At 43.8% G+C, this 57,671-nt stretch carries 52 protein-coding genes and 4 tRNA genes (1 of these 56 only partly in view); 43 read left to right on the top strand and 13 right to left on the bottom strand.

What is annotated here, in order from left to right; translation table 11 throughout:
- Positions 1-176: 176 nt before the first annotated feature.
- From gyrA to dnaA, 7 genes are all read right to left on the bottom strand, one after another.
- Positions 177-2,735, bottom strand: a complete 2,559-nt coding sequence (gene gyrA, locus V6B33_RS18455; RefSeq protein ID WP_334219149.1) for a DNA gyrase subunit A — start codon at positions 2,733-2,735, stop codon at positions 177-179.
- Between the two features lie 340 nt (positions 2,736-3,075).
- Positions 3,076-4,998: a DNA topoisomerase (ATP-hydrolyzing) subunit B gene (gyrB, locus tag V6B33_RS18450; protein ID WP_334219156.1), complete on the bottom strand. Its 1,923-nt coding sequence runs from the start codon at positions 4,996-4,998 to the stop codon at positions 3,076-3,078.
- A gap of 47 nt (positions 4,999-5,045) precedes the next feature.
- Complete coding sequence (gene remB, locus V6B33_RS18445; protein WP_032087143.1) at positions 5,046-5,300, bottom strand: extracellular matrix regulator RemB; 255 nt, start codon at positions 5,298-5,300, stop codon at positions 5,046-5,048.
- Positions 5,301-5,309: 9 nt separating this feature from the next.
- On the bottom strand, positions 5,310-6,428 hold the full coding sequence (recF, locus tag V6B33_RS18440) for a DNA replication/repair protein RecF (protein WP_334219148.1): 1,119 nt from the start codon (positions 6,426-6,428) through the stop codon (positions 5,310-5,312).
- A 17-nt stretch (positions 6,429-6,445) separates the two neighbouring features.
- Positions 6,446-6,664 carry a S4 domain-containing protein YaaA gene (gene yaaA / locus V6B33_RS18435; RefSeq protein ID WP_334219147.1) on the bottom strand — a complete coding sequence of 73 codons (219 nt, stop codon included), beginning with the start codon at positions 6,662-6,664 and terminating at the stop codon, positions 6,446-6,448.
- A gap of 149 nt (positions 6,665-6,813) precedes the next feature.
- Positions 6,814-7,950, bottom strand: coding sequence for a DNA polymerase III subunit beta (gene dnaN, locus V6B33_RS18430; protein WP_334219146.1), 1,137 nt, complete (start codon positions 7,948-7,950; stop codon positions 6,814-6,816).
- A gap of 498 nt (positions 7,951-8,448) precedes the next feature.
- Complete coding sequence (gene dnaA, locus V6B33_RS18425) at positions 8,449-9,792, bottom strand: chromosomal replication initiator protein DnaA (RefSeq protein ID WP_334219145.1); 1,344 nt, start codon at positions 9,790-9,792, stop codon at positions 8,449-8,451.
- Positions 9,793-10,884: 1,092 nt separating this feature from the next.
- Between dnaA and rpmH the strand changes: the two genes are divergently transcribed.
- The 11 genes from rpmH to V6B33_RS18370 all read left to right on the top strand — a co-directional run bounded on the left by rpmH (position 10,885) and on the right by V6B33_RS18370 (position 21,975).
- Positions 10,885-11,019, top strand: coding sequence for a 50S ribosomal protein L34 (gene rpmH / locus V6B33_RS18420; RefSeq protein WP_071617052.1), 135 nt, complete (start codon positions 10,885-10,887; stop codon positions 11,017-11,019).
- Positions 11,020-11,165: 146 nt separating this feature from the next.
- Positions 11,166-11,537, top strand: coding sequence for a ribonuclease P protein component (rnpA, locus tag V6B33_RS18415; RefSeq protein ID WP_334219144.1), 372 nt, complete (start codon positions 11,166-11,168; stop codon positions 11,535-11,537).
- A gap of 224 nt (positions 11,538-11,761) precedes the next feature.
- Complete coding sequence (gene spoIIIJ / locus V6B33_RS18410) at positions 11,762-12,541, top strand: YidC family membrane integrase SpoIIIJ (RefSeq protein ID WP_334219143.1); 780 nt, start codon at positions 11,762-11,764, stop codon at positions 12,539-12,541.
- Positions 12,538-13,155, top strand: a complete 618-nt coding sequence (jag, locus tag V6B33_RS18405) for an RNA-binding cell elongation regulator Jag/EloR (protein ID WP_334219142.1) — start codon at positions 12,538-12,540, stop codon at positions 13,153-13,155. Before spoIIIJ ends, jag begins: the two co-directional genes overlap by 4 nt.
- Before the next feature lie 1,016 nt (positions 13,156-14,171).
- On the top strand, positions 14,172-15,557 hold the full coding sequence (gene mnmE, locus V6B33_RS18400; protein ID WP_334219141.1) for a tRNA uridine-5-carboxymethylaminomethyl(34) synthesis GTPase MnmE: 1,386 nt from the start codon (positions 14,172-14,174) through the stop codon (positions 15,555-15,557).
- A 57-nt stretch (positions 15,558-15,614) separates the two neighbouring features.
- The gene (mnmG, locus tag V6B33_RS18395; RefSeq protein ID WP_334219140.1) at positions 15,615-17,507 is read left to right on the top strand and encodes a tRNA uridine-5-carboxymethylaminomethyl(34) synthesis enzyme MnmG; all 1,893 of its coding nucleotides are present in this window, start codon (positions 15,615-15,617) and stop codon (positions 17,505-17,507) included.
- Between the two features lie 21 nt (positions 17,508-17,528).
- Complete coding sequence (gene rsmG, locus V6B33_RS18390; RefSeq protein ID WP_334219139.1) at positions 17,529-18,245, top strand: 16S rRNA (guanine(527)-N(7))-methyltransferase RsmG; 717 nt, start codon at positions 17,529-17,531, stop codon at positions 18,243-18,245.
- Positions 18,246-18,384: 139 nt separating this feature from the next.
- Positions 18,385-19,245: a nucleoid occlusion protein gene (gene noc, locus V6B33_RS18385; RefSeq protein WP_334219138.1), complete on the top strand. Its 861-nt coding sequence runs from the start codon at positions 18,385-18,387 to the stop codon at positions 19,243-19,245.
- A gap of 304 nt (positions 19,246-19,549) precedes the next feature.
- Positions 19,550-20,311: a ParA family protein gene (locus tag V6B33_RS18380; RefSeq protein WP_334219155.1), complete on the top strand. Its 762-nt coding sequence runs from the start codon at positions 19,550-19,552 to the stop codon at positions 20,309-20,311.
- Positions 20,304-21,152 carry a ParB/RepB/Spo0J family partition protein gene (locus V6B33_RS18375; protein WP_334219137.1) on the top strand — a complete coding sequence of 283 codons (849 nt, stop codon included), beginning with the start codon at positions 20,304-20,306 and terminating at the stop codon, positions 21,150-21,152. The genes V6B33_RS18380 and V6B33_RS18375 overlap by 8 nt, the downstream gene beginning before the upstream one ends.
- Positions 21,153-21,261: 109 nt before the next feature.
- Positions 21,262-21,975: a DUF554 domain-containing protein gene (locus tag V6B33_RS18370; protein ID WP_334219136.1), complete on the top strand. Its 714-nt coding sequence runs from the start codon at positions 21,262-21,264 to the stop codon at positions 21,973-21,975.
- A gap of 279 nt (positions 21,976-22,254) precedes the next feature.
- Here the strand turns inward: V6B33_RS18370 and yyaC are convergent, their stop codons facing one another.
- Positions 22,255-22,872, bottom strand: a complete 618-nt coding sequence (gene yyaC, locus V6B33_RS18365) for a spore protease YyaC (protein ID WP_334219135.1) — start codon at positions 22,870-22,872, stop codon at positions 22,255-22,257.
- Between the two features lie 207 nt (positions 22,873-23,079).
- Here yyaC and V6B33_RS18360 point away from each other — a divergent pair, with 207 nt between their 5' ends.
- From V6B33_RS18360 to dnaB, 12 genes are all read left to right on the top strand, one after another.
- Complete coding sequence (locus tag V6B33_RS18360) at positions 23,080-24,015, top strand: mechanosensitive ion channel family protein (protein WP_334219134.1); 936 nt, start codon at positions 23,080-23,082, stop codon at positions 24,013-24,015.
- Complete coding sequence (locus V6B33_RS18355) at positions 24,015-24,212, top strand: DUF951 domain-containing protein (RefSeq protein WP_334219133.1); 198 nt, start codon at positions 24,015-24,017, stop codon at positions 24,210-24,212. The genes V6B33_RS18360 and V6B33_RS18355 overlap by 1 nt, the downstream gene beginning before the upstream one ends.
- 250 nt (positions 24,213-24,462) lie before the next feature.
- A complete protein-coding gene (gene ychF / locus V6B33_RS18350; RefSeq protein WP_334219132.1) occupies positions 24,463-25,563 on the top strand; it encodes a redox-regulated ATPase YchF in 1,101 nt (366 codons plus the stop codon).
- A gap of 202 nt (positions 25,564-25,765) precedes the next feature.
- The gene (locus tag V6B33_RS18345; RefSeq protein WP_334219131.1) at positions 25,766-25,855 is read left to right on the top strand and encodes a putative holin-like toxin; all 90 of its coding nucleotides are present in this window, start codon (positions 25,766-25,768) and stop codon (positions 25,853-25,855) included.
- A 417-nt stretch (positions 25,856-26,272) separates the two neighbouring features.
- Positions 26,273-26,560, top strand: coding sequence for a 30S ribosomal protein S6 (rpsF, locus tag V6B33_RS18340; RefSeq protein WP_034764776.1), 288 nt, complete (start codon positions 26,273-26,275; stop codon positions 26,558-26,560).
- Positions 26,561-26,636: 76 nt separating this feature from the next.
- Complete coding sequence (ssb, locus tag V6B33_RS18335; protein ID WP_172252027.1) at positions 26,637-27,152, top strand: single-stranded DNA-binding protein; 516 nt, start codon at positions 26,637-26,639, stop codon at positions 27,150-27,152.
- 41 nt (positions 27,153-27,193) lie between these two features.
- The gene (rpsR, locus tag V6B33_RS18330) at positions 27,194-27,430 is read left to right on the top strand and encodes a 30S ribosomal protein S18 (protein WP_034764780.1); all 237 of its coding nucleotides are present in this window, start codon (positions 27,194-27,196) and stop codon (positions 27,428-27,430) included.
- Between the two features lie 427 nt (positions 27,431-27,857).
- On the top strand, positions 27,858-29,921 hold the full coding sequence (locus V6B33_RS18325; protein WP_334219130.1) for a methyl-accepting chemotaxis protein: 2,064 nt from the start codon (positions 27,858-27,860) through the stop codon (positions 29,919-29,921).
- Positions 29,922-30,164: 243 nt separating this feature from the next.
- Positions 30,165-31,091, top strand: coding sequence for a YybS family protein (locus V6B33_RS18320; RefSeq protein ID WP_334219129.1), 927 nt, complete (start codon positions 30,165-30,167; stop codon positions 31,089-31,091).
- A 34-nt stretch (positions 31,092-31,125) separates the two neighbouring features.
- Positions 31,126-33,099 (top strand): DHH family phosphoesterase, encoded by a 1,974-nt coding sequence (locus tag V6B33_RS18315; protein ID WP_334219128.1) that lies wholly within the window; start codon positions 31,126-31,128, stop codon positions 33,097-33,099.
- Positions 33,096-33,542, top strand: a complete 447-nt coding sequence (rplI, locus tag V6B33_RS18310) for a 50S ribosomal protein L9 (protein ID WP_334219127.1) — start codon at positions 33,096-33,098, stop codon at positions 33,540-33,542. The genes V6B33_RS18315 and rplI overlap by 4 nt, the downstream gene beginning before the upstream one ends.
- Before the next feature lie 310 nt (positions 33,543-33,852).
- The gene (gene dnaB, locus V6B33_RS18305) at positions 33,853-35,217 is read left to right on the top strand and encodes a replicative DNA helicase (protein ID WP_334219126.1); all 1,365 of its coding nucleotides are present in this window, start codon (positions 33,853-33,855) and stop codon (positions 35,215-35,217) included.
- Between the two features lie 528 nt (positions 35,218-35,745).
- Here dnaB and V6B33_RS18300 read toward each other — a convergent pair.
- Positions 35,746-37,470, bottom strand: coding sequence for an ABC transporter ATP-binding protein (locus V6B33_RS18300; protein ID WP_334219125.1), 1,725 nt, complete (start codon positions 37,468-37,470; stop codon positions 35,746-35,748).
- A 288-nt stretch (positions 37,471-37,758) separates the two neighbouring features.
- On the opposite strand from V6B33_RS18300, the gene V6B33_RS18295 reads away from it, so the two are divergent.
- Complete coding sequence (locus tag V6B33_RS18295; protein ID WP_334219124.1) at positions 37,759-39,051, top strand: adenylosuccinate synthase; 1,293 nt, start codon at positions 37,759-37,761, stop codon at positions 39,049-39,051.
- A gap of 61 nt (positions 39,052-39,112) precedes the next feature.
- Here the strand turns inward: V6B33_RS18295 and V6B33_RS18290 are convergent, their stop codons facing one another.
- Entirely contained in the window at positions 39,113-40,246 is a 1,134-nt protein-coding gene (locus V6B33_RS18290) for an ion channel (protein WP_334219123.1), read from the bottom strand.
- Positions 40,247-40,262: 16 nt separating this feature from the next.
- Between V6B33_RS18290 and V6B33_RS18285 the strand changes: the two genes are divergently transcribed.
- The 18 genes from V6B33_RS18285 to rlmH all read left to right on the top strand — a co-directional run bounded on the left by V6B33_RS18285 (position 40,263) and on the right by rlmH (position 54,835).
- The gene (locus V6B33_RS18285; RefSeq protein WP_334219154.1) at positions 40,263-40,727 is read left to right on the top strand and encodes a hypothetical protein; all 465 of its coding nucleotides are present in this window, start codon (positions 40,263-40,265) and stop codon (positions 40,725-40,727) included.
- Complete coding sequence (locus tag V6B33_RS18280; protein WP_334219122.1) at positions 40,724-41,032, top strand: hypothetical protein; 309 nt, start codon at positions 40,724-40,726, stop codon at positions 41,030-41,032. Before V6B33_RS18285 ends, V6B33_RS18280 begins: the two co-directional genes overlap by 4 nt.
- A gap of 1 nt (position 41,033) precedes the next feature.
- Positions 41,034-42,284, top strand: a complete 1,251-nt coding sequence (locus V6B33_RS18275; protein WP_334219153.1) for a glutathionylspermidine synthase family protein — start codon at positions 41,034-41,036, stop codon at positions 42,282-42,284.
- 15 nt (positions 42,285-42,299) lie between these two features.
- Positions 42,300-42,713, top strand: coding sequence for a DUF350 domain-containing protein (locus V6B33_RS18270; RefSeq protein ID WP_334219121.1), 414 nt, complete (start codon positions 42,300-42,302; stop codon positions 42,711-42,713).
- A 343-nt stretch (positions 42,714-43,056) separates the two neighbouring features.
- Positions 43,057-44,013, top strand: coding sequence for a nuclease-related domain-containing protein (locus V6B33_RS18265; protein ID WP_334219120.1), 957 nt, complete (start codon positions 43,057-43,059; stop codon positions 44,011-44,013).
- 188 nt (positions 44,014-44,201) lie between these two features.
- Positions 44,202-44,277: transfer RNA gene (locus tag V6B33_RS18260), tRNA-Lys, on the top strand.
- Positions 44,278-44,315: 38 nt separating this feature from the next.
- A tRNA-Glu gene (locus V6B33_RS18255) sits at positions 44,316-44,387 on the top strand.
- Between the two features lie 135 nt (positions 44,388-44,522).
- Positions 44,523-44,599: transfer RNA gene (locus V6B33_RS18250), tRNA-Asp, on the top strand.
- A gap of 191 nt (positions 44,600-44,790) precedes the next feature.
- Positions 44,791-44,863, top strand: a tRNA-Phe gene (locus V6B33_RS18245).
- 354 nt (positions 44,864-45,217) lie between these two features.
- Positions 45,218-46,684 carry a peptidoglycan DD-metalloendopeptidase family protein gene (locus tag V6B33_RS18240; RefSeq protein ID WP_334219119.1) on the top strand — a complete coding sequence of 489 codons (1,467 nt, stop codon included), beginning with the start codon at positions 45,218-45,220 and terminating at the stop codon, positions 46,682-46,684.
- Between the two features lie 348 nt (positions 46,685-47,032).
- Complete coding sequence (gene yycF / locus V6B33_RS18235) at positions 47,033-47,743, top strand: response regulator YycF (protein ID WP_334219118.1); 711 nt, start codon at positions 47,033-47,035, stop codon at positions 47,741-47,743.
- A 6-nt stretch (positions 47,744-47,749) separates the two neighbouring features.
- The gene (walK, locus tag V6B33_RS18230; protein ID WP_334219117.1) at positions 47,750-49,579 is read left to right on the top strand and encodes a cell wall metabolism sensor histidine kinase WalK; all 1,830 of its coding nucleotides are present in this window, start codon (positions 47,750-47,752) and stop codon (positions 49,577-49,579) included.
- Positions 49,576-50,928 carry a YycH family regulatory protein gene (locus V6B33_RS18225; RefSeq protein ID WP_334219116.1) on the top strand — a complete coding sequence of 451 codons (1,353 nt, stop codon included), beginning with the start codon at positions 49,576-49,578 and terminating at the stop codon, positions 50,926-50,928. The genes walK and V6B33_RS18225 overlap by 4 nt, the downstream gene beginning before the upstream one ends.
- Complete coding sequence (locus tag V6B33_RS18220) at positions 50,915-51,739, top strand: two-component system regulatory protein YycI (RefSeq protein WP_334219115.1); 825 nt, start codon at positions 50,915-50,917, stop codon at positions 51,737-51,739. Before V6B33_RS18225 ends, V6B33_RS18220 begins: the two co-directional genes overlap by 14 nt.
- Before the next feature lie 5 nt (positions 51,740-51,744).
- A complete protein-coding gene (locus V6B33_RS18215) occupies positions 51,745-52,539 on the top strand; it encodes an MBL fold metallo-hydrolase (RefSeq protein WP_334219114.1) in 795 nt (264 codons plus the stop codon).
- Between the two features lie 204 nt (positions 52,540-52,743).
- The gene (locus V6B33_RS18210) at positions 52,744-53,982 is read left to right on the top strand and encodes a S1C family serine protease (protein WP_334219113.1); all 1,239 of its coding nucleotides are present in this window, start codon (positions 52,744-52,746) and stop codon (positions 53,980-53,982) included.
- 120 nt (positions 53,983-54,102) lie between these two features.
- A complete protein-coding gene (locus V6B33_RS18205; RefSeq protein ID WP_334219112.1) occupies positions 54,103-54,261 on the top strand; it encodes a CxxH/CxxC protein in 159 nt (52 codons plus the stop codon).
- A 94-nt stretch (positions 54,262-54,355) separates the two neighbouring features.
- Positions 54,356-54,835 carry a 23S rRNA (pseudouridine(1915)-N(3))-methyltransferase RlmH gene (gene rlmH / locus V6B33_RS18200; RefSeq protein WP_334219111.1) on the top strand — a complete coding sequence of 160 codons (480 nt, stop codon included), beginning with the start codon at positions 54,356-54,358 and terminating at the stop codon, positions 54,833-54,835.
- Here rlmH and V6B33_RS18195 read toward each other — a convergent pair.
- Genes V6B33_RS18195 through V6B33_RS18185 form a run of 3 tightly spaced genes read right to left on the bottom strand, consistent with a single transcriptional unit; the run spans position 54,728 to position 57,367 of the window.
- Complete coding sequence (locus V6B33_RS18195) at positions 54,728-56,494, bottom strand: recombinase family protein (protein WP_334219110.1); 1,767 nt, start codon at positions 56,492-56,494, stop codon at positions 54,728-54,730. The genes rlmH and V6B33_RS18195 overlap by 108 nt on opposite strands.
- A 29-nt stretch (positions 56,495-56,523) precedes the next feature.
- Entirely contained in the window at positions 56,524-56,658 is a 135-nt protein-coding gene (locus tag V6B33_RS18190; protein WP_334219109.1) for a hypothetical protein, read from the bottom strand.
- 31 nt (positions 56,659-56,689) lie between these two features.
- Positions 56,690-57,367, bottom strand: a complete 678-nt coding sequence (locus V6B33_RS18185; RefSeq protein WP_048718276.1) for a helix-turn-helix domain-containing protein — start codon at positions 57,365-57,367, stop codon at positions 56,690-56,692.
- Positions 57,368-57,476: 109 nt separating this feature from the next.
- Between V6B33_RS18185 and V6B33_RS18180 the strand changes: the two genes are divergently transcribed.
- Positions 57,477-57,671: the 5' portion of a hypothetical protein gene (locus V6B33_RS18180; RefSeq protein WP_334219108.1), read on the top strand. The gene runs 621 nt beyond the window's last position; only the first 195 of its 816 coding nucleotides appear in the window; it begins with the start codon at positions 57,477-57,479; the stop codon falls past the right edge of the window.

Below are 57,671 nucleotides of genomic sequence, written 5' to 3'. Positions count from 1 at the left end.
TATTTAGTTTATTTTACCAAATTTATTTCAAAATGGTTTGTATTTTTAGAAAAAAATGATTTATTAACACCGCTTTTGATTTTCATGCAGCAGCTGGAAATCAATAATGATCTTTAACACACAAAAAAAGCTGCCCCCTTGAGGGTTATATTCCTCAGGAGGCAGCTTATGGTTATTTATTCTTCTGGATTATCATCAGAGTCGTTATTCGGTTGTTCTGTTTCTGTTTCTGTTTCTGTTTCTGTTTCTGTTTCTGTTTGTTCTGTATCGTCTGCCGTTTCTACAGGTGATTCTGTTTCTTCCTCTTCTTCTTTTTCTACTTTTGCTACGGTAGAAACGAATTCACTTTCCTGAAGACGGATCAATTTCACACCTTGAGTGTTACGGCCGGTTGTCGAGATATCATTTACATCCATGCGGATCAGGACACCATGAGCCGTGATGAGCATGAGGTCTTCTTCTCCTGTAACGGCTTTGACTGAAACAAGCTCTCCGTTACGTTCCGTGACATTACACGTTTTAAGACCTTTACCGCCGCGGGTTTGAATTCTGTATTCACTGGCAGGGGTACGCTTACCATACCCGTTCACGGTAACGACGAGGACGTCATTCTTCTCTTCAAGTATTTCCATCCCAACGACAATGTCACCTTCGGACAGGTTGATCCCTTTTACACCGGTTGCTGTTCGTCCCATAGAACGGACATCCGTTTCAGGGAATCTGATCAGCATACCCTTTTTCGTACCGATGATCATATCTTTTTCACCGTCGGTGAGTTTGACGGAAATCAATTCATCATTCTCTCTCAGATTGATGGCAATAAGACCGTTTGTGCGGATATTGGCAAAATCAGAGACAGGCGTACGTTTGGAAATACCGTGTTTTGTTGTGAAGAATAGATACCAGTCATCCACGAACTCTTCCACCCGGATCATGGCATTAATCCATTCATCCTTTTCCACACCAAGCATGTTGATGATCGGAAGCCCTTTTGCCGTACGGCTGAATTCAGGGATTTCATATCCTTTGGCGCGATATGCTTTTCCTTTATTCGTAAAGAACAGGATCGTGTCATGAGTCGATGTTGTCAGAAGATGTTCTACAAAGTCTTCGCCTGTTGTACCCATACCCTGAATTCCGCGTCCTCCGCGCTTCTGGCTGCGGTAAGTGGAGACAGGAAGGCGTTTGATATAGCCGTTATGAGTAAGGGAGACAACGATGTTTTCGCGCGGGATCAAGTCTTCGTCTTCTATATTTTCAATTCCGCCTGCAACAATTTCAGATCTTCTCTCATCATTGAAGCGCTCTTTGATTTCCAGAAGTTCTTCACGGATGATTTCAAGAACTTTTTCATCGTCTGCCAAAATGGCTTTCAGTTCTGTAATCAGCTTCATTAATTCCTGGTATTCTTCTTCAATCTTCTCGCGCTCCAAGCCTGTTAAGCGCTGAAGACGCATATCAAGGATTGCTTGTGCTTGTTTTTCAGATAGAGAGAATTGCTCCATCAGTCCTTGCTTCGCAAGTTCTGTCGTTTGAGAACCGCGGATCAGGGCAATGATTTGATCAATATGATCGAGCGCAATCCGCAGACCTTCCAGGATATGTGCTCTCGCTTCTGCTTTACGCAATTCGAACTCAGTTCTGCGGCGGATAACAACGCGTTGATGCTGAAGGTATTCATACAGGCACTCCTTCAGGTTCAACACTTTCGGCTGACCGTTCACAAGAGCCAGCAGGTTGATACCGAAGCTTGTTTGCAGGGCTGTCTGTTTATAAAGGTTGTTCAGGAGCACATTGGCATTGGCGTCTTTTCTGACTTCAATGACAACACGCATACCATTACGGTCTGACTCATCACGAAGATCCGTGATGCCGTCGATTTTCTTATCGCGAACGAGATCCGCTATCTTTTCAATCAGCTTCGCTTTGTTCACTTGATAAGGGATTTGGTGGACGATGATCGTTTCTTTCCCGTTGCTCTTCTGTTCAATCTCTACACGGGCTCGCATCGTAATGGAGCCTTTACCTGTTTCATAGGCACGGCGGATTCCGCTTCTGCCCACAATCAACCCGGCAGTAGGAAAATCCGGTCCGTGAATGTACTCGGTCAATTCCTGGATTGTGATGTCAGGGTCTTTACTTAATGCAAGGATCCCGTCAACTACCTCACCAAGGTTATGAGGCGGGATATTCGTTGCCATCCCAACAGCGATACCTGATGATCCGTTCACCAGAAGGTTGGGGAAACGGGCCGGAAGTACTTCCGGTTCACGTTCACTGCCATCATAGTTATCTTTGTAGTCGATCGTGTCTTTATTGATATCACGGATCAATTCCATCGATATTTTGGACATGCGGGCTTCTGTGTAACGCATCGCTGCCGCAGCATCCCCGTCGACAGAACCGAAGTTTCCGTGACCGTCCACAAGCATGTAGCGATAGTTGAAATCCTGCGCCATACGCACCATTGTGTCGTATACCGCTGAGTCACCATGCGGGTGATACTTACCGATGACTTCACCGACGATACGGGCAGATTTCTTGTATGCTTTGTCAGCCGTCATGCCAAGGTCATTCATTGCATAAAGAATACGGCGATGGACCGGCTTCAACCCGTCACGGGCATCGGGCAGGGCACGCGAAACGATGACGCTCATCGCATAATCAAGGAATGATGTACGCATCTCATTACTTATATTAATCTCTTTAACATTTGATTTTGGTGTTTCTGACATAGTGTGAGGGACCTCCTTTTAAAGAAAGATTTGGACCTTTCTCTTTGTTCACCTTGTCCGCTATGTAAAAGACAGGATAGATTCGTGCAGTCTATCCTGTTTTTTATAGTGCTGTTTTCAAAAGATTTCGCGAAAACAAACGTAGACCGTTCCATTCCGCTGCAGGCACTTGCTTTCCGTGGGGAGGAAGTCGAGCCTCTTCGGCGTCACCGCCTGCGGGGTCTCGACCTATCCTCTAAATCCCGCCGGAGTCAAGTGCCTTCCGCTCCAATCCACTCTGAATTTTCAATATGGTTATAGAGCATAATCTCACAAAAACTTTTATAATATTAAGCGTTATTTAAATATCCAGGTTCTTAACGTAAGCCGCGTTTTCTTCGATGAAGTTACGTCGCGGTTCGACTTTGTCACCCATGAGGATTTCAAAGGTTTCGTCGGCTTCGATGGCGTCCTGCAGACTTACTTGAAGCAGTGTTCTGGAGGCGGGATCCATTGTTGTTTCCCATAGCTGCTCAGGGTTCATTTCCCCAAGACCTTTGTAACGCTGAATGCCAGGTTTAGGTGTTGGTGAAATTTCTGCAAGGATGCGGTCAAGTTCTTTATCGTTGTAGGCGTATTCGATTTTCTTGCCCTGCTGGATCTTGTACAATGGCGGCTGGGCGATATAGATGAATCCGGCTTCGATGATTTTTCTCATATAACGATAGAAGAACGTCAACAAGAGTGTACGGATATGGGCACCATCGACATCGGCATCGGTCATGATGACAATTTTATGATATCTCGCCTTGGTTAGATCGAAATCTTCCCCGATTCCCGTACCAAGAGCCGTAATGATGGCACGGACCTCATTATTGGAAAGGATCTTATCGAGACGTGCCTTTTCAACATTGATGATTTTACCGCGCAGTGGAAGAATCGCCTGGAAGTGACGGTCACGGCCTTGTTTAGCAGAACCGCCGGCTGAGTCACCCTCAACCACATAGATTTCACTGATGCTTGGATCTTTGGATGAACAATCCGCCAATTTACCCGGCAGGCTTGAGATCTCAAGCGCACTCTTTCGCCGCGTAAGCTCCCTTGCTTTCTTCGCAGCCATGCGGGCACGTGCGGCCATGAGCCCTTTTTCAACAACTTTTCTGGCAACAACCGGGTTTTCCAGCAGGAACGTTTCAAGACGTTCTGAAAACAGGGAATCCGTGATCGTTCTTGCTTCCGAGTTGCCAAGCTTTGTTTTCGTCTGCCCTTCAAACTGCGGATCCGGATGTTTGATCGAAATGATGGCAGTCAGCCCTTCACGGACATCTTCGCCTGAAAGGTTCGCATCGCTTTCTTTGAATACATGGTTCTTGCGGGCATAATCGTTGATGACCCTTGTCAAAGCCGTCTTAAATCCGGACTCATGAGTTCCGCCTTCATGAGTGTGAATATTGTTGGCGAAAGAATAAAGATTGCTTGCGAATCCATCATTATACTGAATGGCGATTTCAACAGTGATCTCGTCTTTTTCACCTTCAATGAAGATCGGTTCTTCATGAATGACTTCTTTTGAGCGGTTTAAATGTTCTACGTATGACTTAATACCGCCTTCATAATGATAATCTCTTCTTTTTCCTTCTCCACGCTTATCTTCAATGCTGATCTGGATTCCTTTATTCAAGAAAGCCAGCTCACGGACACGATTTGCTAATGTATCATAATCATATTCTGTCGTTTCAGTGAAAATTTCAGGATCAGGCGTGAAATGGGTGATAGTCCCGGTCTTGTCTGTATCACCGATGACTTTAAGATCGAAGCTTGGGACACCTTTTTCAAATTTTTGATAATGGATTTTCCCGTCACGGTGTACATATATTTCCAATTCTGTAGAAAGGGCATTAACAACCGAGGCACCTACACCGTGCAGACCTCCGGATACTTTATATCCGCCGCCGCCGAATTTTCCGCCTGCGTGAAGGACTGTCATGATGACCTCTACCGCTGGACGGCCCATCTTCTCATGAATCCCGACCGGAATCCCCCGTCCATTGTCCGTTACGGTGATGCTGTTGTCTTCTTCGATAATGATTTCGATTTCGTCGCAATAACCTGCAAGTGCTTCATCGATACTGTTATCGACGATTTCCCACACCAAGTGATGCAGACCTCTTCCGCTTGTCGACCCAATGTACATTCCCGGTCGTTTACGTACGGCTTCCAATCCTTCCAAAACCTGAATCTGATTTTCATCATAGGATTGACCTTGTGCTTGTTTTTGTTCCATAGCCATGCCGATTCACCTACACTTTCTAACCTTTCGGGCTTGTATTTCTATAATAAATTCTCATAGTTTGAGTATTTCTTTGATCGTTTCTTAAGCGTGCTCGATGCGAGCGGGGAAAGATACAATTGATTCTTCGTAATGACGAGAGATTTATATGAACCCTTTGCAAGATTACAAAGGTGATTATCTTTATTTTTTAAAAAAAGCTGTAATTCTTCTGAAAACTGCACGGTGTCTCGATCGATTATTGCGATGATATCATCTGTCCGTACCATGACATCTTCTCCGACATGAATGTACAAGGTACCACCTCATTTCAGTCTTTTCATTGTTCCCGCTTCCACTTCGAATTGCGCTGCCTCGTTCAACGTCCGATGATCGATGCCATCCACATTGGTGGTTGTGACAAATGTCTGCACCTTGCCTTGTATGGTGTTGAGCAAGTGGGATTGACGGTAATCATCGAGTTCCGACAACACATCATCAAGAAGCAGAATCGGATATTCCTTTATTTCAGAATGGATAAGTTCGATTTCTGCCAGTTTCACAGAGAGCGCCGTTGTCCGCTGCTGTCCCTGCGATCCGAACGTCTGGACATCGCGTCCATTCACAATGAACTGCAAGTCATCCCGATGCGGACCGGCCAGAGTGACTCCACGGTCAATTTCACGTTCGCGGATCCCTTCAAATTTCCGTTCATATACTTCTACCATTTTTGACCATTCTTGATCATCTGATACATCCAAAGAGGGTTTATAAAGGATTTCCAGCGTTTCAAGGTTCCTTGAGATCCCTGAATGAATCGGTTTTGCCCAACTCTCGAGCAGCTGGACGAACTCAAACCGTTTTTTGATGATCTTGACGGCCACTTCGATGAATTGGTCCGTCAGTACGTCCAGCATCGTCTGATCTGTCTGCTTTCTCGTCTGCAGGAGTTTCAAGTAATGATTCCGCTGCTGTAATATTTTTTGATAAAGACTGATATCATGTAAATAAACAGGAGAAACCTGCCCGATTTCCATATCAATAAAACGACGCCTAACTTGAGGGCTCCCTTTTACCAAATGGAGATCTTCAGGCGCAAACATGACAACATTCATATTACCGACGTATTGACTCAACTTCTTCTGTTCAAGGTGGTTGCACTTTGCTTTCTTGCCCTTCTTTGACAGGACGAGCTCCAAAGGCAGAGCCCCGTTATGTTTTTGAATCCTACCTTTTATTTTAGCATATTCCTCATCCCAACGGATTAAATCTTTATCATTCGATGTCCGGTGGGATTTCGCCATCGCAAGAACATAGATGGACTCCATGATATTTGTTTTCCCCTGGGCATTTTCGCCGAGGATGACGTTCACCTTATTTTCGAAATTCACTTCGATCGATTCGTAATTCCGATAATTTTTCAATTCCAATTGTTCAATAAACATGGACATAACATCCTTTATTATTCTCCAGCAACCACAAAGACTCCTACTTCCGGAATTTCAACTTTATCACCGACCGCAAGCTTTCTTCCCCTTCTCTGGTCCTGTTCACCGTTTATGTATACCTCGTACTCACCTAAAAACCACTTGGCCATGCCCCCGGATTGAATCACATCGGCAAGTTTCAGGAACTGTCCCAATGTAATGATCTCCGTTTTAATCGTGATCTTTTTCTCCACTAAAATCACTACTTTCCGTATAAAGTCTCTAATATCTTATTTTACTCTAAATTTGACTAAGTCACAACTAACGAAAGATGGAGTGCTGCATGCAGGTTTGAAAAGAAAAAAGCCGACACCTTTCTTAAAAGGCATCAGCTCTGAAATCGTTAATACGTTCGTACTGGAAGGATCAATTGAAGGATTGAATCGTCATGAAGCGGTTTTAGAACGAATGGTCTCATCGCTCCTGTGAAATTCACATAGATTTCTGTTCCCTCGATGGCCTTCAGCGCATCCATCATGTATTTCGCACTGAAGGAGATCTTAAGGTCTTCACCCTCGACAGATTGACTTTGAACCTGCTCGATGACTTTCCCGATCTCTGGTGTATTGGAGGAAATTTCGATGATCCCGCCGTCAAGCGTCGAGAGTTTCACAACGTTGTTTCTACCCTCTCTTGCCAGCAGTGAAGCACGATCGATTGCCTGAAGGAATTCCTTCGTTGTCAACGTAAGCTCTGTCTTTGTATCAGACGGGATCAACCGGCTTGTGTCTGGATAGTTCCCCTCAAGCAGTCTCGAGAAGAATAATAGATGTTTCGCTTTGAACAGCACCTGGTTTTCAGTGATGACGATTTCGACCGGTTCATCCGTGTCATCAAGGATTTTATTCAGCTCATTTAAGCTTTTCCCCGGAATGACAATACTGTATGACGCATCGTGATTCGTCTCGATGGGTGCTTTCCTCATGGCCAGCCTGTGACTATCTGTTGCAATACAGCTCAGCTCGCCGTTTTCGATCTGGCAGTTTACACCTGTCAAGATCGGGCGTGTTTCTGAGGTGGACACTGCGAATACCGTCTGTCTGATCATCGTTTTCAAAAGGTCCGTAGAAACTTTGATTCCATTGCCTTCTTCAATTTGAGGAAGATGAGGATATTCTTCGGGATCCAATCCATTCAAATTGAATTCAGCATTACCAGAACGGATCACTGTCTGAAAATGACTCTGAACTTCGATTTCAACCGTGTCTTTAGGAAGTTTCTTAACAATTTCACTGAAGAATTTGGCCTGGAGGACGATTCCTCCTGTTTCCATGACATCGACAATCTCAGAACCTTCTTCCTCTTTAGGTATGAAAGATTCGATTGAAATATCAGAGTCACTTCCAGTTAATGTGACTCCTTCTTCGGTTGCGATGATTTTGATCCCAGTCAGGATCGGTATTGTTGTTCTGGACGTAACAGCTTTCATGACGTCTTGAACGCTTTGAACAAGATCATCCCTCTGAATAACAAATTTCATGATTATTTCCTCCAATTTGCACATAATTTTTTGGACTGAATCATATATTAATATTTATTTAAAAAATAGTAATAGTACTAGTAGGGCCTGTTGATATGTGGATAAGTGTGTGAATTGAACGGAAACACAGCCTATCCACATGTGGACAGACTGTGCGCTAGTTGGTTTGGGTTATCAACAGTATTCAAGTTTTAGTTAATCTATAAATTAGATTTGTAGAGTTAGAATCGCTTTGAATACCGCTTTTGATTTCCGTGCAAGACTTCGCTTTACGCGGGCGGTTGATGAGCCTCCTCGTCGCTCAGCTCCTACAGGGTCTCACCTAACTAGCTTTTCCCGCAGGAGTCTACGTCTTGCACTCCAATCAACCGCAGGAACTTGTTGAATTTTTTAACAGACTTCTTATAAAGCGTTTAAAAATTCTTGTATCCTATGGATTCCGTTCTATCTGGAGCTGAAATCATCTATCAACTTTCAACTGCCCATCTCATATACATATCACTTCAGGGTATCCCTGATATCTTTCAGCTGCTGCTGCAGGAGTGCGTCTGCTCCGAGCAGGGTGCTGATTTTTTCATGGGCGTGGATGACGGTGGTGTGATCACGTCCGCCGAATTCTTCACCGATTTTCGGCAGGGAAGAATCCGTCATTTCCCTTGAAAGATACATGGCGATCTGACGGGGGAACGCTATGGATTTTGTCCGTTTCTTGGCTTTAAAATCCTCTAATCTCACATTGAAATGCTCACCGACAACACGCTGGATTTCCTGGATCGTAATGACCTTGGGCTTGGAGCTTGGAATGATATCTTTCAAAGCTTCAGCAGCGAGATCGGCATTTATGTCTTTATTGATAAGTGAAGAGTACGCAACGACCCTGATCAGGGCGCCTTCCAGTTCACGAATATTCGTATCGATTTGATTGGCGATATAAAGCATGGCCTCATTTGGGATATCCAGACCTTCAGCTTTCGCCTTCTTCCTTAAAATCGCGATTCTCGTCTCCAGATCAGGAGGAGTTATATCGGTGATAAGGCCCCATTCGAAGCGGGAACGCAGGCGGTCTTCCAATGTCGGGATCTCTTTTGGAGGACGGTCACTGGAAATGACAATCTGCTTGCTTTCTTCATGCAATGTATTAAATGTATGGAAAAATTCCTCTTGCGTTTGTTCTTTACCGGCCAAAAATTGAATGTCGTCAATCAGCAACACATCGACGCTCCGGTACTTATTGCGGAAATCGACCGCTTTATTATCACGGATCGAGTTGATGAACTCGTTCGTGAATTTTTCAGAAGAAAGGTACACCACTTTTGCAGCCGGATTATGCTCAAGCACATAATGGCCGATCGCATGCATCAAGTGAGTCTTTCCAAGTCCTACTCCCCCATAAATAAATAAGGGGTTATATGCTTTTGCAGGCGCTTCAGCTACAGCTAAAGACGCAGCATGTGCAAATCGGTTGCCGGAACCGATGACAAAAGTATCGAATGTATATTTAGGATTCAGCATATTCTGGTTAAGATCGTACTGGTCATCCTCTTTAACAGTCTTTTTCGGCGGCACTGGAATATCAAACTCTTCCGGCTCCTGATTTTGGGGAATAATGAACTTTACAACCAGCTCTTCACCGGTGATATCATACAATACTCCGGAGATGAGTTGAGAGTACCGGCCTTCCAGCCAATCTCGTGCAAACTCATTTGGAGCGGTAATCACAAGAGTATCTCCCTGAATGGAATGAGCCTTCGTCGATTTCAACCAAGTATCGAAACTTGGCTTACTGATTTTTTTCTCGATATTTTCTAAGGCTTTACTCCAAAGATCCCCGATATTCTCCAATCCTGATCCCTCCTTTTCTCGTTTGTTTGTATAACCTCTGTACAACCTGTAAACGTGTCAATTCTCTTTATCTAATAAAAATACAATGGACTGAATGTGGAAAATATATATAATAAGGAAAGAAAACGGTTAGTCGACAATATCCACCATCTGTGGACAAGGTTTTACAAACCCTCTGAATAAGTTACCCACATGATATCCACATTTTGTGGATAAGTAAAATCCGTATTTGAAGTTATCAAGAGTGAAAACACAATAATCATATCAAAATATCCTTAGCGGTGCAATGGTTTTTAAATATTATCCACAACCCCTTCAGACTGTGGAATGAAATTGTCCACAAGGGTAGAACTTGTGAAAAACCTGTCAATACGTGCTGTGGATAATTAAAAATCCTGTCGAAAACTATCCACAGGGAGATTTTTGGGTAAGGTGGGAGAAATTTTGTAGAAGGTGATAGAAGACGAAATCCATTTTTGTAAATTAACTTTTATGGACTACTTAGCTTCGCTTTTGATTACTTGAAAGACTTCACTTTCTGCTGGCGGTAGGTGAGCCTTCTCTAAAGTTGAAGAGTACTGTACAGCTGCAGGGCTCAGAGGAACATGACATTAGCCTCTGGGCAAATCCCTTCCGCTTTTCTGATACTTTTCTTCGTCTTGCATTCCAATCAACGCTGGATCCGGTAAAACTTAGAGCAGACTATTATAAAAATTAATTTGGACACCATTGGCAAATTTAATTTTCTTTATTAGAAAAGATAAAATTCATCAATATCCCGGTAATAAATTTGCATGACTAACTTCAATTTTTTATTGTTACTTTCTATATTAAATAGACAGAGTGGATTGGAGCCGGAGGCACTTTGACTCCTGCGGAAAGGAACGGTCTCTGATCCAGCAGTCAGCACGGTGTTTAGAAGTCTAATCCACTTTGAGTTATCTTTATTAGAAGATAAACAATTTTATTGGCAAAAAATTGAGAGTCAAAAATAAAATAATATGACTGTTGACTTTTTATGGTGGTCATCTTTATAATAGTGAGGAATGTCTTTAACTTATGAAGATGAACCCTTCAGGGAGGTGTCAATAGATGAAAAGAACGTTTCAACCAAATAGACGTAAAAGAAGTAAAGTACACGGTTTCCGTGCACGCATGAGCTCTAAGAACGGACGTAGAGTATTAGCTCGCCGTCGCGCTAAAGGAAGAAAAGTATTATCTGCTTAGACCACTGAACTGACTCAGTGGTCTTTTTTTCTAGTAATACAACGAAAATGATTAGAATCCTCAATTAATTGAAAGACTGAATGAAAAGCTCTTTTCTTGAGTTTGCGAAAAGAGCCTAATGAAAAACAAAAAAACAGGTGTAGCTAATGCGTAAAGAACAAAGAGTGAAGAAAAATAAAGAATTTCAAGAGATATTTAAAAGAGGGACATCATTTGCAAACAGGCAATTTGTTCTTTATACCTTAAAGCAGGACGAAGCCCAGCCTTTCCGGATCGGCATTTCCGTCAGCAAGAAAATCGGGAATGCGGTGTGCCGGAACCAAATCAAACGGTACGTAAGGCAGGCTTTCCTGGAATTGCGGGAAGACGTTCAGGATAACCACGATTATTTGATCATCGCCAGAAAACCGGCGGCCGACATGAACTTTCATGAAGTAAAAAGCAGTCTTACTCATGTATTAAAAAGAGGAAAAGTGTTGAAAAAGCATTTTGATGGTAAAAATGATAGGAAAAAGTAAAAAAGTATTTATAAAATAGACATGTTTCAACATCACAAGTCTTTGAAAAGATGTTACAATACGAGAGATTGTTACATTTTAATAGAAGGTTGGGGAAACGTGTCCTTGACTGCGAGTAAAATGCTGTTTTCCAGAAGGTATTCGTGCATCGGATAAAAAGAGGCACCCGATTGTGCGTGCGGAAAGAGCCTTGTAGAAACATATTAGTTGGGAGGAAAATAAGGGTGAAAAAGAGAATTATAGCCCTCATGGGAATCATTGGGCTAATGGCTGTTTTATCAGGCTGTACAGAATATAATCAGCCCATCACACCTGAAAGCTCAGGTTTCTGGAATGAATATATTGTGTGGCCATTATCACAATTAATCACAATGGTGGCAGATTGGTTTGGCGGTTCTTATGGTCTTGCGATCATCATCGTAACGCTGATCATCCGTTTTGCCATTTTACCGTTAATGATCAAACAAACGAAAAATTCCAAAGCGATGCAGGCATTGCAGCCGGAAATGAAAAAGCTTCGTGAAAAATACAGTTCAAAAGATGCACAGACTCAACAGAAACTTCAACAGGAAACAATGGCGTTATTCCAGACTCATAAAGTCAATCCTTTGGCAGGATGTTTCCCGTTGATCGTTCAAATGCCGATCCTGATCGGATTTTATCATGCAATCGTACGTACGAGAGAAATTGCAGAACATAATTTCTTATGGTTCGATCTTGGCGAAAGAGATATCATCCTTGCTGTTACAGCCGGTATTACAACATTCATCCAGCAAAAGCTGATGATGGCGGGTACAGCGGATCAAAATCCACAAATGGCGATGATGCTTTACATCATGCCGGTGATGATTGTGATCTTTGCGATCAATTTCCCTTCAGCCCTGTCATTATACTGGGTAATCGGTAATATCTTCATGATCGTTCAAACATACTTCATTAAAGGTCCCGATATCAGGGAAGTACAAGCTGCAAAAGCTGGTGGTTCGGGAGGAAAGAAAAAGTGAGAGAAGTGAAAGCGACTGGTCAAACGGTGGAAGAAGCCATTGAATCAGCCTTGTCTCAACTGAACATCACCAAAGAAGAAGCAGAAATTGAAGTTATAGACCAAGGTAAAAAAAGCCTGTTCGGACTGTTCGGTGGAAGACCTGCAGCCGTACTGGTGAAAAAGGCAATCAATCCGGTCGACGAAGCGAAAGACTTTTTATTATCGGTTGCGCGGGCAATGGGAGTGGAACCTTCGATTGAGGTGCATCAGGATGGAAGAGAAGTAGAATTTCGTTTATCCGGTGAAAAAATGGCCCTGTTAATCGGGAAAAGAGGACAAACATTAAATGCACTTCAGCATTTGACTCAATTGGCAGCGAATAAGGTGTCCGATCAATTTTTGACCATCCTCCTGGATGCAGAAAATTATCGTGAACGCCGCCGCCAGACTCTGACTAACCTGGCAGAGCGCCTGGCCGATAAAGCGCTGCGCACAAACCGTGCTGTTTCATTGGAACCGATGCCTTCCTATGAAAGAAAAGTGATTCATACCGCATTAGTGAATGCGAAAAAAGTGGACACTCATTCTGAAGGCAGGGAACCGAATCGATATATCGTGATTGCGCCTAAATAAGTTTAATGTGAGACGAATTCCTTTTTGAGTAAGTGGTTCTGTTTTGAAGTACAAAATATGAATTAACATTGCTTTTCGTATAGTGATTCGCAAGCAATTTGCAAGAAAATCAAAGAGAAAAATGCTTGGAGACATATGCTCCAAGCATTTTTTTTATCCCAAGATAAGCACTGGTTAGCGATTTCCAAATCTACAAGAATATCCAGAAAATAAGCTACTAAAATAAGGGAAGAAACTCCTCTTAGTGAGGAAACAGCACGAAAAATAGAGTAAATAGAGGGAAAAATTCCCCCTATTTACTCCAAAAGCATGAAAATGGACCATTCTACTTTGCCTTAACTGGAAAAACTCCCCTTATATCCCCCGAACCTAGCCCTATTCTGCAGGATAACGAAAAAAAATCCCCTTATTTAAACATTCAGAGGCTACTCACTATTAAGGAGATGAAAAAATGTTCATTTATCTGCCTCTAAAAGTCAACACCCACCCCTGCTAGATAAATATCATTTTTAGCACACCAATTAAGTATATGAATTTTCATGCTGACATAAACTTATGATCGCATGTTAAAAGGGGTTCGAAATTCAGGGTAGAATTACCGTATATTTTTTAACCCCTATTTATATCATCAAAAAGAAGCAGCCTAATTCAGTTGCGAATATGACTGCTCATAGGTGTGCTAATTTATTTTTTGTATTCGAAATCCGAACCCGTTACTTTTTGAGGGATCGTCTTTTTTTGCGTTGTTTTTCAAAAGGAAGATGGAAGAATGGGTGAATCCGACTCAGCCCTGTGGATACTCGTTTTTGTCCCGCTTTATTGTTATTCACATGTGGATAAGTTAAAATAATAGAGATAAGAGAAATCGGTCTGTGGATAACGTAAAGACAAAGGAGATTAGATTCTTTTGTATTAAACAGGTTTGTGATATTCTAATAATTTGGGGAAACTTTGCTCTCTGAATTTCATTCGTTCATATAGATTATAAAACCAATATATAAAGAGAGGTGATAAGAATGGAACTGGATACGATAGCAGCCATCTCGACACCGATGGGTGAAGGTGCGATCGCGATCGTCCGATTAAGCGGGGATGAAGCCTTTGACATCGGCGCGAAGGTATTCAGGGGAATGAAGGGCACTTCCATGAAGGAATTCGCCTCTCATACGATTCATTACGGACATATCATCGATCCCGATACCGAACAGGTCGTGGAGGAAGTGATGGTATCCGTTATGAGGGGACCTAAAACCTTCACACGTGAAGATATCATTGAAATCAATTGTCATGGAGGATTGGTTTCCGTCAATAAAGTTCTTCAGCTTGTCCTGAAGCACGGAGCTCGATTAGCGGAGCCGGGTGAATTTACAAAGCGTGCCTTTTTAAATGGACGTATCGATCTGTCACAGGCTGAAGCTGTCATGGATCTGATCCGGGCGAAGACAGACCGGGCAATGAACGTTGCGTTGAATCAGATGGAAGGACGCCTTTCCAAACTGATCAGGAAACTTCGTCAGGAGATACTCGAAACCCTCGCTCACGTTGAAGTGAACATCGACTATCCGGAATACGACGATGTAGAAGAAATGACTCACGGGGTCCTTATGGAAAAATCGAAGCACGTCCGGGATGAAATCGATAAATTGATCCAGACATCCGAACAGGGAAAGATTCTTCGCGAAGGTCTGTCCACCGTCATCATCGGTCGTCCGAATGTCGGAAAATCTTCCTTATTGAACAGCCTTGTACATGAAAATAAAGCAATCGTTACGGATATACCGGGAACGACGCGCGATGTGATCGAAGAATATGTGAATGTCCGCGGGGTACCGCTCCGTCTTGTCGATACAGCCGGTATCCGCGAAACGGAAGACATCGTTGAAAGAATCGGTGTCGAGCGTTCAAGACAGGTGCTGAAAGAAGCGGATTTGATACTGCTTGTCCTGAACTACGCAGATGAATTGACGCACGAGGACGAACAGCTTTTTGAAGCGGTTAAAGGAATGGACGTCATTGTTATCGTGAACAAGACGGATTTGCCTCAACAGATTGATTTAAATAAAGTGCGTGAATTGTCGAATGAACATCCGCTTGTGACGACGGCTTTACTCGAAGAAGAAGGGATCGATGAACTGGAAGAAGCCATTTCATCCCTATTCTTTGCCGGTTCCATCGAATCCGGGGATATCACCTATGTCTCCAACAGCCGGCACATCGCCTTACTGAACCAGGCATCTCAAGCAATCAACGAAGCAATTAACAGTGTAGAAATGGGAACTCCTATTGATATAGCCCAGATCGATTTAACGAGAACATGGGAGCTATTGGGGGAAATCATCGGTGACAGTGTCCATGAAAGCCTGATCGATCAGCTGTTTTCTCAATTCTGCCTGGGAAAATAACCAACATACTATGTGGATGAAGTTCATTTTCATCCATCAAGGAGGAACTATAAAACCATGCAATATGACGCAGGACAATATGATGTCATTGTCATTGGTGCTGGACATGCCGGGGTTGAAGCGGGACTCGCTTCTGCCCGGATGGGAGCGAAAACGTTAATGGTGACCATCAATCTCGATATGGTTGCCTTTATGCCGTGTAATCCATCTGTCGGCGGTCCGGCAAAAGGAATTGTCGTACGCGAAATCGATGCCCTCGGTGGAGAAATGGGGCGCAATATCGATAAGACGCATATTCAAATGAGAATGTTGAATACAGGGAAGGGTCCAGCCGTTCGTGCCCTGAGAGCACAGGCAGATAAATTCCTTTATCAGCACGAAATGAAACGCACGCTCGAGAATGAACCGAATATGACGCTTCTTCAAGGAATGGTTGAAGAGCTGATCATTGAAGACGGCGAATGTAAAGGAGTCGTGACGATGACCGGCGCAGCATACCGCGCGAAGACCGTCGTTATCACAACAGGTACATTCCTCCGCGGGGAAATTATTTTAGGAGACTTGAAATACTCAAGCGGTCCGAATAATCAGCAGCCTTCCATCCGATTAGCGGATCATCTCAGGGAGCTCGGGTTCGATACCGTTCGTTTCAAGACGGGAACGCCGCCGCGTGTCAACAGCTCATCGATTGATTATTCCAAAACGGAGATTCAGCCCGGTGATGATGTACCGCGGGCATTCAGTTATGAAACGACAAAATACATCACCGATCAGCTGCCTTGCTGGCTGACGTACACAAATGAAGAAACACATAGGTTAATCGACGATAATCTACATCGTTCTCCGATGTATTCAGGTATGATCAAGGGGACAGGCCCGCGTTACTGTCCATCCATTGAAGATAAAGTGGTCCGTTTCCATGATAAGCCCCGTCATCAAATTTTCCTTGAGCCGGAAGGAAGAAATACTCAGGAAGTATACGTCCAAGGTTTATCGACAAGCCTTCCTGAAGACGTGCAGCAGAAGATCCTTTCCACGATCCCGGGTCTTGAAAACGTACAGATGATGCGTGCGGGTTATGCAATCGAGTATGATTCCATCGTACCGACTCAATTATGGCCGACACTTGAAACGAAGAAGATCAAAAATCTATACACTGCAGGCCAGATCAACGGAACATCAGGTTATGAGGAAGCTGCCGGACAAGGTCTGATGGCCGGAATCAATGCTGCCTGCCGTGCCCTTGATAAAGAGGAAGTCATCCTCAGCCGTTCCGATGCCTACATCGGTGTGCTGATCGACGACCTAATCACAAAAGGGACAAATGAGCCTTACCGCTTATTAACTTCACGCGCGGAATACCGATTATTATTACGACATGATAATGCGGATTTGCGCCTGACGGATACGGGGAAACAAATCGGTTTGATTTCCGAGGAAAGATATCAGCGTTTCACTGCGAAGAAAGAAGCAATCGAAGCAGAGAAACAGCGTATTGAAGGCATCCGGATCAAGCCTGTGGAAGAAACTCAAGCCGTCATCCGTGAAGCGGGCGGAAGTGAATTGAAGGATGGCATTCTTGCAGCCGATCTATTGAAGCGTCCTGAAATGAATTACAGCCATATCAAACGCCTTGTACCAAGTGAAGTTGAACTCTCTCCGGATGTTGAAGAACAAGTCGAAATCCAGGTGAAATACGAAGGATATATCGAGAAGTCGCTTCAACAAGTCGATAAACTGAAGAAGATGGAGAATAAGAAAATCCCTGAAAACATTGACTACGAAGCAATCAGCGGCTTGGCTTCGGAAGCCAGACAGAAACTGATTGAAGTGCGCCCGCTGTCACTTGCACAGGCTTCAAGAATTTCAGGAGTCAATCCTGCTGACATCTCGATTCTGCTTGTTTATATCGAACAGGGGAAAATTGCGAAGGTTTCAGGCGATCAATAGAGGTAAAGGAAGGGTAATAGCATGAATATAGACCAATTCCAATCCAAGCTCAAGGAGAAGGGGATTTCCCTTTCTCCCAAGCAATTAGATCAATTCGAGAAATATTTTGATATCCTTGTCGAGTGGAATGAGAAGATGAATCTGACCGCCATCACGGACAAGGAAGAGGTATACCTGAAGCATTTTTATGATTCGATCAGTGCCGCTTTCTTCATTGATTTCACCGATGTGGAAACCATTTGTGATGTCGGAGCGGGAGCGGGATTTCCCAGCATTCCACTGAAAATCTGTTTCCCGCATCTTCATGTGACCATAGTGGACTCATTGAATAAACGCATCTCATTCCTCAATCATTTATCAAAGGAATTAGGGCTTGATCATACTCATTTTCATCATGACCGGGCAGAAACCTTCGGAAAAAAGAAGGAACATCGTGAATCCTATGATATAGTTACAGCAAGAGCAGTGGCCAGAATGTCTGTGTTAAGCGAACTCTGTTTGCCACTTGTGAAAAAAGGCGGATTTTTCGTCGCGATGAAGGCTTCCAATGCGAACGAAGAATTGATGACAGGGAAAAAAGCGATTGCGACACTTGGCGGACAAACAGAAAAAGTGTTTTCATTTGTCCTCCCGGAAGAAGAAAGTGAACGTAATATCGTGAAAATAAATAAAGTAAAAGAAACACCTAATAAGTATCCAAGGAAACCGGGTACACCCAATAAATTGCCGTTGGAATAGGAATCGTTCTTTCTCTTATAGGTAAAATGGTATACTTTTACTGTAGTGCTTTGTGTGAATATGTCTATTTGAGGCAGGAACTTGTCATATTTTTAGAGAATTTATAATATAGGGAGTTTCTTAAAGGTGGTGTAGGAAGATGAAGCATCCTTTCTCTCGTTTTTTTGGCCTGGGTGAAAAGGAGCAAGATGTTGAATCTGAAGAATCAAGTGTAGTGGAAGATCGGGATGAGGTTAAGAAAATACCGGTGGCTCAAATCGTTCCTAACCGTTTTCAGCCGAGGACCGTTTTCAATGATGAAAAAATTGAAGAGCTGTCCAGAACGATCCACACGCACGGGATCATTCAGCCAATCGTAGTAAGACAAGCGGATGACGACCAATATGAAATTATCGCAGGGGAACGGCGTTACAGAGCCGTTCAGAAACTTGGCTGGGAAACCGTTCCCGCCATTGTCAAAAACCTTAGTGATACCGAAACAGCTTCGGTGGCTTTAATCGAGAACCTGCAAAGGGAAGAACTTTCTCCGATTGAGGAAGCCATTGCCTACGGAAAGCTGTTGGAATTGCATAATCTGACCCAGGAAGCTCTTGCTCAGCGCTTAGGAAAAGGACAATCAACTGTAGCAAACAAGCTTCGTCTCCTAAAGCTTCCAGAAGAAATCCATCATGCTTTACTAGATAAGAAAATAACGGAACGCCATGCACGTGCATTGATTCCGTTGAAAAAACCCGAGAAGCAGATTCAGCTTCTTGGTGAAATCATCGAAAAAAACTTAAATGTCAAGCAAACGGAAGACAGAGTCGTGAAAATGCAGGAAGGCTCTTCGCCGAAACCGAAGCCGAAACGTAAAGCATTCTCAAAGGATATGCGCATAGCCGTGAACACGATCCGTCAATCCCTCTCCATGGTCTCAGACAGCGGGATCAACCTCAATGCCGAGGAAGAAGAGCACGACGAATTCTACCAATTCACGATCCGTATCCCTAAAAAGAAATAGAGTAGTAAAAAGCGAGAAACAGAGATTGGTTGTTTCTCGTTTTTTGTTTTGACTATTTCTCCCACGCTATGGGACGTCCGACTTTTCTCATAATCCACAAATAATTTCCGTGGAAATATGACAATTTTTAGCAGGATTCTACTGAGGATTAAGGATAAGATAAAGATTTTCTTCCATGATATGATTGGAAGCTTTCATTATTTTCAAAAAAGAAACAGACATTTCCCCGCAAAATTTGATAGAATAGAAGAATACTGTGAAGAAAATACGCCCAATCTTGGACGTCAAAAGGCAGGTGACAACCTTGGGAAGAATAATAGCGGTGACCAACCAAAAAGGCGGTGTGGGGAAAACGACCACTTCGGTTAATTTGGGTGCGTGTTTGGCATACATAGGACAAAAAGTTCTGCTTGTTGATATAGATCCCCAAGGAAATGCCACGAGTGGTGCGGGAGTGGAAAAGGGAGATGTCCATCAATGCATTTATGATGTATTGGTAGATGATGTGGATGTACACGACACGATCAAACAATCGAAAGTCGAAAATCTCTCGGTCGTACCTGCGACAATCTCATTAGCAGGTGCCGAAATAGAATTGGTCCCCACCATATCTCGTGAAGTTCGATTAAAAAAAGCATTAGAAAAAGTAAAAGACCAATATGACTATATCATTATTGATTGCCCGCCATCTTTAGGGCTTCTGACGATCAATGCACTGACAGCATCTGATGCAGTCGTCATACCTGTTCAATGTGAATATTATGCACTTGAAGGATTGAGCCAGCTCCTGAGTACAGTACGATTGGTGCAAAAGCACCTCAATCATGATTTGATGATTGACGGCGTACTGCTGACCATGCTGGATGCCCGTACTAACCTCGGAATCCAAGTCATCGAAGAGGTTAAGAAGTACTTTCAAGATAAAGTGTACCGTACGATCATCCCTCGTAATGTCCGCTTAAGTGAAGCACCCAGTCACGGGGAACCCATCATAATTTATGATGCTAAGTCTAGGGGAGCAGAAGTTTATTTAGAACTGGCAAAGGAAGTGGTGGCGAATGGCTAAAGGTTTAGGAAAGGGCATTAACGCTCTCTTTCAAAACGTACAAGCAACTCAAAATGAAGAATCTGTTCAAGAGGTGAAGCTGAAAGAAATTCGGCCGAATCCTTATCAACCACGTAAAATTTTTGAGCCTGGCGCAATCGAAGAATTAAAGGAATCTATTTTAAAACATGGTATCCTGCAGCCCATCATCGTAAGAAAATCAATTAAAGGCTATGAAATTGTTGTCGGGGAACGGCGCTATCGTGCAGCGACCGCTGCTAAATTGGAAGTCGTCCCTGTAGTCGTCCGTGAATTGAATGACCAGCAGATGATGGAACTTGCGGTTCTTGAAAACCTTCAGAGAGAGGATTTGACACCGATCGAAGAGGGAGCGGCGTATCAGATGCTGATGGATAAGCTGAAGATCACCCAGGAAGAGGTGGCAAAACGTCTTGGGAAAAGCCGTCCTCATATTGCCAACCATATTCGCTTGTTAGCACTGCCTTCCCCAATCCAGGAACTTATTTCTGAAGGGAAACTGACGATGGGACACGGACGGGCACTGCTTGGATTGAAGAATAAAAAAAATCTTTCGACACTGGTGAATCGTATACTGAAGGAATCTTTAAACGTTCGTCAGCTGGAAAAGATCGTCGGCGAAATGAATGGAAATGTTTCACGTGAAACAAAGAAGCCTGAGAAGAAGAAGGATGTATTTCTCAAAGAACAGGAATCCATGCTTCGTGAACGCTTTGGTACGACCGTGACGATCAAACAATCAAAGAAAAAAGGGAAAATAGAGCTTGAATTTTTCTCGAAGGAAGATCTGGATAGGATTTTAGATCTGTTACAAGAGAAGTAAGAAAGTTTCACAAGAAAAAGGACTGACCTTCTGAATTGGGGGTCAGTCCTCTTCCCTTTTAAAGTAAATGGTTACAACAAGATTTCAAGTTTGGATGAGGGGAACGCATATGGTACTGTTAGGAACGATTGTAAACGGAATTTGTATTATCATCGGAACATTGCTTGGAGTTTTTCTGCATCGGATTCCTGAGAACATGAAAGGAACGGTGATGAAAGCGATTGGTCTGGCAGTAGTGGTCCTTGGCCTGCAAATGGGACTGAAAAGCGATAACTTCCTTATTGTCATCATCAGTCTTGCACTTGGTGCGGCCTGGGGAGAATGGATGAATTTAGAGGATAAGCTGAATGCTGTCGGTATTTGGCTCGAGAAAAAACTTGGGAGCAAGAAAGAAACATCCATCTCCCAAGGATTTGTAACCGCCACCCTTATCTTTGTAATCGGCGCAATGGCTGTGATCGGTGCTCTGGACAGCGGGATAAGGGGAGATCATGATGTCCTGTACACAAAGTCGATCATTGACGGATTCACTTCTTTGATCTTGACGACTACATTGGGCATCGGGGTCATGTTCTCTGCAGTCCCCGTGGTTCTTTACCAAGGATTGATTGCCCTGTTTGCGACCCAAATTCACCAATGGGTGCCCCAGGAGCTTATGGATGCTTATATAGTCGAGATGACGGCAACCGGAGGAATCATGATCTTCGCGATCGGGCTGAACCTGATCGGCATCACCAAGATACGGGTAGCAAACTTGCTGCCTGGTATTATCGTTGTGGCGATGGTTGTAGGCGTCATTCATGCGTATCATTTATATATGTAATAAGAAAAGCGGAAGCGCCTTGATCAGCCCCGAAAAGCGTTGGAGGGCCGACCGGTGAAGTCGCTCTTTGACTTCATTGGGTGGACCGAAACGTCTCGAGGGGCTAGGCGCTGGAGCTGGACAAGAGAAAAGCGGAAGCGCCTTGATCAGCCCCGAAAAGCGTTGGAGGGCCGACCGGTGAAGTCGCTCTTTGACTTCATTGGGTGGACCGAAACATTATACTTTCTTATCAACTTAAAAAGGGAGGCAGCAGCGCCTCCCTTTTTTTATAGGTTTATATCAATGCAATTCTTCCCGCCACTTTTCGATGCTTACCGCATTTCGGCGTTCGATGATTTCTTCCGCCTGCACTATGGATTCCACCATCGCTTTTGCCATTTTCATCACCAGGTTCAACCGGGTATTCTGAAGGACGAAGAATTCCATGAAGCCACTGACATTTACGATCCCGGTCAGATGCACATCCCCCACCTCTGGCAGTTCCTTGTTGACACCGGCACCCGGCTTCAAAGGCCCATCACTCAGCTGGATGGCTCCAACACTCTTCAATCGGCCAAGGCAGGCATCGATCCCGATGATAAAAGCATTTATGTGCTTCGATTTGATTTCCTGCAGCTTTTCCTCGAGGTTCACAGCATGGATCGGATCATCCAGCGTTCCGTACACATGAAAGATCCCAATCGTCTGCTCAGACAATAACGTTCCTACCAAAGGACCTAACGAATCACCAGTCGACCGGTCCGTACCGATACACACAAAGACGATCGGGCGCGTCCGGTAAAGAGTGGGAAGTATGGATGCCAATTGAACAGAAAGGTCCCTTGAGGCGTGTTCATCCTGATGATAGACTCTAAAAGGTTCGGTCCTCCGTTCAAATAATCCTTTTTTCAGATTCATAACTTCCACTCCTTTGAATAGTAGGTTGCAGGAAAGTGTTTTTAACAGTATACGGACGATTTAGTTTTTTCATACATATATGAAGGCGATTTTTCATAAAATAAAAAATTTCATTTTAATTTGTGAAGGATAGGTTAGAACTACCCAAGCTTAGGGAAACTTGTTAGAATAAACATACTTATTACTGAAAAAGCAGGTGATACATATATGGCAACAACCCCTGAAGAACTTAATAAGGCTGTTGATAAAACTGTAGATAAATTGATCGATAATGATATGTGGATCGCCCTGGGGCAAGGTGCAATCAAAATTGTCGCGATCATGCTCATCACGTTTATCGCCTTGAAACTGGGACGGACAGCCATCCGGAATGTTTTCAGAGTACGTTCGAAGGCACCTCTTAAGTTTTCGGAGCGGCGTGAAGCGACGTTATTAAAGCTGCTGGAAAATGTATTGACCTATGTTGTTTACTTCATCAGTCTAATGACCATTCTGTCGACGCTTGGCATCGATATTAAAGGTTTGATCGCCGGTGCCGGGATTGTCGGACTGGCCATCGGTTTCGGGGCACAGAACCTTGTGCGTGATATCATCACCGGATTCTTTATTATTTTTGAAGATCAGTTTTCTGTCGGTGATTATGTCAAGATCGGGGCAGCTGAAGGAACGGTTGAAGAGATAGGCCTTCGCACCACGAAAATCAAAAGCTGGACAGGGGAACTGCATATCTTCCCGAATGGTAATATCACGGAAGTCACGAACTTCTCCATCCATAACAGTATTGCGGTTGTGGATGTCAGTATTGCTTATGAAGAAAACATTGAAGAAGCAGAAAACGTCATTCAGGAATTGCTTCTATCCCTGCCGCAAAAGTACGAAGATCTTGTGAATCCTCCTGAGCTACTAGGGGTGCAGACTCTTGGTGCCTCGGATGTGGTCATCAGGATTGTCGCTGAAACACTCCCGATGAAGCACTGGTATATTGCCAGAATGATCCGCAAAGATGTGAAACTGCTTCTCGATGAACACGGTATCGAAATTCCATTCCCTCGCATGGTGATGTACTCGCGAAACGAAGAATTTCATGCCCAGCCGTCGCATGATAAACAAAGAAAATTGAATGGTGAAAAGGAGGAAGGCTAATGGAACAAAAGACATTTCAACTAAATGATATTGTAGAGATGAAAAAGCCTCATCCTTGTGGAGCAAATCGCTGGAAGGTGATCCGGATGGGAATGGATATCCGGATTAAATGTGTAGGCTGCGGCCACAGCGTGATGATCCCGCGGAGGGAATTTGCTAAAAAGATGAAAAAGGTATTGGAAACTTCGCAAGAATAATTACTCTTTTCATACCCATATCTTTGCAGGCTTAACCCTTCCTGCCGCCAGGCTTCGTTAACATACTGAATTTCAATGCACCTTCTCGTTTTTTCCGGGAGGGTGCTTTTTTTTACCTCTATCAGTTCCTGTAACCACTACTTGTCTTTTTCCTCCATTATCTCTATAATTGTGAAGGGTTCGTCCCTTTGGAAGAAGTATATCAATCACGATTTTTCATAGATAAGAACAATAATGAGGAGTGACCGAAATGGCTTTAACAGCTGGTATCGTTGGCTTGCCGAACGTTGGTAAATCAACACTTTTTAATGCAATTACAAAAGCAGGTGCAGAATCTGCCAACTATCCTTTCTGTACGATCGATCCGAACGTAGGAATTGTAGAGGTGCCTGATCACCGCTTAGATAAATTGACTGAGTTAGTGGATCCGAAGAAAACCGTTCCAACTGCATTCGAATTCACGGATATTGCCGGAATCGTCAAAGGCGCAAGTAAGGGTGAAGGACTAGGGAACAAATTCTTATCGCATATCCGCCAAGTGGATGCGATTTGTCAGGTAGTCCGCTGTTTTGCGGATGACAACATCACACACGTATCCGGGAAAGTGGATCCGATCGCCGATATTGAAGTCATCAATCTTGAATTGATCCTTGCCGACCTTGAAACTGTTGACAAGCGCCTTGCACGCGTTCAAAAAATGGCGAAGCAAAAAGATAAAGAAGCGGTATTTGAGCACGACATTCTGGTAAAGATCAAAGATGTTCTTGAAGCAGAGCAGCCTGCCCGTACGGTTGAGTTCTCGGATGAGCAGATGAAGCTTGTCAAGCAGCTTCACCTTCTTACTTCGAAGCCGGTATTATATGTGGCGAACGTAAGTGAAGATGAAATCGCAGATCCATCTGACAACGAATATGTGCAAAAGGTCCGTGAATTTGCGAAAGAAGACAATGCAGAAGTGATCGTTGTCTGTGCGAAAATCGAATCTGAAATCGCTGAACTTGATGATGAAGAAAAAGCGATGTTCCTTCAGGAGCTTGGAATCGAAGAATCCGGCCTTGATCAATTGATCCGTGCGACGTATTCCCTTCTTGGCCTTGCAACCTATTTCACTGCAGGTGTACAGGAAGTCCGTGCCTGGACATTCCGCGAAGGCATGAAAGCCCCACAATGTGCCGGAGTCATCCACACAGACTTTGAAAGAGGCTTCATCCGTGCAGAAACCGTGTCCTATGAAGACCTTGTCGAAGCTGGAACAATGGGAGCTGCCCGGGAAGCAGGAAAAGTCCGTCTTGAAGGAAAAGAATATCTTGTAAAAGACGGGGATGTCATTCACTTCCGTTTTAATGTATAAGTTTTGAATGAGAAAGACCGGATAGGGATCCGGTCTTTTTTTATTGAAGTCAAAATAGTTTCATACCCTTCATTATTTTCATCATGGTTCCATTGGTATAGGGTGGGTAAGGGGATCGGTATGGTATAATAAGCTTACACAACATTATAAGGTTTGATGGGGCAGCGGCTCACACTCTCCAAAGAGGGGAGGTGATACGCTAATGGTTGCAATAGCAGATGTACTACAGATTATGATTGCCTTTGGTACATTGATTGTCGCAATGATTGCGGTGACGCAAAAAAAGAAGTAACCATCGTCCCCAATGCTCATGAGGTTAAAAGATGATTACTTCATTTCATTGACTCAAAGTGAGCCGCTGCACTTTCGATGCAGTTTATGTTGTGGAGGAGCTCTGACTGCCATCAGAGCTCCTTTTTTTAATTTACTTAACTACTTGTATTATATACCTAATTATATTAAATAGTAAAGGAAGAGCTTACTTGTAAATCAGTAGACTCCTGTACGGGTAACCATAGGAAAGCGAAGTCTTGAACGGAGATCAATAGCGGTATTCAATGGGAAATTTTAAATAAGCAGCAGTTACTCTACGATATATTGCAATACTAGAAATACTGTGCTATAATTTTATTTCGTGAGTAATGAACGCATTGCTCCTTGTCCTTTCGTAAAGAGGGGACCGTATAGACCACGAGGAGGTGACATTCAGATGAGAAAGTACGAAGTTATGTACATTGTCCGCCCAAACATTGACGATGAGTCAAAGAAAGCAGTAGTTGAGCGTTTCGATAACGTTTTAACAACTAACGGCGCGGAAATCATCGAGTCAAAAGATTGGGGTAAACGTCGTTTAGCGTATGAAATCAACGATTTTCGTGATGGTTTCTATCAACTAGTTAAGATGAGCGCTACTTCTGATGCAGTTAACGAATTCGATCGTTTAGCTAAAATCAGCGATGATATTATCCGTCATATCGTTGTTAAAGAAGAAGAATAATCCGAACGTTTTAAGATAAACACTTCTATACTTGTTTCACGTGAAACAGATTACTAGAAGGAAGGGGTTGATTCTGATGATGAACCGAGTTGTATTAGTAGGGCGTTTAACCAAAGACCCTGAATTAAAATATACTCCGAATGGAGTGGCTGTTGCCTCGTTCACCCTTGCTGTGAATCGTAGTTTTACGAATCAATCAGGAGAACGGGAAGCAGATTTTATTAACTGCGTTGTATGGCGTCGCCCTGCAGAGAATGTAGCAAACTTTCTTAAAAAAGGCAGCTTAGCTGGCGTTGACGGTCGTATTCAAACGCGTAATTTCGAAGGACAGGATGGACGTCGTGTGTTTATGACGGAAGTCGTAGCGGAAAGCGTTCAGTTCTTGGAACCGCGCAGTGCGAATCAAGGTGATCGTGGAGGAAGTCCGGGCTATTCGGGTGGAGGTCAGCGTGACCAGGGAAATCCTTATAGTCAGAATCAGAATCAACAGCGCAATAACAACAATAACAACAACTATACACGTGTAGATGAGGATCCATTTGCAAATGACGGTCAGCCGATCGACATTTCTGATGATGATCTGCCATTCTAAACGAACGATAACGAATCTAAATAAGATAGGAGGCGAAACAAATGGCAGGAGGACGCAGAGGTGGACGTAGACGCCGTAAGGTATGCTACTTCACAGCAAACGGAATTACACATATCGATTTCAAAGATGTTGATCTTCTTAAGAAATTCGTATCTGAACGTGGGAAAATTCTTCCACGTCGTGTAACTGGAACAAACGCTAAGTACCAACGTAAGTTGACTCGTGCGATCAAGCGCGCTCGTACTATGGCATTACTTCCATACGTTACTGGTGAATAATTGAACGGTTAAAGCAGCAGGGACTATGTCTCTGCTGCTTTTTTGTGTTTTGCTTCTTGTTATTGAGTAAAGCAGCTGAAATGTTGGCAGTTGAAAATAAAAGCTGTGAAGTTGAAAATAAATCAGAAAGAGTTGAAAATAAATATACAAAAGTTGAAAATTTTCAAAGCCCCTCACCCACAACTATCTGTCCTGCCCCCTCCCTTCCCTCACTTTCTCTTCAATTATTGTCCTAAATACCACTTTATACGGCAGATAATAAGCCATCCTTTAGTATTAAACAGCGCTTGTTAACAATTCTTCCACAAAAACTCTCTTCAACCTTTCATAACACAGAAATTCTCCCTGCCTATTAAACTCTGCTGAAACGTGTCGATAAATACAGGAGAAAAGGTTTACGACACATATGGAACAAGGGGGAAATAGAGTGAATAAAGAGAAACCGAAAAAGAAAAGACAGAAAAACGGTTCTATGAAATTATCTTCGATACGGGCGAAGTTGATCATGGTCTTTTCCATTTTATTCGTCGCTTCATTGGTTGCGATCATTGCGATCACGAGCTGGCAGACGAGGATGAAAACCGAAGATCAGGTCATCGGCCAGACACAGGGAGTCGTAAAGGAGCTTAATAGTTCTGTGCAGCTCTTTCTTGAACAATATGAGAAAAGCTTGAATCAGTATTCTGTTTCGAACGTACTGAAGAACTACTCGAAAGTACAGCTTGATCCTGAAAAGGATGCAGCGCAGGATACGGAATTGTACGCTGATATCCAGTCGGATTTCAACAATTACCTGAGTCTGTATGAGGAGGCGACGTCGGTTTATATCGCGTCTCCGAATAAGCAGTTGAAGATTGTGCCAGCTGTGGAACTGCCGGCAGATTTTGACCCTACTAGCCGGGATTGGTATAAGAACGCGGTGGAAGCAAAGTCGGGTGTTGTATGGAGTGAGCCGTATATCGATACGGCGACAGAAGAATATATCATCACCGCTTCAAAAGCGGTTGTATCGGATAGTGCCATCATCGGTGTCATCGGAGTCGATGTCAATTTGACGAAACTGACGGACCGAGTATCGGACATGGAGCTCGGTTATGAAGGCTATCCGTTCTTGTTTGGTTTAGACGGAACGGCGATTGTGCACCCGACTAAACGCGGAGAGAATTTGTCGAATCTTCCATTCATCAAGAATATGCTGGAATCGGATGAAAAGGAAGGCACTATTCGCTACGAATTAGATGGTGAAGAGAAGGTGCTTGTGTACAATACGGTGCCCAAGACGAATTGGAAAGTCGGCTCCGCTTATGAAAGGGATGATCTCCTGCAATCATCCAGGGAAATTGAACAGCTCTTGATCCTGACAGGCAATGTGACGCTTGTTGTCATGCTTGCGATGGTCGTGTTCGTTTCAAATAAAATGACTAAGCCGATCAAAGAGCTTCAGAAGACGGTAACAGAGGTCGCCACCGGGGATCTTTCCATCCAGTCAGCGATCAGCTCCAAGGATGAAACAGGGCTGCTTGCCACTGATTTAAACAAGATGATCGCCAGTATGAGAGAGACGCTCACGGTCGTTCAAGATTCTGTCATGAATGTTCGTCAATCGGCAGAAAGCTTGAGTGCGGTGTCCGAGGAAACCAATGCTTCAAGTGAGGAGATGGCGACAGTCGTCAATGAAATCGCCCACGGTGCTTCCCAGTCGGCAGCAGATTCCGAGAACGCCCAACAGAAATCGGAAATGCTGGGTACACGTATCAATGAAGTATACGACAACTCGAAAGCGATGGCGGATATGGCAGGCCAAGCAGATGAGATGAATCAGAACGGCCTGCATCAAGTGAAGGAACTGGTCACTGCCTATCATTCTTCCAATGAGTATATCTCTTCAATGGAGAAAGTGATCATCAGCCTTGAGTCCAAGGTAAAAACGATCGAAACGGTCATGGAGACGATCACGGATATATCCTCACAGACCAATTTGCTCGCGCTGAATGCAAGTATCGAGGCGGCGAGGGCCGGTGAGCATGGGAAAGGCTTCGCAGTCGTTGCGGAGGAAGTAAGGAAGCTCGCCGATCAGTCCGTGCAAGCGACTGAGCAGGTGAAGAGTACGATCAACGAAATCCAAAAGGGATCGAATCAGGCGGTCGATGAAATGGCCAAGACAAAAGAAACCTTCGAGGTTCAATACGGGGTCATCCAGAAGACAAATGATGTATTCGACCAAACATCTGCACTGATGAAAACGATGCAGGGTGAAATTGAACAGATGTATAAACAAGTCGGACAAATCAATCTGGATAAAGATGAAGTGGTGAATGTCATCCAGTTGATGGCGGCAACAGCTGAACAAACAGCTGCTTCATGTGAAGAAATGAATGCCTCGTCCGAAGAACAATTAAGGGCGATCCATTCTGTAACGGAAGCAGCAGAACGGCTGACGGATCTGAGCCAGGAACTGCAGGATTCAATCCAGCGTTTTAAAATAAAATAATGTAGCCGGGAAGGTGCCTCTGCATCATCCTTCTGTGAACCCGCAAGGAATACTCTTATATGAAGGGAGTATATACTAAGGGAAAAGAAGGATGTCGTGCAGCGGCGCCTTTTTTACTTCGGCCATCACGGTAATCGAATCAGTCTGACGGAAGTGAACGAGCCGTTAAGATGAAATTCATCGCTAAAATTGATATGATTGTTCTGTTATATGTTTCGTTTGAATTAATGTTGGGAGAGTTAGATGTTGAAAAATACTCGGGTTATGACTGAAGGGGCGTTAATGCTCGCCATCTTCATTGTTCTATTGTTAATGGTTTTGTATATCCCATTTGTAGGTTCACTGGCATTTCTGGTGCTTCCTTTACCTTTGATGTTATTCAGTTCAAGGAATTCACTGCTCAATTCGATTTATGTATTCCTTTGTTCATTGGCACTCAGTTTTTTCATCGGCGGACCATTCTCGCTTCCCGTGGCCTTTGCAATCGGGTCTACTGCTATCGTATTGGGCTATGGCATTCAGATGAAGTGGGATAAGTTAAAAATATTTATGTCTTCTGCCTTTGCATTATTAATAAATATTGTCTTGGGATATGTGATATCGATTGCTTTCTTCAATATCAATTTCGTCCAGGACAGCCTCAAACAATCAAAAGCTACATACTACTCCCTTTTCGAGCAAGTGGGACAGGAGCCGGATCAGAGACTGATTGAAAGTCTGGAGAGCTCGATTCAATTGATCCAGACGCTGATGCCGACGTTGTTCTTGGGAATCGCAGCAGGAACGGCGCTGGTCTTCATCTGGGTCAATTTTCCGATCCTGAAGCGGCTGGGTGTAAATGTACCGGTTTTTAAGCCGTTCAGGGAATGGATGCTTCCCAAGAGCATATTGTGGTATTACCTGATCATTTTGGTTGTATCCATGATTGCACAGCCTGAACAGGATACATATTTATTTACGGCGATCATGAATGTACTTTATGTGCTGCAGACGCTGATGGCGGTCCAGGGCTTGTCCTTCCTTTATTTTCTTGGACATTCCAAGGGCTGGTCGAAAGGGATTTTGGTATTAATTACAATCATTTCGATTCCGCTCCTTTATCTCGTGAGAATTTTAGGTATAATTGACTTAGGATTTAATCTAAGAGAACGGCTGCAACGTAAGTCATAGATCATTATAATAATAAGTTCCAGGAGCTGAAATCATGCCATCTTATTTTAATAAGCGAATGATCCGGTACCCATTGTACGGTCTAGCTATATTAACAGCTCTCTTGTTAGTATCGGTCGCTTTTTACAAATGGATTATTTCGTTAATCGGGTTGATTGTCTTTGGATGCGCGTTTTTCCTCGCCTTTTATTTCGAAAAAAGGTCGCACCAGGAAACAGAAGAGTATATTTCGACTTTATCCTACCGGGTAAAGCGTGTCGGGGAAGAGGCATTGATGGAAATGCCGATCGGGATCATGCTGATAAACGATGAGTACTACATAGAATGGACCAACCCTTTCCTTGCGTCCTGTTTCAATGAGGATACCGTCGTGGGGAGATCTCTCTATGATGTCGCAGAAAGTCTAGTGCCGCTCATCAAGCAGGAAGTGGACTCAGAGATCATCACCCTGAACGAAAGAAAGTATCATGTCATACTGAAGCTGAAGGAGAAGCTTCTGTATTTCTTCGATGTGACTGAGCAGAAGGAAATCGAGAAGCAATTTCATGAAGAACGGACAAATATTGCGATCATCTTCCTTGATAACTATGATGAATTGACGCAGGGGATGGATGACCAGACTCGCAGCAGTCTGAACAGCCTGGTGACCTCCATCCTGAATAAATGGGCAAAAGAGTACGGCGTTTTCTTAAAGAGGGTTTCTTCGGAACGTTTTGTTGCGGTCATCAATGAAAAGATCCTTCAGGTTCTGGAAAAAGAAAAGTTTGGGATTCTCGATGATGTCCGCGAAACGACATCGAAACAAAACGTCCCGCTTACCTTGAGCATCGGCGTTGGTACGGGGGTTTCATCCCTTCCTGAACTTGGGACGCTGGCTCAGTCGAGCTTGGATCTTGCGCTTGGCCGCGGGGGCGATCAGGTTGCCATCAAGCAGACGAATGGAAAGGTGAAGTTCTACGGCGGGAAGACGAACCCGATGGAGAAACGTACACGGGTGCGTGCCCGCGTCATATCCCATGCCTTACGGGAAACAATGATCGAGAGTGACAAAGTCATCATCATGGGACACAGACATCCCGATATGGATGCTGTGGGAGCTGCGATCGGGATCCGTAAAGTCGCCCAGATGAATCAGCGTGAAGGCTACGTTGTCCTGAACTTCAACGAAATTGACAATGGCGTCAAACGCTTGATGAGAGAGATCAAGAATAATTCGGACCTCTATTCCCGTTTCATCACGCCGGAAGAAGCACTGGAAATGGCGACCGATGATACACTGCTTGTGATCGTAGATACCCATAAGCCGTCGCTTGTCATTGAAGAGAAGCTGCTGAACAAAATCGATAAGGTTGTCGTCATCGATCATCACAGACGGGGTGAAGATTTCATCAAGAATCCGCTGCTCGTCTATATGGAACCATATGCTTCATCCACTGCAGAACTGGTGACGGAACTCTTGGAATATCAGCCGAAGCATGAGAAGATCTCCATGCTCGAAGCCACCTCCCTCCTTGCCGGCATCATCGTCGATACGAAGAGCTTCACGCTTCGCACCGGCTCGAGAACATTTGATGCGGCTTCTTATTTACGGGCACAGGGGGCGGATACGGTCCTCGTCCAGAAGTTCCTGAAAGAAGATGTCGAGACCTATATCAAACGGGCCCATCTCATCGAATCGGTCGAATTCTACCAGAAAGGCGTCGCGATTGCGAAAGCGGATGAGGATGTCATCTATGATTCCGTGCTGATTGCACAGGCGGCAGATACGCTGCTGACTATGGATGAGGTCGTCGCTTCCTTTGTCATTTCGAAAAGGGAACCCGATACAATCGGGATAAGCGCCCGTTCCCTCGGGGATGTGAACGTTCAGATCATTATGGAAACCTTACATGGCGGCGGCCACTTGACCAATGCGGCCACTCAATTAAAAGACCTGTCTGTCCGGGAAGCGGAAGAGCAGTTAAAAGAAGCACTAAATGATTATTTTGAAGGGAGAAAAGAGACATGAAGGTAATTTTCTTGAAAGATGTTAAAGGAAAAGGAAAAAAAGGTGAAGTGAAGAATGTAGCAGACGGCTACGCACATAACTTTTTACTGAAGAAAGGTCTTGCAGTAGAAGCGACGAATGCCAATATCGGGCAGCTTGAAGGCCAGCAGAAAAAACAGAAGCAGCTTGCCCAGGAAGAGCTTGAAGAAGCGAAGACGTTGAAAGCGACTTTAGAAGAACTGACAGTGGAAATGAAGGCGAAATCCGGTGAGGGCGGACGACTATTCGGTTCCATCACAAGCAAGCAAATCGCGGACGTTATGAAGAAAGAACATTCCATCAAATTGGACAAGCGCAAGATTGAGATGAACGACGCAATCCGTTCTCTCGGCTTCACAAATGTACCGGTGAAACTGCATACAGATGTAACGGCTACACTGAAAGTACACGTAACGGAAGAATAATTTCTCGTAACATACGAAATTTGGTAACTGTTTTTACGGAAAAACATGATAAAATGGATATAGTTTGATAAAAATGTGATCTGGATTCTTTCCCGATCACATTTTTTCGAGTTGGCCAACTCCAGCTCCTAGCCCCTCGAGACTTCGGTCCGGCGGGTGGAGTCAACGAACGACTTCACTGGTCGCCCCTGAAGCGTTTGTCGGGGCTGAACAAGGCGCTTGCGCTTTTCCTAGTAGGAAAAAAGTCTTGAGAGATTTGATTATAGAGTATGTCTTCCAACTGTTTTTTTCGAAATGGAGGTAATAATAGATGAATGAGATGTTACAAGAGCGGATTCCGCCGCAGAATATCGAGGCGGAACAAGCGGTGCTCGGGGCGATCTTCCTGGAACCGAGCGCGCTGACGACAGCATCTGAAGGGCTGATCCCTGAAGATTTCTACCGTCACTCTCACCAAAAGATATTCAACGTCATGCTGAAACTGGGGGATGCCGGAAAAGCGGTCGACCTCATTACGGTGACAGAGGAACTGGCAGCTGCCAAAGAGCTTGAGGATGTCGGAGGGGTCGCTTATTTAAGTGAGCTTTCAGGATCGGTGCCGACTGCTGCCAATATCGAGTACTACGCACAAATCGTTGAAGAAAAGTCACTTTTGCGGAGATTGATCCGCACAGCTACCGATATCGCATCGGACGGTTATGCGCGAGAAGACGAAGTGGATGCACTGCTCGGCGAAGCGGAAAAAAGCATCATGGAAGTCGCTCAGCGTAAAAATGCAGGTGCCTTTCACAACATTAAAGATGTACTTGTCCGCACATATGATAATATCGAAACGCTCACGAATCGCAAAGGCGACGTGACTGGAATTTCAACAGGCTTTGCCGATTTGGATCATATGACCGCCGGTTTCCAGCGGAATGACCTGATCATCGTCGGTGCCCGTCCATCGATGGGTAAAACCGCCTTCGCCCTGAACATCGCCCAGAACGTGGCGGTCAAAGCGAAAGAAAATGTCGCGATCTTCAGTCTTGAGATGGGAGCAGAGCAGCTGGTCATGCGTATGCTATGTGCGGAAGGGAACATCAACGCGCAAAACCTCCGGACCGGTGAACTCACCGACGAAGATTGGAGAAAGCTTACGATGGCAATGGGGAGTCTGTCCAATGCCGGAATTTACATTGATGATACGCCAGGGATCAAAGTCGGGGAGATTCGTTCGAAATGCCGCCGTCTGGCACAGGAACACGGACTCGGCATGATCCTGATCGATTATCTTCAATTGATCCAGGGGAATGGCCGCGGAGGCGAGAACCGTCAGCAGGAGGTTTCTGAAATTTCCCGTTCATTGAAAGGACTTGCACGTGAACTTGAAGTCCCAGTCATCGCCCTTTCCCAGCTTTCCCGTGGGGTCGAGCAGCGTCAGGACAAGCGTCCGATGATGTCCGATATCCGTGAATCCGGAAGTATCGAGCAGGATGCCGATATCGTCGCCTTCCTGTATCGTGAAGATTACTACGACCATGATGCCGAAAACAAAAACATCATCGAGATCATCATTGCCAAACAGCGTAATGGTCCGGTAGGGAATGTATCGCTCGCATTCGTGAAGGAATACAATAAATTCGTAAACTTGGAGCGGCGGTTTGATGATTCCGGGGTTCCGCCGGGGGCGTAGATTGATATCGATGGTCCGGCTGTTCTACGGATGGATATAGAGTTTGAAGATACCGGTGCTTCGGCTGATAAATAGATAAAAAAACTCCAAGGATGCTTGGAGTTTTTTTAGGTTGGAGATGATGTTTGTTTAAATATGCAATAAAAAAAAGCTTGAAATTCAGGGTTTTATTAAACATACCTCATTTCCTGCTGCTGCAAGGTCAATAATTTGTCTGTTTTAATGAAAAACATGTTAATCTGATGGTTGTTCACAAAATGCACCAGGGGTTATTATCGTAAATGAGGATTTTATTATCGATATCAAAGAATTTATTTTCAAAAATCCAAATTTTATTATCGAAATCTTTTTGACAATTATCAAATTCAATATGTAATTACCGCTTTTAAAATGTTACTAACGGAAAAAGCTATTTGTTATCGATATTGTAAACACTTGCTTCCGCATCGAGTCCATCTTAAACCTTGCTCGTGATTGGGAACCATAGAAAAACTCCAAGCACCTTGCATGCTTGGAGTTTTTTCTGCGCTATAAAATCGTAGCATGCTGATGGGCATGCAGCTTCGTGAAAATCCCGTCTTCAATCGATAATAGCTCTTCATGCGTCCCGTCCTCCGCGATGCCGTTCTCGGTAACGACGAGGATGCGGTCCGCTTTCCGGATGGTTGCGAGTCTGTGGGCGATGACCAGGGTCGTGCGGTCTTTCGCGAGTTCGTTCAACGCATCCTGGATGATCGCTTCTGTCTCGGTATCGAGGGCGGAAGTCGCTTCATCAAGAATCAGGATCTGCGGGTTTTTCAAGAACATACGGGCAATCGACAGACGCTGCTTCTGTCCTCCTGATAATTTCAGGCCTCTTTCCCCGATCTGCGTATCATACCCGTCGGATAGTGAAGCGATCAGGTCGGTCAGATGTGCCCGTCTCGATGCTTCCTCGATCTCCTCCTGGGTCGCATCCAGCTTCCCATAGGCGATGTTTTCCCTTAGAGTGCCTGTGAAAAGGAAGACGTCCTGCTGCACGATACCGATTTGAGATCGAAGCGATTCCTTCGTCATATCCCTGATATCGATGCCGTCGATGGTGATCGAGCCTGATCCGATATCATAGAAACGAGGGATCAGCGAGCAGATCGTCGTTTTCCCCGCACCTGAAGGGCCGACGAATGCGACGGTCTGACCGGGTTCAATATTAAATGATAAATCGTTCAGTATGGGGCGGTGAGGCTCATAGCCGAAATGAACGCCGTGAAATTCAATATTCCCTCTTAAAGTAGATACCTCGATCGCATCCGGACGGTTTTCGATATCCGGTTCGACATCCATCAGCTCCGTGAACCGTTTAAAGCCGGCCATCCCTTTCGGATAGAGTTCGAGGAGAGCGGAAATCTTATCGATCGGCTTGAACAGCACATTGATATAAAGAATGAAGGCGACCAATTCTCCGTAGGTAAGTGCGCCAGAGAAGCTCAGCCACGCCCCGTATACAAGGATGATCAGCGTCATCAGGCGTGTTGTGATATAAATGCCCGACAAGTTCACACTCATGACATTGTATGCTTTTAATTTAGACTTACGGAAGAATTGGTTGTTTTCATTGAAGCGGTCCATTTCGAATTGTTCATTGGTAAAAGACTGGACGACACGCGATCCGGAAACACTGTCTTCCACCCGGCTGTTCACGTCGGCGATATTGCCGTACATCTTCGTCCAGGCCTTATTCATCTTGATGTTCGAATAGGAAATCAGCCAGATAAGGAACGGCACGACGATGATTGCGACAAGCGCGAGCTTCACATTGATCGTCAGCATGATCCAGAACGCCCCGATGAACGTCATGACGGCAATGAATAAATCCTCCGGCCCGTGGTGGGCAAGCTCCCCGATATCCATCAGGTCATTCGTCACCCGGCTCATGATATGACCGGTCTTCGTGTTATCAAAGAAGCGGAACGACTGCCTCTGCACATGATGGAACAATTCCCGCCTCATGTCGGTCTCGATATTGATGCCGAGCTTATGTCCCCAGTAGTTCACGACGAACTGCATGCTCGAGCTCAGCAGATACAATGCGAGCAGACCAGCACTCACTTCCAGGATCGTGCTCCAGTTCCCTTCCGGCAGCAGTGTATCGATGAACCAGGAAACCGCAAGCGGAAACCCAAGCTCCAGCAGCCCGACAAGCACGGCACAGGCAAAGTCTATGTAAAACAGCCGCTTATGAGGACGGTAATAACTGAAAAAACGTTTAATCATGATAATCACCTCTGTATTCAATTGTATGAAAAATCAAAAATCCTTATCTAACCATATCAAAAATCAAAAAATCGGGCTATTACTTTTTTATCATCCACACTAACACTATGCCATATTAAAGTGGAGCGGGATGGGTCTTTAGTTAGCTAAAGACCACCCTTTTTACGAACATAAACATAAAGGTATATAATAATGTTCGTGTTTTGATTGACTTTCCCGTCTTCTGTTGTTAAAATGAGTTTGTTTGACAAAAGAGGGAATACTAATTCCTGTCGGAGGTGCTATCGTATGTCTTCAGTAGTAGTAGTAGGTACGCAATGGGGAGACGAAGGAAAAGGAAAGATTACTGACTTCCTTTCTGAACATGCAGAAGTAATCGCACGTTATCAAGGTGGAAATAATGCAGGTCACACAATCAAATTCGATGGTGAGACATATAAGCTGCACTTAATTCCTTCTGGTATTTTTTATAATGAAAAAATCTCGGTCATCGGGAACGGAATGGTTGTCGACCCGAAAGCATTGGTGAAAGAATTGAAATATCTTCACGATCGTGATGTGACAACGGAAAACCTGCGCATCAGCAACCGCGCGCACGTCATCCTTCCTTATCACCTGAAGCTTGACGAAGTGGAAGAAGAGCGCAAAGGGGCAAACAAGATCGGTACGACGAAAAAGGGAATCGGTCCTGCCTACATGGATAAAGCGGCACGCATCGGGATCCGTATCGCCGATCTTCTCGACCGTGCTTCTTTCGAAGAAAAGCTTGCACGCAACCTGGAGGAGAAGAACCGTCTTCTTGAGCGCTTCTATGAAACGGAAGGGTTCAAAATCGAAGATATCCTGGATGAGTACTACGAGTACGGCCAGCAAATCAAAAAGTACGTAGTCGATACATCCGTCGTATTGAACGATGCGATCGACAACGGACGCCGCGTTCTTTTTGAAGGGGCGCAAGGAGTCATGCTTGATATCGACCAGGGTACATACCCATTCGTTACATCTTCGAACCCGGTAGCGGGCGGAGTGACGATCGGTTCGGGTGTCGGTCCTACGAAGATCAATCACGTCGTCGGTGTATCAAAAGCGTACACGACTCGTGTAGGGGACGGACCTTTCCCAACTGAGTTGAACAATGAAATCGGAAATCAAATCCGTGAAGTCGGCCGCGAATACGGTACAACGACTGGACGTGCGCGCCGCGTCGGCTGGTTTGACAGCGTGGTCGTACGTCATGCACGCCGTGTCAGCGGACTGACGGACCTTTCATTGAACTCGATCGACGTATTGACAGGCATCGAGACACTGAAGATCTGTGTCGCATACAAATACAATGGCGAAATCATGGAAGAGTTCCCGGCGAACCTTAACATCCTGGCTGAATGTGAGCCGGTATACGAAGAGCTTCCAGGCTGGACGGAAGACATCACAGGCTGCAAGACGCTTTCTGAGCTTCCTGAAAATGCACGCCACTATTTAGAGCGCGTATCCCAACTGACAGGCATCCCGCTTGCCATCTTCTCTGTCGGACCCGATCGTTCACAAACGAATGTAGTCCGCAGCGTATGGAGTGCACGATAATTTTTCAATAAAAAAAGAAGCTGACCCCCTAATGAAAGCGGGTCAGCTTCTTTTTCTTTCGTTAAAAGGCAGCCGTCAATTCTTCATACACACGGTCATGACAGACAATATAAAGGGTATCTTCCGGCTGCAATTCCCGGTTGACGGCATCGGTGAAATCCATATTATCGTTGACCGCAAGCAGGACAGCACCGTTTTGCAAAAGCGCTTCTGAAGCATTCTTGAGGGTCTTCCACTCTGCTTTCGGTTTCAGTTCATGGATATTATTTCCGTACCGCTTGCTCATCAACTGGCGGAATAGAGTGGTCGTTCCCGGGTGGATCGTCGCTTTTGCCATTAAAAAGGATACGGAATCATTCGAGAGGATGAAATCCTCAACCGCTATATGCTTGAATTTAGGAATATGGCGGTCTTCTGAAACCTCTACGATCGTATGGATTTCCTTCGAATACGTCTTCGACAGGCCTTCTACGGCCGAAGCGATCAACAGCGTCTTTCCATCGATGAGTGACGGATCTTCGATGCGGGAATCAGAGAAGATCGCCACTCTTTTGGCATCCAGGATGTTCCCTCTCAACAATACCGCTTCGTCCGACGGGTCGCCTTGAATATAATGGACCTGTTCATGATCAACGGGCGATTCGCTCAGTGTATCGATCAGGACGATCTCGGCTTCAGGGAAATGGGCCAGTACTTCCGCAATCGCCTTTTCCGTCTTTTTGGACCAGTTCATATAGATATAATGATCTTTCATGGTATACTCAAGCTTCCCTTCCCGTTTGTATTTTTGAAACGTAGTGAGGGCATCCACCGTCTTCGTGATCAGAACCCCGATGATGCCGATCCCGAAGATGAAGAGGAATATGCCAAGCAGGCGTCCGCCCACGGTAACGGGATAGAAATCGCCATATCCGACGGTCGTCAGCGTGGTCATCGTCCACCAGAAACCGTCAAATAATGAAGGGAATCCTTCAGGTTCTAAAAAATAGATACCGAACGTACCCATAACAATAATGATGATGGATAACATTAAGATAAAACCAAAATCCATTTTGGATACTTGCTTCCAAAGCCTCATAAAAATGGCCATGCAACCGCTCCTCACAAAGAAATCATAGGTTAATAATACCAATAACCGAGTTGAAAATGAAACTATTCCTTTTATCATTCGTATAGTTAAAAGACAAAGCAGCAAACAAAGGAGAGTAATGATGACAAGACCCCTGTTGGAATACCGACTGTTAAAAGGCTTGAATGGCTTCGAACCGATCTTTCATTATCCGGATATCGAACTCGAACAGATTCTTGCCCGCCGGGAATGTGAGTTCTTCGTCAAAGACGGCGTCACCTATAAACAGATTTCATCCGCCATAGAAGGGAACCTCTTTCTTATTTATGTAGAAATCTATGAAGAAGAGCCTGTCACGGACCCGTTGTTTCCGCCCCAGGGCTTGATGCTCGAAATCCGTGATCTGGATTCGCGCGGGAACCACCCGATTTTGAAGCAGGAAAAATATGAAGATCATCTGGATGTTTTAAGTATGATCGGTTCAGTATATACCTATATTGATGGTGCAGAGTATGAACGGGACTCAGCTGAAATCGATGAAGACCGATCCGTTTACATCTTATATGTCAAAGCAACAGGAGAAAAACTGGAGGAGGAAGCAAAATGAGCAAAACGAAAAAAATGATGGCAGGAGTCGTCGCATCCGTCATGGCCATTTCCGTCACGGGCTGCGGCAATCAGGATCTCCCGCCGGAACCGACGGACACAGACTGCGATGACTGGGACTGGGACGAAGAAAGCGGCACCTACTACTGCGACGACAGCCGTTCTTCCCACTTCGGATATTTCTGGTTCGCCGGCAGGATGTTTAAAAACAAATCAAACCTGAGAAACCACTCAAGCTATAAATCGTATTCGAAATCCTATAAATCAGGGCTGGGAAGCGGATCGAAAGGCGGATTCGGTGGCTGATATGGATACAGTCCACCGTGAGAAGAGAAGCGCCTTTTATGGAGAGATACCGGATTTCTGGCATGACCTGTATGGAATGGAATACGCCCTCTTAGATGTAAAAAAAGAATCGACCGCCTTTATTGAAACGGTCCGTGATGCGTCCGACAAAGTCTATAAAGTGTACCGGAAAACGGCCGACCTGCTCCGGGAGCTCAGTGACGACTCGCTTCTGGAATTGGGATTTCCCGAGGAATCACTTTCCTACATACGATTCAAATCGATCCCTCAGGAATGCATCATCGGCCGGTTTGATTTCGTCGTCCGCGGCGATAAGGTGAAATTACTGGAGTTCAACAGTGATACGCCGACGTTTCTCAAGGAGCTGTTCTTGGTGAACGGAAAAGTATGTGACTGCTTTTCCTGTGCAGATCCAAATGCCGGTTTTGAAGAACAGCTGGGACTCGAACTGCGGCGTGCACTGCTTGCTTCCTGGCGTGCATTGGAGCGGGACGGCTCGCCAAAGATCGTCTTTTCCTCGCACAGTGACCACGAAGAAGATTATTTGACGACCAGGTATCTGCAGTCATTAGCGGGTGTTCATTCTGAATTTGTCAGTCTCGATCAACTTCAGGTCCGGACGGGGAGTGAAGCAGGCGTCTATACTCCCTCAGGGGAGCGGATCGATGTTCTGTACCGCCCGACATATCCCATCGAGCATCTGGTAGATGACATGGAACCTGAAACAGGTGAAAAAGTCGGCTTGGATTTGATCGGACTTGTGTTGGAGAAGAAGCTCGCGATTTTGAACCCGCCTTCTGCATTTTTGCTCCAGTCCAAAGGGGTGCAGGCCTTGATTTGGGGGCTGCATGAATCGGGGAGTGCATTTTATACAGAGGAAGAGCACGAATGGATTTCTGCTTTCTTTTTACCGACTTATTTAGATGCGGACGTATTCGAGGAACGCGGGTCAACCTATGTCCAGAAACCGGCGTTCGGCCGTGAAGGGGACACCGTCTGCGTGATCGAAGCCTCCGGCAGGGTCGTGATGAAGGATGCGAAGGAGACCTATAAAGAAACATTGCCCGTCTATCAAGAGTTCATCGAGCTCCCGCGGGCGGACATCCGTACCGATGAAGGTCCGAAACCAGCAAGCCTGATGATCGGCAGCTTCGTCATAAACGGCTTGCCGGCCGCGATCGGGTACCGTGCGGGAAATGCCATTACAGATAACGAATCATACTTCCTTCCGATAGGAATTGCGGAAGATTAAAAAGGAGAGAAACCTATGCAACTCATTACAAGTGAAGCACTTATCAGCTTTCTGGCCCACGTCGGCACCGGCCTGGGGCTCATGATCCTCGGCGTCATCGTATTCGCATTCACCACAAAATTCTCAGAAGCCACACTCATCCGCGAAGGCAACATCGCCGTCGCTTTGAAGCTGTGGGGAAAAGCCATCGGACTCGCAATCGTCATTTATACTGTGTGGTCCAACAGTGTGAGTCTGTTAGATGCATTCGTGTGGGGCTTGATCGGAATCGCCACCCAGGTCATCGCTTACTGGATCATTGAATATGTATTAACGCCGAAGACGAATCTCGCCAAGAAAGTGGAAGAAGGCAACGTGGCCATCGGCTTCAGTTTATTTTCCGTTTCGATCGTGGTCGGGCTGATTGTTGCGGCCAGTTTGACTTATTAGGTGTTTGTTCGGGCTGCAGCCTGGTTCTGTGTGAGAGCGGAGCTGGGTTGTGGTTTTTTTGTATGGGGGGAGGGAACACTTTTTTGAGGATTCTGAATAATGCGGGGGTGGGTATTGAAAATGACAAATTTCAGATTTTGATAATATATTTCTATATTTGATAATAAAAGTGTTGTTTTTGATAAAATATCCTGATTTTTGATAATAAGTTGTCTGTTTTTGATAATATAATAATTCCCGACCCAGTAATACCCCCTTTACCAATCAAAAATCCAGTCAAAAGAAGGATTTCTGACCTTTCATATCGAATAACTACTAAACAAAACTAGATTGGATTGATGAAATGATCGTAAAAGCAAAACAAATTCCCCCTGTTATCCTAAAGTTACAAGCACTTTCCCCCAGAGTTCCTCCCCATCACAACAAACATTCATTTATCAAGGATGATTTAGCGAGGTATCTGGCAGGATACAAAGGTGAAAAATCAATTGAATACTATCTGAGTTTTCTTCCGGATGAAGAATACTATATTTTTCATGATATTCGATTATTTGACGGCGAACACTTTTTCCAAATGGATACACTTATCTTAACGAAAAGACTAGTGTGTATTTTAGAAATAAAATACTTGGCCGGAATCATTGAGTTTGATCGAGATTTTAATCAGATCATCCAAATAAAAAATGGCCAGGAAAAAGCTTATCCAGATCCAATCACACAGCTGCAGCGGCAAAAAAGCCAACTGAATAAATGGTTGAAACGTAATAATCTCGCGCAACTCCCTGTGCAAGGCTTCGTTGTTTTCAGTAATCCTCAAACCGTCATCAAATCAAATGACAAATCCACAAAAAATATTGTAATCAAAAGTCACACCCTGCATTCAAAGATTTCTGACCTTCAAGATCAAAAAAAAATGGATGTATTGACTCAAAAAGAAATCAAAAAGATCATACGAATTCTCATGAAGTATGATACGCCTTTAGATCACTCAATAATAGAACAGTATCAACTTTCCAGAGGGGATGTATTAAAGGGAGTGATTTGTGAAGTTTGCAATCATCTTCCCCTCCAGAGAATTCATAGTTACTGGTACTGCAGTCAATGCACTTATAAATCTAAAGATGCCCATTTGGCAGCCGTACAAGACTATCAATTGCTCTTTGGGAGCGTGATAACCAGTAATCAACTAAAAGAATTCTTGGAAATTACCTGCTCATCACTGGCAACCCGGATCCTCAAGTCAGTTTCTTCCTCTATGGAAGGTGAGAACAAGGGGAGGGTGTACACTCTCTCAAAATAATCATAACAAAGCCATCAGTTCAAAAAGAATTGATGGCTTTTAAAGTGTCTTAAAACACTTTTCTCCCCCCCAAAAATAATTTTCAACAAAATTCAACAAAAAACTATTGCCCCCACCCTCCTTACGTGATAATATTAATTTCGTTGTCACGAAAGCCGTCGCGAAACTTTCGTGTTGATATATATTGTGAGCCATTAGCTCAGTTGGTAGAGCATCTGACTTTTAATCAGAGGGTCGAAGGTTCGAGTCCTTCATGGCTCACCAAAGATTTTTGCGGAAGCAAAATATCTATCATCATGCATGGCCCGTTGGTCAAGCGGTTAAGACACCGCCCTTTCACGGCGGTAACACGGGTTCGAATCCCGTACGGGTCATATCTTTACTTTTTACTAGATTCATTGTTTGGTAATTTAATTGGTTGCTTGATAATAGATTACTAAGATAAGTGAATGATTGTTATTTTGCAAAGCAATCCATTGATAGTTATTTCGCTATCAACGAAAAACTTTGGTCCGGTAGTTCAGTTGGTTAGAATGCCTGCCTGTCACGCAGGAGGTCGCGGGTTCGAGTCCCGTCCGGACCGCCATTTTATTTTCATTCATGTCCCGCATCTAAAGCGATACATACACGGCTCAGTAGCTCAGTTGGTAGAGCACGATGAATAATCTTCATCCGAGTAATCATCAGCGTACAGCCCGAGCAGCAACTTGAATAATCCTCCTGAGAGCTGGACGATGGACAATCGGATTCTCAAATTAGGAACGAATATTTTATTATGGCTCAGTAGCTCAGTTGGTAGAGCAATGGACTGAAAATCCATGTGTCGGCGGTTCGATTCCGTCCTGAGCCATCTACAAAAAGTACTGCGATGACTTTGACTCTCGTAGTACTTTTTTATTATGGGTTTGTAACAGTAATGTAACAAAAATCTACAAAATTCCACTTTTTCCTTCGAAAAGAATATTTCCCCTCTGCGCCAATATCCCTAGGTATAGTAAGGGTTTTCACGCAAAATTCATCAGAATGGTACATTTGATATGCTGGTAATTATACAGTTTTATTACAATCATGATACTTTTCCCCGTATTTCGTCGAATTATGGTAAATTAGTAAAGTACAAATTTACAAGAATATTTACTAAAATTAGGCATAATGAACGACCAACACAGTGATTTTTGCTTTTTAGTTTACAGGAGGCAAGACAATGAAGTTTGGAGAACGCTTATTACCCAATTTAGAAAAATATAAGAGTCGCTCTTCTCAGTTAATGAAGAAGGCAGCGATCACAGCACTTGCACTTTCAACCCTGACATTTTCATCTGTTTCTGCAGAGGATTCATCAGATAAAGAGCTGCAAACCATTTATCATGTTTATGTAAACAGTGAATATGTAGGGGCAGTGACCAATCAGGATGAAGTGAAGAACATGCTTGAAGAGAAGCTTGAGGATGCGGAAAAGAAGTATGCAGACTATCAAGTGACCTGGAATAACGACATTACCTACATACCTGAGAATGTTTTTACGGCAAAAACAAAGAATCAGGAAGTATTAAATATTATCACGAATTCAATGGCAGTTGAAGCGAATGCTTATGCATTGGTTGTCGATAACAAGGCAGTAGCTTATGTAAAAGATAAACAGACTGCTGACGAAACGTTAAAGAAAATCAAGTTAAAATATGTATCTGAAGATGAATTGAAAGACTTGGAAGCACGCAAAAAGGACTCTCATTCTTCTCTACCCGCTTTAAAGGAAAATGAAACACGTTTACTGGACGTTTCATTCAAAGAAAATGTGGATGCTGAAAAAGCACAGGTAGATCCAAAAGAAATCCTTTCTTCAGACGAGGCTGTCAATCTTCTGCTTAAAGGAAGTCTGGAAGAGAAGAAGTATAAAGTCGAAGAAGGCGACGTTCTTGGTTCGATCGCTGAAAAACATAAGTTGACGACTGCCGAGCTTTTAAAGCTTAACCCTGGACTGGATGAAGATGGAGCTTTGAAAATTGGTTCAGAACTGAAAGTAACTGTAAATAAGCCGTTTGTTCATACGGTTGTGAAAAAAGAAGTCAATGAGATCGAGAAAATCGCTTACGATAAAGAAGTGGTTGAAGATTCTTCAATGAACAAAGGCGATACGAAAGTGAAACAGGAAGGCGAAGACGGGGAGACTTCCGTTACCTTCATTTCAACAGAAGTAAACGGGTCTCAGACCGACAAGAATGTGACGGAAGAAAAGGAACTGAAAAAACCTGTTAAATATATCGTCATCAAAGGAACGAAAGAAACTCCTTCACGCGGATCGGGCAGCTTTGCATGGCCGACAAACGGAGGATATATTTCTTCCAACCAGGGCCCTCGCTGGGGCAAAGTGCACAAAGGGATCGATATTGCCCGTCCAAGTGACAAGACGATCAAATCCGTCGATAACGGGGTTGTCGTTTCTGCAGGCTGGGACGACGGCGGCTACGGCAATAAAGTCGTGATCGATCATCAAAACGGCTACAAAACGATTTATGCTCACCTTGATTCCATTTCAGTCTCAGCCGGTCAAACGATCGGAAGAGGCGAAAAGATTGGAATCATGGGAATGACCGGAGAATCAACCGGCGTTCACCTGCACATCGAAGTATACAAAAACGGGTCACTCATCAACCCGCTGGATGTACTATAAAATTAAAGAACAACCAATACGGGACTGACACCAGCATTATCGTTGTCAGTCCCCTTTGTTATATATGGGCCGGCCGTGTTAAGCAGGTTAAGCGTATTCCTGATGATTCTACCAGTTGATTGGAGTCGCGGTAATCAACAATATAAATGAAAGATTTCATTTATAATCACTCCAGACCACCGGTAAAACCTTAAATTCGAAGAAGTTTTGGGAAAATGGACATGAAATCAAGGTATGATAGAGTAAAAGATGAATTAAGTTGCAGAAAGTGATAAATTTAAAGGAAGAACCCTATACTAAGGAAAAAACTTCAAGACCGAATTTAATTGTCAAAGGAGATCAATTGATATGGATAAAAAGATTCTAGTTGTTGACGATGAAAAGCCGATTGCGGATATTTTACAATTTAATCTGAAGAAAGAGGGCTATGAGGTCCATTGTGCGTATGATGGCGATGAGGCTGTGAAAATGGCAGAGGAAGTAAAGCCGGACTTGGTCCTTCTTGATATTATGCTTCCGAATCGTGACGGGATGGAAGTATGCCGGGAAATCCGAAAGAAGTATGAGATGCCGATCATCATGCTAACGGCAAAAGACTCTGAAATTGATAAGGTGCTGGGTCTTGAGCTTGGCGCGGATGATTATGTGACGAAGCCTTTCAGTACGCGTGAATTGATTGCGAGGGTGAAAGCGAACCTGAGACGCCACCAGGCGGCAGCTGCCCAGGCGAATGCAGAGGATGAAAATAATGAAATCACGGTTGGTTCTTTGACGATCCATCCTGATGCGTATGTCGTGTCAAAGCGCGGGGAAACGATCGAACTGACCCACCGTGAGTTCGAACTGCTTCATTACCTGGCGAAACATATCGGACAGGTAATGACCCGTGAACACCTTCTACAAACGGTGTGGGGCTATGATTATTATGGGGATGTCCGTACGGTGGACGTAACGGTAAGACGTCTGCGTGAGAAGATCGAGGATAATCCCAGCCACCCTACTTGGATCGTAACACGTAGAGGAGTCGGTTATTACTTGCGAAATCCTGAACAGGAGTAAGGTTGAATGAAGAAAGTTGGTTTAACGCGATCGATCCATCTTAAGTTTGTCATGATTTATGTGCTCCTTATTCTCCTGGCGATGCAGATCATCGGCGTTTATTTCGTGAGGGAATTGGAGAATAAACTTGTTGAAAACTTTCAAACCAGCATAAAGAGCAGAGTTGATCTGCTTGAGTACTCGGTCCGTGAAGAAATGGTCAAGGATCGTGCCGAGGGTGACCCTACGAAAGAAAATGAAATTAAGAATCTATTACAAGACAGTGATGACAGCAGGTCTGACATCGAAGAAATACGAGTCATTGATCAAAAGAGCAAAATAATAGGTACCTCCGATGCGAATAATCAAGGACTGGTGGGACGGCCGACCAATGAAATCCTTGTCAAGCGGGTCCTGGTTGGAGGAGGGCCTTATGATGATATCTATGTTGATAAACAATCAGGCGACCGTGTATGGGTGCTTGCTTCGCCCATCGAAAGAAATAAAGAAATCATCGGTGCTATTTTTCTTGTAGCCAAAATTGAAAACGTCTATGACCAGATGAATGAAATCAATAAAATCTTCACGAACGGCACGGTGATTGCGCTTGCGATCACGGCCATATTAGGGGTTTTGCTTGCACAAACGATCACCCGGCCGATTTCTGATATGAGAAAACATGCTCTTGCTATGGCGAAGGGGAATTTCTCGCGCAAAGTTAAAGTGTACGGCTATGATGAAATCGGACAACTGGCCATGACATTTAATAATCTTACGAAGCGGCTGCAGGAAGCTCAAGCGACGACAGAAGGGGAAAGAAGAAAACTGTCCTCTGTTCTTTCTTATATGACGGATGGAGTCATCGCCACGGATCGTAAGGGAAGAGTGATTTTAATTAACGATCCTGCAGTTGAAATGCTGAATGTTTCACGTGAAACAGTCCTCTCACAGCCAATCGTGTCACTGCTTGGACTCGATGAAGAATATAACTTCGAGGATCTCTCCAATGAGCATGAATCGATCATTTTGGATTACAGTACGAAAGAAAAGCCTTATATTCTGAGGGCAAACTTTTCAATCATCCAAAAGGAAACCGGGTTTGTCAACGGGTTGATCGCAGTTCTGCACGATATTACCGAACAGGAAAAGATCGATCTGGAGAGACGGGAATTCGTTGCCAATGTATCACATGAATTACGTACTCCCCTGACCACGATGCGAAGCTATTTGGAGGCATTGGCAGAAGGTGCTTGGCAGGATGAGGATATCGCTCCGCAATTTTTAAATGTCACTCAAACTGAAACAGAGCGGATGATCCGTCTCGTAAATGATCTCCTGCAACTTTCAAAAATGGACAGCAAAGATTACCGGTTTAATAAGGACTGGGTAGATTTCATCCTCCTATTCCACCGGATCATCGACCGTTTTGAGATGACGAAGAATTTGAATGTCACCTTTGAACGATACTTACCCGATGAAGCGATGTTTGTTGAAATTGATCAGGATAAGATCACGCAGGTTCTGGATAATATCATCTCCAATGCATTGAAATACTCACCTGAAGGCGGCACCATTACATTCAGCGTGAAAGAAAACAATGGTTTTATCGAGATAAGTGTATCGGATCAGGGATTGGGGATTCCTAAAGAGAATCTTGATAAGATTTTCGAACGTTTCTACCGCGTGGATAAAGCACGCTCGAGACAGATGGGCGGTACAGGGCTTGGACTTGCAATCGCCAAGGAAATGATATCAGCACACGGTGGTGATATATGGGCAACCAGCATAGACGGTAAAGGAACGACCATTACGTTCAAGCTCCCATATGATCCGCTACAAGAGGATGATTGGTCATGAACTATGAAAAAATTAAATCCATTGTTTTGACGCTGCTGGTAGCCATGAGTATTTTCCTTACATGGAACCTTTGGACGTATCAACCTCAATATAATGAAATAGAGAGCACGGAAGCTTTTGATGTTTCAATAGGGAAAGAGAGAAAGAAACTGGAATTGATCAAACCCTATAAAGTCTTTTATAATCACGACAACAAAATTTCAGGCTCTCAGGACAGTGATGAAATCGATACGGTCTTATATGAAATGAGCAGCTGGCGCTTAGTGAATACAAAAGATGTCAGCAATCAATATACTGATGCAGAAATAGAAGAGTTGATTCAAGCTCCGGATATGATCAATTTAGTGTTTCCGGACAGTGTTCCCCTTTCGCTTTATAAGAAAATCATAAAATTCGATGAAAATAATATACCCAAGACCACTTTCAACCGGATCGTCATTGACATGAATTATAACAATTCAAGCAATGGTATTGTCTATTTTGTATTATATGGAGAAGAAAACGAGAAAGTGGTAGTGGAAAGCAAGGTAGATGCAGATAAGCTGCAGACACTCGAGAAGAAGTTTGTTCAAAAAGCCGTTTACAGTGATTCATATGCAGAATACTTTAAATACAAGCTGAATGACAGAAAAACCATTCTGCTCCCAGTCAAAGCAGGGGAATATTATAAGATCAAATACTCTACCGAACAGCTGAATGCGGAAGATTTCGTGAAGGCTCTCTTCAAAGATCCGAGCAATGTCAGTCATAATTCAACGGGCACCGAGAAAATTTACAGGGACTCTTTCAGCTTGATGAAGATAAATGAAGATTATAGTACTCTCTCTTTCGTGACACCGGGTGTGGATGCGGCGACAAATATTTCAGGAGATTTACTGATAGAGAACAGTATTCAGTTTGTAAATGAGCACGGAGGATGGACCGATCAATTTAGATTCTTCTCACTGAGCAGGGAAGAAAGCAAGATTGAATACAGGATGTTCCTTGATGATTTCCCTGTCTTCAGTGATATTTATGGGATGACGGAAATTGCCCAGATATGGGGGATTGATACGATTCATCAATATCAACGTCCATTTTATCAGTTGGTGGAAAATTATTCTTCCATCTTTGAGCTTGTCAAAGTCCAGCTTCCATCAGGTTATACAGTGCAGCAGGCCCTGGAGGAAAGTGAGATGGACCTGGATTATGTCGAGGATATCGCAATTGGATATAAATTGACGAGGGACAGTACCAATGAAGACATCCTTCTGTATGATTTCAAGCCCTCATGGTATTATAAATACAGTGGTTCCTGGCTGCGGCTTCCTCTGGATGAGTTTGGAGGGATCGAAAATGGACTGGAGTAAAACAAAATCTATTTTCATCATCGTTTTTTTGATATTGAATATCTTTCTGATGACCATGTTCATTAAAAAGATTTCAGCTCCTGAAGTGTTGTCGGCAACGGATAATAAACAATCCCCTATCGAGGCATATAACATTTCTTATCCTTCAGATATAAAGTCGACAGCGAAAACGGCATTAAGTGAGTCGAACATCAGGGCAAAGACGAAAAAGTTTACAGATGATGTGAAAGAGAACTTGAAAAAACAAGAGGTTAACATATTAACAGAGAACACACTGTATTCCACTTTGGATGAACCTTATCCACTCGGCGATAAACTTGCTGAGAAAGAGTTAAAGGATAAGATGAATGGTTTTATCAATGAATATGTCATGGACGGCGATCAGTATACGTTCAGAGAGTTTAATGAAGAAGAGAAAACCGTTAGTTATAACCAAACTTATGAAGATAAACCACTGTTTCATAACGCAAATGCAGAGATTGTTTTCGATCTGAATAACGAGAATGAAATTGTTTCCTATAAACAAACGATGGTGGAAGATATTCAGAACTTCGGCGAAGAAAGAAGTATCCTTCCCCCGTTTGACGCATTAAAAATACTGACTGACAGTAATAAAGTACCTTCTGACAGTAAAGTCACGGAATATGAAATCGGGTATTCGACGAATGTATTCTCAGATTATCAGATTGTGATGGCGCCAACTTGGCATTTCACGCTGGTTAAAGGCGAAACAAAACAGGACTTATCCATCAATGCCATTGATGGAACGATAATCGAGAGGAAAAAAACAGAGAAAGAACTACTGGAGTGAGAAGTATGACCATGCATTTTAGTGTACTAGCCAGCGGCAGTACAGGAAATGCGATATTTGTTGAAACGGAAGAGCATTCTTTCCTTGTGGACGCCGGTTTGAGCGGCAAGGCGATGGAAGGTTTGTTCAGTCAAATTGATCGTAAAATTGAAGATTTGTCAGGCATTTTGGTTACTCATGAGCATAGTGACCACATTAAAGGGATCGGTGTGCTTGCGAGAAAGTACAAGCTTCCGGTTTATGCGAATGAGAAGACATGGAGTGAGATGGACCGTCTCGTTGGGAAAATCGATAATGAACAGAAATTTTCTTTCGATATGGAGACGGCCAGGCACTTTGGCGGCATGAGCATCGAGTCGTTCGGCGTATCGCATGATGCAGCCGAGCCGATGTTCTATGTGTTTCATCAGGGTGAAAAGAAGCTTGTCCTCGTGACCGACACAGGCTATGTCAGCGACCGGATGAAGGGCATCATTTCGAATGCCGATGCGTACGTGTTCGAAAGCAATCATGACGTGGGCATGCTCAGGATGTGCCGCTACCCATGGAATATCAAGCGCCGCATCCTGAGTGATATCGGACACGTTTCGAATGAAGATGCTGCCGTTGCGATGAGCGAAGTGATCGGCGACAGGACCAAAGGAATCTATCTTGCCCACCTGAGCCTCGATAATAATATGAAAGACCTGGCACGGATGAGTGTGACCCAAACGCTTGAGTCAAAAGGAATAGGCGTCGGCGAACAAATCGATTTGTTTGATACAGACCCTAAAGTCCCGACTCCATTAGTAGCCATCTGACCCATTTATATGTTTAAATGGGTAAATTTAGAGGAAAGTAAGAGGGTGAAGGCTGCTGTGGCTTTTGCCTTTTTATTTTGAAATAAGATGAAAAAGACTATTATTCTTAACTGTTTTTCATCATTTTTTAATTTCACCTGACTATAATCAGGCTTGTAAAGATAAAATAACAAAAGGAATATCTGTGAGAAAGGATGATGGTAGATGGGTTACTATGATGATCAAGATCTTAATAGAGAAGGCAGGGGCAAGCAAAAAGGAAACCGCGGAGGCATGTTCCTTGCCGGGCTGCTTGGTGTGGTCTTCGGTGCAATCATGATTATTATTGCGCTTCCTCAGTTACATAACCTGGATGTTTTACCCTATTCAATCCAACCCGATGAGGATTTGAAGGAAACGGACGAAGCGTACCATAACGGCAAGACCAGTAACGTATCAGTGGATGTGACGACGGATATCACGAAAGCCGTTGAGAAATCCAGTGACTCTGTCGTCGGGATATCAAATATCCGTTCCCAAAGCTTCTGGGGCCAGACTGAATCTCAGGACCAACAAGCCGGGACAGGCTCTGGTGTCATTTATAAAAAAGCAGGGAATAAAGCATATATCGTCACCAATAACCACGTCATAGAAGGAGCGGATCAATTAGAAGTGACGCTCGCTGACGGGACAAAGGTTCCGGCAACCCTGCGCGGAGCTGACGTCTGGACAGACCTTGCCGTCCTCGAAATCGACGGAAGCAGTATTGAAAAGGCAGATGTGGCCGAAATCGGCAACTCGGATGAACTGAAAGCCGGCGAACCGGTCATCGCCATCGGAAATCCGCTTGGACTCCAATTCTCTGGTTCAGTCACACAAGGCGTTGTTTCCGGAGTGGAACGGACAATCCCGGTCGATATCAACCAGGACGGAATGGAAGATTGGAATGCAGAAGTGCTGCAGACAGATGCAGCCATCAATCCTGGTAACAGCGGAGGTGCATTGATCAACATTTCCGGTCAGCTGGTCGGGATCAACTCCATGAAAATCGCACAGGAAGCTGTCGAGGGTATCGGACTCGCGATTCCGATCAACTACGCCATGCCGATCATCGAGGACCTCGAGCAATATGGAGAAGTGAAACGGCCTGCGATGGGTGTTGTGCTCGAGGATGTAAATCGGATCTCTGCCTACCACCAGCAAGAAACACTAAAACTTCCGAAAGAAGTCAACTATGGTGTCATGGTCAGACAGGTCGTACCGAATTCACCAGCTGCACAAGCCGGCCTTCAAGAAATGGATGTCATTGTAGAACTGGATGGCGAGAAAGTCGAAAGCCTGATCGACCTGCGAAAACATCTTTACAATAAAAAAGAAGTGAACGACCAAATGAAAGTCACGTACTATCGAAATGGCGAAAAGCAAGAGCTCACAATGAAGCTGACAGATGAATCCCGCATGTAGGTGTGGATAAGTAAAAAGCAGGAGGGGAATCGTACCTTTCCTGCTTTTTCTATACGTGATATGATAATCTGTGGATAAATAAATGAACTGTTTTAATTAAAATAGAAGGAGGTACCTGCTGTGATTTATTGTTGTTTAGAGCATGTGGAGCTTGCCATGGACATCATTGTCGACGAACATGAAGTCGCACCGGACTTAAAGGAACTGTCGGAAGAAGAACAGTTATCCACAACCTGTGAATATTGTGGGAATAACGCAATATATATTGTGGCGAACTAATATTCTCCTACAGGATGTGGATGGATAATGTGGATATGTGGATAAGTTCTGTGGATAATGTGTTTGTAAATTGTTTGTAAAGCGAGGACGGAATGTGAATATCACGATAGTAACGGTTGGTAAACTGAAAGAAAAGTACTTAAAGCAAGGAATCAACGAATATGTAAAGCGGCTCGGAGCCTACGCCAAACTGGACATCATCGAACTTTCCGACGAAAAGGCACCCGAAGTATTGAGTGATTTAGAAGTGGAACAAGTGAAGAACAAAGAAGGAGAACGCATCCTTGCTAAGATTTCTCCAGACCATCATGTCATTGCCCTCGCAATCCAGGGTAAAATGAAATCATCAGAAGAATTGGCGGACAACCTCGACAAACTGGCCACCTACGGAAAAAGCAAAGTTGCTTTTGTCATCGGCGGATCACTCGGGTTAAGTGATGAGGTAATGAAGCGGGCGAATGACACCCTATCCTTCTCTAAAATGACGTTTCCTCATCAGTTGATGCGGTTGATTTTGGTGGAGCAGATTTATCGGGCGTTTCGGATTAATCGGGGGGAACCGTATCATAAATAAGGGTAAAAGGTTAAGGGAAGCAAGTGCCTCCCTATACATATCTTCCTTAGATATTTGGCTAATTATGGAGTGATCAATCGGTGCAATGCAGTTGATGTGATCCATACTATTCAGGAGAACACTTGCACTGCCTTGTAACGCCTCAATGGTAAAGTCAAACATCAGATTAATTTGTGTAATTTGTCTCCCTTCCTTGAAGGATACTCTTTCCTTGGTTATTTGGATATCCTTAACAAAAAGAGCGAGCAGTTCTTTTTTCTCTGCAGCGTCTGCTCGCTCTAATATGGAGTCAAGGTTCTTTAGAAGCTGTTTGAGTGCGTCTGCATCGACAGGGTCTTTGCTGACATTTAGAAGCTGTTTTTTGACATGTTCAATACGTTCTTCTATGTTAAGGAGGAAATCCTTCTGCTCCTTCATTTTCTTTTTGTAGATGTCTCGTAGTTCTGGATCATCCATTAGTAGAGAGACGAGATTATCCAGTTGCTTTTCTGTCTTTTGCTTACTTGATACAAGTCGATTTAGTTCTTCTTGAAGTGGACGTTCAGCATCAGAACGTTCTTCGTTCATCTTTTCAACTAATCGTTCAATGAAATAAGGGAGAGTTACGACACGGTTCAGCTCGTCAAGGACATATTTTTCTGCCTTATCTGCATTAATGGAGTGAGCTTGGCAAACCGTCCGTCCTTTATTTTTATATTGACCACATTGATACATTCGATAGACCTTCCCATTTTCGCCTTTTGACTTTGCAGCAACCATTCCATATCCGCAGCTTGGGCATCTAAGCAGTCTACCTAAGAAGTATGGTTTAGCAGATTGTGCGGGTCTGCGTGAGCGTTTTTGTAATTTCTCCTGGACTTGATTCCATTGTGATGCCTCTATGATTGGGGTATGTGTACCATCTACCAGTACAGGATCCGGATTCTTTCCTTGTCGTCGTCTTTCTGACCAATTCTCATGCTGATTAAAACGAATCTTCCCAATATACATGGGATTATTTAAAATTGTTTTAACAGAAATAGTCGAGAATTCCTTATTCTTTTTTGTTTTAATACCACGTTTATTTAAGTCATACGCTATCTTCTTAAAACCATATCCTTTGTCTGCGAGGTTAAATATATCCTGCACAACTGCAGCCTCTTCCTCATTGACCACAAGCTCTTTATCAATAACATTGTATCCAAATACAATACCTCCATTCCACTTACCTTGCTTCGCTCGTTGATTCATGCCCATTTTGACACGATCAATAATAGTTGATCGTTCCATTTCGGATATTGAGCTAAGTACGGTATAGAACATCTTGCCTCCCGGAGTAGATGTATCAATACTTTCGGAGTAACTCATAAGCTGAACGTTATGACGTTCTAATGTCTCAATGATCTCAAGAGAATCCCTTGTTTTACGAGCAAGTCGGTCAAGTTTGTAAGTAATCACTGCATCAAACTTGGTGTCTTTAGCATCTCTTAATAGTCTTAGCATTTGGGGTCTGCCCTCAATACTTTTTCCACTGCGACCTTCATCAATATACTCATCGATGATTTGTATATTACGATGCTTCGCATAATCTCGAAGCAGTTGTTTCTGTGCTTCAATACTGTAACCTTCTGATGCTTGCTCTTCTGTACTTACGCGGGCGTAAATGACTCCTGTTAACATGTAAATCCTCCTTTAAATAGAAAAGACACTTATGCCTCTTCCTTTTTAGCTTCTTTTTCCCCAGACTTTACGAGTACTGAGACAAACTGGTTTATAAATGCATCCCGTTTGTGTTCTTCCTGTTCAAGTGTTTCAACTAGATTATGTATCTGTATATCTTTCATTGACTTTCTCCTTTATTAAGAGCTGTATTCGCTATTTTTCATCTGACAGTAAAGAGAGTAGTTCCTCAGCTGATAGAGATTTCTCAATTCCATCTAATAAGTCACTTGCTTCAACAAATGGATGTAAAGCATTTTCCTTATTAAAAGCTTCATTTTTTAACTTAGATGTCTCAAATATAAGTCTGGATGTGAGATGAAATATATCATTATGTGAAATATCTTCTTTTAAACGAACATGAAGCAAAGGAGTAACAGATTGCTTATCATAGCAGTGGTACAGTAAAAGGCCTTTTGTGTCATTAAAAGCAAAGTAATCCTCTACGTCATCCTCATGACTTTGATCCTTATCATTTTCCGTATCATCATCTTCCAGGAAAAAATCCTCATCATCTATATAAGTAATATCAGGTTTACCAATAGAAAATAAGTTCTCTTCTCCTTGATAGAATTCATCGGTAACTGAATCAAGTGGTACTCTATACTCCCTAGTTAGCTTGTGGACTAGAAGAAATGAAGGGTTTTTAGAATCACCTCTTTCAATTGCTGAGATAGACTGAGGAGTAACTCCAAGACGAGATCCAAGAGAAGTTATTGTGTAATCAGATCCTTGATATTGCACCATATGTTGTCTAAAAAAACGAAGTCTACCACCTAAATTAGAGTCCTTTAAGTATTGAAAATCGTAAGAACTAATATAAATTCCGGACATGCAATTACCTCCTATGAGATTATTTCTTGCTTCTAGGATAGCATTGTAGTAATATAAATGCAAATATAATTTAATATTATCCATTATATTTTAAATGAGGAGGGGTAGTATGAGTATTCAGCTATCTAAAAATACATTTTTTGTCGATCGTACAGTCTTCGGTAATACATTTCCTGAATTAAAAGGTGACCGACTAAGAATCTATCTGCTCATGTGCAGAGTAGTTGGAACAAACCCCAATGGTTCCTTCTTTATGAGCTTAGATTCAACTGCTAAGGAAGTTAACATCTCTATGAAACTCACT

The organism is Mangrovibacillus sp. Mu-81 (assembly GCF_036867415.1).
In the GTDB taxonomy this organism is placed as follows: domain Bacteria; phylum Bacillota; class Bacilli; order Bacillales; family Bacillaceae_B; genus Rossellomorea.
Note: the sequence above shows the minus strand (reverse complement) of the source record. Positions and strands in the feature narration are given on the sequence as shown.

What these genes read in the sequence shown, in the direction of transcription:
- gyrA (WP_334219149.1), bottom strand. Translation starts at nt 2,735, where the DNA reads ATGTCAGAAACACCAAAATCAAATGTTAAAGAGATTAATATAAGTAAT.
- gyrB (WP_334219156.1), bottom strand. Translation starts at nt 4,998, where the DNA reads ATGGAACAAAAACAAGCACAAGGTCAATCCTATGATGAAAATCAGATT.
- recF (WP_334219148.1), bottom strand. Translation starts at nt 6,428, where the DNA reads ATGTTTATTGAACAATTGGAATTGAAAAATTATCGGAATTACGAATCG.
- dnaN (WP_334219146.1), bottom strand. Translation starts at nt 7,950, where the DNA reads ATGAAATTTGTTATTCAGAGGGATGATCTTGTTCAAAGCGTTCAAGAC.
- rpmH (WP_071617052.1), top strand. Translation starts at nt 10,885, where the DNA reads ATGAAAAGAACGTTTCAACCAAATAGACGTAAAAGAAGTAAAGTACAC.
- rnpA (WP_334219144.1), top strand. Translation starts at nt 11,166, where the DNA reads ATGCGTAAAGAACAAAGAGTGAAGAAAAATAAAGAATTTCAAGAGATA.
- mnmE (WP_334219141.1), top strand. Translation starts at nt 14,172, where the DNA reads ATGGAACTGGATACGATAGCAGCCATCTCGACACCGATGGGTGAAGGT.
- mnmG (WP_334219140.1), top strand. Translation starts at nt 15,615, where the DNA reads ATGCAATATGACGCAGGACAATATGATGTCATTGTCATTGGTGCTGGA.
- rsmG (WP_334219139.1), top strand. Translation starts at nt 17,529, where the DNA reads ATGAATATAGACCAATTCCAATCCAAGCTCAAGGAGAAGGGGATTTCC.
- noc (WP_334219138.1), top strand. Translation starts at nt 18,385, where the DNA reads ATGAAGCATCCTTTCTCTCGTTTTTTTGGCCTGGGTGAAAAGGAGCAA.
- V6B33_RS18375 (WP_334219137.1), top strand. Translation starts at nt 20,304, where the DNA reads ATGGCTAAAGGTTTAGGAAAGGGCATTAACGCTCTCTTTCAAAACGTA.
- V6B33_RS18370 (WP_334219136.1), top strand. Translation starts at nt 21,262, where the DNA reads ATGGTACTGTTAGGAACGATTGTAAACGGAATTTGTATTATCATCGGA.
- yyaC (WP_334219135.1), bottom strand. Translation starts at nt 22,872, where the DNA reads ATGAATCTGAAAAAAGGATTATTTGAACGGAGGACCGAACCTTTTAGA.
- V6B33_RS18360 (WP_334219134.1), top strand. Translation starts at nt 23,080, where the DNA reads ATGGCAACAACCCCTGAAGAACTTAATAAGGCTGTTGATAAAACTGTA.
- V6B33_RS18355 (WP_334219133.1), top strand. Translation starts at nt 24,015, where the DNA reads ATGGAACAAAAGACATTTCAACTAAATGATATTGTAGAGATGAAAAAG.
- ychF (WP_334219132.1), top strand. Translation starts at nt 24,463, where the DNA reads ATGGCTTTAACAGCTGGTATCGTTGGCTTGCCGAACGTTGGTAAATCA.
- V6B33_RS18345 (WP_334219131.1), top strand. Translation starts at nt 25,766, where the DNA reads ATGGTTGCAATAGCAGATGTACTACAGATTATGATTGCCTTTGGTACA.
- rpsF (WP_034764776.1), top strand. Translation starts at nt 26,273, where the DNA reads ATGAGAAAGTACGAAGTTATGTACATTGTCCGCCCAAACATTGACGAT.
- ssb (WP_172252027.1), top strand. Translation starts at nt 26,637, where the DNA reads ATGATGAACCGAGTTGTATTAGTAGGGCGTTTAACCAAAGACCCTGAA.
- rpsR (WP_034764780.1), top strand. Translation starts at nt 27,194, where the DNA reads ATGGCAGGAGGACGCAGAGGTGGACGTAGACGCCGTAAGGTATGCTAC.
- V6B33_RS18320 (WP_334219129.1), top strand. Translation starts at nt 30,165, where the DNA reads ATGTTGAAAAATACTCGGGTTATGACTGAAGGGGCGTTAATGCTCGCC.
- V6B33_RS18315 (WP_334219128.1), top strand. Translation starts at nt 31,126, where the DNA reads ATGCCATCTTATTTTAATAAGCGAATGATCCGGTACCCATTGTACGGT.
- rplI (WP_334219127.1), top strand. Translation starts at nt 33,096, where the DNA reads ATGAAGGTAATTTTCTTGAAAGATGTTAAAGGAAAAGGAAAAAAAGGT.
- dnaB (WP_334219126.1), top strand. Translation starts at nt 33,853, where the DNA reads ATGAATGAGATGTTACAAGAGCGGATTCCGCCGCAGAATATCGAGGCG.
- V6B33_RS18300 (WP_334219125.1), bottom strand. Translation starts at nt 37,470, where the DNA reads ATGATTAAACGTTTTTTCAGTTATTACCGTCCTCATAAGCGGCTGTTT.
- V6B33_RS18295 (WP_334219124.1), top strand. Translation starts at nt 37,759, where the DNA reads ATGTCTTCAGTAGTAGTAGTAGGTACGCAATGGGGAGACGAAGGAAAA.
- V6B33_RS18285 (WP_334219154.1), top strand. Translation starts at nt 40,263, where the DNA reads ATGACAAGACCCCTGTTGGAATACCGACTGTTAAAAGGCTTGAATGGC.
- V6B33_RS18280 (WP_334219122.1), top strand. Translation starts at nt 40,724, where the DNA reads ATGAGCAAAACGAAAAAAATGATGGCAGGAGTCGTCGCATCCGTCATG.
- V6B33_RS18275 (WP_334219153.1), top strand. Translation starts at nt 41,034, where the DNA reads ATGGATACAGTCCACCGTGAGAAGAGAAGCGCCTTTTATGGAGAGATA.
- V6B33_RS18270 (WP_334219121.1), top strand. Translation starts at nt 42,300, where the DNA reads ATGCAACTCATTACAAGTGAAGCACTTATCAGCTTTCTGGCCCACGTC.
- V6B33_RS18265 (WP_334219120.1), top strand. Translation starts at nt 43,057, where the DNA reads ATGATCGTAAAAGCAAAACAAATTCCCCCTGTTATCCTAAAGTTACAA.
- V6B33_RS18240 (WP_334219119.1), top strand. Translation starts at nt 45,218, where the DNA reads ATGAAGTTTGGAGAACGCTTATTACCCAATTTAGAAAAATATAAGAGT.
- yycF (WP_334219118.1), top strand. Translation starts at nt 47,033, where the DNA reads ATGGATAAAAAGATTCTAGTTGTTGACGATGAAAAGCCGATTGCGGAT.
- walK (WP_334219117.1), top strand. Translation starts at nt 47,750, where the DNA reads ATGAAGAAAGTTGGTTTAACGCGATCGATCCATCTTAAGTTTGTCATG.
- V6B33_RS18225 (WP_334219116.1), top strand. Translation starts at nt 49,576, where the DNA reads ATGAACTATGAAAAAATTAAATCCATTGTTTTGACGCTGCTGGTAGCC.
- V6B33_RS18220 (WP_334219115.1), top strand. Translation starts at nt 50,915, where the DNA reads ATGGACTGGAGTAAAACAAAATCTATTTTCATCATCGTTTTTTTGATA.
- V6B33_RS18215 (WP_334219114.1), top strand. Translation starts at nt 51,745, where the DNA reads ATGACCATGCATTTTAGTGTACTAGCCAGCGGCAGTACAGGAAATGCG.
- V6B33_RS18210 (WP_334219113.1), top strand. Translation starts at nt 52,744, where the DNA reads ATGGGTTACTATGATGATCAAGATCTTAATAGAGAAGGCAGGGGCAAG.
- V6B33_RS18195 (WP_334219110.1), bottom strand. Translation starts at nt 56,494, where the DNA reads ATGTTAACAGGAGTCATTTACGCCCGCGTAAGTACAGAAGAGCAAGCA.
- V6B33_RS18190 (WP_334219109.1), bottom strand. Translation starts at nt 56,658, where the DNA reads ATGAAAGATATACAGATACATAATCTAGTTGAAACACTTGAACAGGAA.
- V6B33_RS18185 (WP_048718276.1), bottom strand. Translation starts at nt 57,367, where the DNA reads ATGTCCGGAATTTATATTAGTTCTTACGATTTTCAATACTTAAAGGAC.